This window comes from Nocardioides asiaticus, from assembly GCF_040049175.1.
In the GTDB taxonomy this organism is placed as follows: Bacteria; Actinomycetota; Actinomycetes; order Propionibacteriales; family Nocardioidaceae; genus Nocardioides; species Nocardioides cheoyonin.
In genome coordinates, this window is the sequence record NZ_JBDZDM010000005.1 from 337,708 (window position 1) to 392,468 (window position 54,761).

Here is a 54,761-nt window from a genome sequence, read left to right on the forward strand (position 1 = left end):
GAGGTCGACGGGCTCGAGGTGAGGGTGGTCGGTACGCCGGGCCACACCGCCGACTCGCTGTCCTTCTGGCTCCCAGCGGAGTCGGTGGCCCTCACCGGCGACACGGTGCTCGGCCGCGGCACGACGGTCGTCGCCCACCCCGACGGACAGCTCGGCGCGTACCTCGACTCCCTCGACCGCCTCCACGCCCTCGCCGAGGCGCGCGACGTCGCCGCCGTCTGGCCCGGACACGGACCGGTCATCGGCGACGCGCTCGCCGCCCTGGACTACTACATCGCCCACCGGCGCGAGCGGCTCGCGCAGGTCGAGGAGGCTCTCGGCTCCGTCGACCCGGAGGCAGAGGACCTGCCGCGCAAGGTCGTCGAGATCGTGTACGCCGACGTCGACCCGGTCCTGTGGGGCGCCGCCGAGCTCAGCGTCCGCGCTCAGCTGGCCTATCTGGCGGAGCGGCGGTGACTGTTCGGCAAGGTATGCAGCCGAACGCGCACATCCCTAGCGGAACTCCACCTGGGAAGTGCGCACTTCCCTGCATACCTTGATGAGCATCCGGGGGCGTCAGCGCGCCCGGCGGGCCATCCGCTCGATGTCCATGATGACGACGGAGCGCGGCTCGAGGCGCAGCCAGCCGCGCGAGGCGAAGTCGGCGAGCGCCTTGTTGACCGTCTCTCGGGAGGCGCCGACCAGCTGGGCGAGCTCCTCCTGGGTGAGGTCGTGGTGGACGTGGATGCCGTCGTCCGCCGTACGCCCGAACCGGTCGGCGAGGTCGAGCAGCGCCTTGGCCACGCGGCCGGGCACGTCGGAGAAGACCAGGTCGGCGACCACGTCGTTGGCCTTGCGCAGCCGGCCGGCGAGCTGGGCGAGGAGGCCGCGGGCCACCGCTGGCCGCCCCTCGAGCCACTTGAGCAGGTCCTCGTGCGACAGCGAGGCGAAGCTGGCGTCGGTGACGGCGGTGATGGTGCCCGAGCGCGGCCCGGGGTCGAAGAGCGAGAGCTCGCCGAACATCTGACCGGGTCCCAGGATCGCCAGCAGGTTCTCGCGCCCGTCGGACGAGGTCCGGCCGAGCTTCACCTTGCCCTCGAGGACGACGTAGAGCTTGTCGCCCGCGTCCCCCTCGTGGAACAGGACCTCGCCGCGGCGCAGCTTGGTCTCCGACATCGAGGCGTGCAGGGCCGTCATCGACTCGTCGTCGAGGGCGCTGAAGAGTGGCGCCTGACGAAGTACGTCGTTGTCCATGCCGTTCATTTCCTCCTGGGTCCCCCCGCCCCCGGCGGGATTCGTTGAGGTGAATCCTATCCGTGGAATTTCTCACAGCGAGCACCGGACCCCCCTCGCCGCGTCTGAGATGGCCGAAAGGCGCACGCGTACGACGGGCCCGGCGGCACCCTCGGGACCCCGTTCGCAACCGCCCCGAAACCGGCGATGAGGGGTTGTCCGCGTACGCCAGTAGCCTTGGCGCGTGCCTGAAGCCGAGACTCACCTGGGCCTGGTCCGCCGTGCCCGCAAGATCGACCGGATCCTCGGTGAGACCTACCCGGATGCGAAGGCGGAGCTCGACTTCACCAACCCGTTCGAGTGCCTGGTCGTCACGGTGCTCTCCGCCCAGACCACCGACAAGCGGGTCAACGCCGCCAGCCCGGCGCTCTTCGCCGCCTACCCCGACGCCAAGGCGATGGCCGCCGCCGACCGCGACCACCTCGAGCAGCTCGTCGGACCGCTGGGGTTCTTCCGCGCCAAGACCGACGCGCTGCTCAAGCTGAGTGCCGCGCTCGTCGAGGAGTACGACGGGGAGGTGCCGGCCAAGCTGGAGAAGCTGGTCAAGCTCCCTGGCGTCGGCCGCAAGACCGCCAACGTCGTCCTCGGCAACGCTTTCGGGCTGCCGGGGATCACCGTCGACACCCACTTCGGCCGGCTGGCCCGCCGCTTCGGCTGGACCCAGCAGACCGACCCCGTGAAGGTGGAGCACGAGGTCGGCGCGCTCTTCCCCAAGCGCGACTGGACGATGCTCAGCCACCACCTGATCTGGCACGGGCGGCGGCGCTGCCACGCCCAGAAGCCCGCCTGCGGGGCCTGCCCCGTGGCGCGGCTGTGCCCGTCGTACGGCACCGGACCGACCGACCCGGAGGTGGCGGCGAAGCTGGTGCGGACGGAGGGCCGCAATTGATCCGACATGCCCTCGCGCTCGTCGCGATCCTCCTGGTCGTGACGGGGTGCAGCGCGAAGGACGTCGTGAAGCCGTCCGCGCCCGACATCGACGTCGCGACGTCGGACATGGTGGCGATGAAGGCGAAGTCCGACATCGCGCCGTGCCCGGCCGCGCAGACCAAGGACGGCGGGCTGCCCGGCCAGACCCTGCGCTGCCTCGGCGGCGGCCGCGCGGTCGACCTGTCGACGCTCAAGGGCCCTCTCGTCCTCAACTTCTTCTTCGCCAACTGCGCGCCGTGCCGCAAGGAGATGCCGGCCCTGGAGGCGTTCTACCGCGACTACGGCGACAAGGTCCCGGTGCTGGGCGTCGACAGCGTCGACGCCTACCCCGGGATCGCGCTCAGGCTGGCGATCCAGCGCGGCGTCACCTACCCGCTAGTCGCCGACCCGGCGGGCGACCTGCAGGGCAGCGACCTGACCGTCCACGGGATGCCGACCTTCTTCTTCCTCCGCGCCGACGGCACCATCGCGAAGGCGCAGGGCGGGAAGACCTCCGAGCAGCAGATCGTCACGATGGTCGAGCAGAACCTCGGGGTCGACCTGTGACCGCCCAGCCCGACGACCTGCCCGACTGGCTGCGGCCGGTCGTGGACGCCGCGGCGACCATCCGCGGCGAGGACCTGACGGCCTACCTCCCGCCCGACGACGGCAGCGCCCGCGAGTCGGCGGTCCTGATGCTCTTCGGCGAGGGCGCCGCCGGTCCCGACCTGCTGCTGACCGAGCGGTCCCACACGATGCGCTCCCATCCGGGCCAGGTCTCCTTCCCGGGGGGCTCGCTCGACCCGGGCGAGGAGCCGGTGGAGGCGGCGCTGCGCGAGGCCCAGGAGGAGACCGGCCTCGATCCCGCCGGCGTGGAGGTGATCGGGCTGCTGCCCCAGCTCCACCTGCCGGTCAGCAACTTCGCTGTCACGCCGGTGCTCGGCTGGTGGCGCGACACCAGCCCGGTGTCGGTGGCCTCGCTCGAGGAGGTCCACGCGATCTACCGCACCCCGATCGCCGAGCTCGTCGACCCGGCCCATCGGATCCGGGTGCGCTCGCCGCGGACCGACTGGCTCCTGCCCGGCTTCCTCGTCGGACCCGACAAGGACGTCATCCTGTGGGGTTTCACCGCCGGGATCGTGGCCCGCTTCTTCGCCTACCTCGGCTGGTTGCAGGACGTCCCCGACGCCCCGATCACCGAGCTGCCGGCCTACATGCTGCAGGGCCGCGAGAGGAGACCCCCCGCGACGTGAGTCTCAACCTCCTGGACTGGATCCTCATCGTGCTGGTCCTGGCCTACGCCCTCTCGGGCTACTGGCAGGGCTTCGTCACCGGGGCCTTCGCCACCGCCGGGCTGCTGCTCGGCGGTCTCTTCGGCGTCTGGATCGCGCCGAAGGCGCTCGGCAACGCCGACCCGTCGGTGTGGGTGTCGCTCGGGGCGCTCTTCATCGTGATCCTGTCGGCGTCGCTAGGCCAGGCGCTGATGCAGTACGTCGGCGCGCGGGTGCGCGACAAGATCACCTGGCAGCCCGCGCGGCTGCTCGACGCCTGCGGCGGTGCGGTGCTCAGCGCGGCGGCGGTGCTCGTCGTCGCCTGGGCGCTGGGGGTCGCGGTCTCGGGCTCCAACCTGCGCGGACTGAGCGACCTGGTCCGCAGCTCCAGCGTGCTGGCGAAGGTCAACCAGGTGCTGCCGGCCGAGGCGAGCAGCGCGCTCGGCGCGTTCAACAACGTGGTCGGCACCAGCTTCTTCCCGCGCTACCTCGAGCCGTTCGCCCCCGAGCGGATCGTCGAGGTCGCGCCGGGCCCGGCCGGGATCCGGACCGACGCCGACGTGAAGCGGGCGGGCGCGAGCGTCGTCAAGGTCCGCGGCGCCAACTCCTGCGGCCGTGGCGTCGAGGGCAGCGGCTTCGTCATCGCCGACCACTACCTGATGACCAACGCCCACGTCGTCGCCGGCGTACGCCACCCGACCGTGGTGGTCGGCGACGACGAGCGCCCCGCGACGGTCGTGTCCTACGACCCCGACACCGACGTCGCCGTGCTCTCCTTCGACAGCCAGGGGCTCTCGCCGCTCCGGTTCGACCTCGGCGCCAAGGCGCGGCAGCCGGTGGCGATCCTCGGCTACCCCGAGGACGGCCCGTACGACGTCGAGGCCGGCCGGATCAGGTCGTCGCAGCGGCTTCGCTCGCCCGACATCTACGGCGACGGCACGGTCATCCGCGACGTCTACTCACTGCGGGGCCTCATCCGGCCCGGCAACTCGGGCGGGCCGATCGTCGACCGCGACGGCGACGTCGTCGGCGTCGTCTTCGCCGCCTCGGTCACCGACGCCGACACCGGCTACGCCCTGACCGCCGACCAGGTCGACGACATCGCCAACTCGGCCGTCGGTCGGACGGCCGCCGTCTCCACCGAGGGCTGCGCAGGCTGAGAGGTGCCCACCGCCGGCGGTGACTGAGCAACCGCTCGCCCGGCTGGAACGGTTGCTGAGAGACCGCTGGCGGGACGGGCGCCGGCGTACGGGTCAGGCCTTGCCCTTGAGCGCCCGGGGGATCTCCTTGCCCTGGGCGATGGCCTTCTCCGGGGGCCTGACCTTCTTGACCTTGCGGATCCCGACGAAGGCGAGGAGCGCGGCGAGGAGGACGTAGGCGCCGAAGACGATCAGGAAGCACCACCACAGCTCGAGGCCGGCCCAGTGGATGAAGTAGGCGATGGCGACCGAGAACATGATGATCGCCAGCACGAGCAGGAAGCCGGCGGCGGCGAAGAGCGCCGCGCCGATGCCGCCGTTGGTGACGCTGACCTTGAGCTCGCGCTTCGCGAGCTGGATCTCCCTGTTGACCAGGGTCGAGATGTCCCGGCTCGCGTCGGCGACGAGCCGCCCGATCGTCGGATCGCCGTCTTGTGGTGCCTTCACGTAATCGGATGACATGAGGGTCCTTCGCAGGTCGGGTCAGTCGTTACCGGTCGGTCCGGTGCTGACCTTACCGACCCGGGACGCGCCGCCGGCCGCAGATCGCCGGTCACAGGTAGCGAAGCCAGAGGTACGGCGCACAGAGGACGACCGTGACACCGGTAACCACCAGGCCGTACCTGGTGAACTCCCAGAACGAGATCGGCTGCCCCTGCCGCGCGGCGATGCCGAGCGCGACGACGTTCGCGGACGCACCGATGGCGGTGGCGTTGCCGCCGAGGTCGGCGCCCAGGGCGAGCGCCCACCACAGGACCTGGCCGCCGGAGCCATGGCTGTGGGCGAGGTCGGCGACGATCGGGCTCATCGTGGTGACGTACGGGATGTTGTCGACGACCGCAGAGAGGACGGCCGAGCCGAAGAGCAGCACGTTGGCCGCCAGCCCGAGCCTTCCCTGGGTGGCGTCGGCGACGAACTCGGAGACGTCGGAGATGACGCCGGTCTCGACCAGCCCGCCGACCATCACGAAGAGCCCGGCGAAGAAGAGCAGGGTCGGCCACTCGACCTCCTGCAGCGCCTGTTCGGTCGTGACGTCGGTGATCAGGATGAGCAGGCCCGCACCGAGCAGGGCGACCACCGCCGGGTCGTAGTGCAGCCAGGGGTGGAGCACGAAGGCCGCGACCACCAGGGCCAGCACGGCGAGCGCCTTGGTCAGCAGTACGCCGTCGGTGATCGCCTCGCGCTCGTTGAGCGCCATCACGGCCCGTGCCCGGGCAGGGTCGTAGGTGAACTCCTTCCGGAACATCACCCGGCAGAGCACGCAGAAGACGACGAGCAGCAGCAGCACGATCGGCGTGAGGTGAACCAGGAAGTCGTTGAAGGAGAAGTCGCCGGCCGCCGGCGAGGAGATGATGATGTTGGGCGGGTCGCCGACGAGCGTCGCGGTGCCGCCGATGTTGGAGGCGAACACCTCGGCGATGAGGTACGGCGCGGTCCGCAGCCCGAGCCGCTGGCAGACCAGGAACGTCACCGGCGCGACGAGCAGGACGGTCGTGACGTTGTCGAGCAGCGCCGAGGCCAGCGCGGTCAGCACGACGAGCAGCACCATCATCGGGTAGGGGCGGCCGCGGGCGACCTTCGCGGCCTTGATGGCGACGTACTCGAAGATCCCCGTCTGCCGGAGCACCGAGACGATCACCATCATCCCGAAGAGCAGGAAGACGACGTTCCACTCGATGCCCGTGTGGGTGCTGAAGAAGGCCTTGTCGGCGTCGGTGACGTGCAGGAGCAGCATGAGCGCGGCTCCGCCGAGGGCCACCTTCGTCCGGTGGATCTTCTCGGTGACGAGAAGGACGTACGCGGCGACGAAGATGACGACGGCGGCGACGGTCATGTGCTCTCCCGGGGTCGGCTGGACTCTCCGCCGACCAGCCTTCCCGGCACACCGGTAGCGACCCTATCGGATCGGCTCCGGTGGCCCGGACGGGCTCAGCGGACCGGCGCGGGCTCGCCCTCCTCCACGCACAGGTGCCGGTAGACAGTGTTGCGCCGGCGGAGCACGGCGGCTGCGAGCCCGGCGGCAAGGATCGAGCCGACGAGCACGCCGACGGTGACGTGCTCGGCCGACGCCGAGCCGGCGTACGCGAGCTCGCCGATCAGCAACGCGACGGTGAAGCCGATCCCGCCCAGCATCGCCATCCCCACCACGTCGATCCAGGCCAGCTCGTCGTCCAGTGCCGCGTGCGTGTAGCGGGCGAGCACCCAGGTGGCGGCGCTGATGCCGACCGGCTTGCCGAGCACCAGCCCGGCGACCACACCGAGGGCGACCGGGTCGGTGAGCGCGTCGCCGAGGCCGTTCCAGCCGCCGAGGTGCACGCCGGCCGCGAAGAACGCGAACACCGGCACGGCGACGCCGGCGGAGATCGGGCGTACGAGGTGCTCGAGGTGCTCCGCCAGCCCCCGGCCGTCGGCGCCGTCGCGGCGCAGGACGGGGACCGTGAAGCCGAGGAGCACCCCGGCGACCGTCGCGTGCACGCCCGAGGCGTGGACGAGCGCCCACGCGACGACGGCGAGCGGGACCAGCAGCCAGGGCGAGGTGATCCGCCGCTGCACGAGTACGCCGAATGCCGCGATCGGGACGAGCGCCAGCAGCAGCCACCCGACGTGCAGCTCCTCGGTGTAGAAGACGGCGATGACGGTGATCGCCAGCAGGTCGTCGACGACCGCGAGCGCGAGCAGGAAGGTCCGCAGGCCGCTCGGCAGGTGGGTGCCGATGACGGCGAGCACGGCGACCGCGAACGCGATGTCGGTCGCGGTCGGGATCGCCCAGCCGGAGAGGTCGCCGTCGGCGGCCAGGTTGACCAGGGTGTAGACGCCGGCGGGCACGATCATCCCGCCCACGGCGGCCGCGACCGGCAGCGCCGCCTGGCGTCGGTCGCGCAGGTCGCCGGCGACGAACTCGCGCTTGAGCTCGAGGCCGGCCACGAAGAAGAAGATCGCGAGCAGGCCGTCGGAGGCCCAGCCGGACAGGCTCAGCCGCAGGTGGAGCGAGTCGGGTCCGAGCGTCCAGGCCCGCAGGTCGGCGTACGCGTCGGACCAGGGGGTGTTGGTCCAGACGATGGCGATCAGTGCGGCGCCGATGACGAGGAGGCCGCCGACGGTCTCGGCGCGCAGGATGTCGGCGATCCTCGAGCTCTCGAGGAACGAGGCGCGCTGGAACATGCGCGGTGTGCTCACGGGATCTCCTCCACCGTCGGGACCAGGACCGCCGACCAGGCTTCCCGGCACACCGAGGTCAAGGGTATCGGTCGCCGCCGGGCCCGGGCCACCCGCCGGGGCCTCCACTAGTGTCGGCGGTGTGAAGGCAGGAGACCTCGCGGCGCCGTACCCCACCGTACGGGCCGACGCCGACGCCGCCGAGGCGGCGCGGCTGCTCACCGAGCACGGCCGGCCCGGTCTGATCGTGGTGGACGAGCACGACCATCCGGTCGCGATCCTGCCGGGGTCGCAGGTGCTGCGGTTCCTGATCCCGGACTACATCCAGGACGACCCCGCGCTGGCGCGGGTCGTCGACGAGGCGTTCATCGACGAGGTCTGCAGCGCGCTCGAGCAGAAGACGGTCAAGGAGCTGCTGCCCAAGGAGAAGGTGCCGCTGCCGATCGTCGACCCCGGCGACAACCTGTTCGAGGTCGCGGGCGTGATGGCGGCCGCGCACTCTCCGCTCGTCGCGGTCGTCGAGGGCAAGGACAAGACAGGTCCGATGATCGGCGCGATCAGCCTCGCCCGGCTCCTCGGCGACCTGCTTCCGGGTCGGATCACGGACCCGTCCTGACGCACGCCGAGCCCGCACAGGCGGGCACGTACAGGGAGCGGGCCCAGATGCTCAGTCGGGAAGGAGCATCTGGGCCCGCTCGGCTTCGTGGGTCTCAGCGCACCGGAGGTGGCGACTCGACCCGGCAGAGGTGGCGACTCGGCCTCAGTCGTCGGTGGACCTGGCCTGGCCCGCCGAGATGAGGTCCATGATCGTCGAGTCGGCGAGGGTGGTGACGTCCCCGACCTCGCGGTGCTCGGCGACGTCGCGGAGGAGACGCCGCATGATCTTGCCGGAGCGGGTCTTCGGGAGCTCCGGGACGATCATGATCTGACGCGGCTTGGCGATCGGGCCGATCTCCTTGCGGACGTGGTCGGAGAGGACCTTGGCGATGCCCTCGCCGCCGTCCTCGCCGAGGGTCTTGGTCGCCTCCTCGCGGAGGATGACGTAGGCGACGACGGCCTGACCGGTGTCCGGGTCGGTCGCCCCGACGACGGCCGACTCCGCGACGTACGGGTGTGAGACGAGGGCCGACTCGATCTCGGTGGTGGACAGCCGGTGGCCGGACACGTTCATGACGTCGTCGACGCGGCCGAGCAGCCACAGGTCGCCGTCCTCGTCCTTCTTGGCGCCGTCGCCGGCGAAGTAGTAGCCCTGGTCCTTGAATCGCGCCCAGTATGTGTCGACGTAACGCTGGTCGTCGCCCCAGATCGTGCGCAGCATCGCGGGCCACGGCTGGGTCAGGACTAGGTAGCCGCCGTGGCCGTTCGGCACCGGCACGCCCTCGTCGTTGACCACCTCGGCGCCGACGCCGGGGAGCGGCTTCATCGCCGAGCCGGGCTTCCCGGCCGTGACGCCCGGCAGCGGGCTGATCAGGATCATCCCGGTCTCGGTCTGCCACCAAGTGTCGACGACGGGGGTGCGTCCGCCGCCGATGACCTCGCGGTACCAGATGTAGGCCTCCGGGTTGATCGGCTCGCCGACCGACCCGAGCAGGCGCAGCGAGGAGAGGTCCTTGCTGTCCGGGATCTCCCGGCCCTGCTTCATGAACGACCTGATCGCGGTGGGCGCGGTGTAGAAGATCGTGACCTTGTGCTGCTCGATGATGTCCCACCAGCGGCCGCGCTCCGGGAAGTCCGGGGTGCCCTCGTAGAGCACCTCGGTGGCGCCGTTGGCCAGCGGGCCGTAGACGATGTAGCTGTGGCCGGTGATCCAGCCGATGTCCGCCGAGCACCAGTAGACGTCGGTCTCAGGCTTGAGGTCGAAGACCTCGTAGTGGGTCCAGCTCGTGCCGACGAGGTAGCCGCCGGTGGTGTGCAGGATGCCCTTGGGCTTCCCGGTGGTGCCGGAGGTGTACATGACGAAGAGCGGGTGCTCGGCGTCGAACGCCTCCGGGGTGTGCTCGGCCGAGGCGGTGTCGACGGTGTCGTGCCACCACACGTCGACCGCGTCGTCCCAGTCGACGTCCTGCCCGGTCCGGCGTACGACGAGGACCTTCTCGACCGCGTGGCCGCTCTTCGCCGAGATCGCTCGGGCCTCGTCGACGGCCGGCTTGAGCGGCGAGGGGGCGCCGCGGCGGTAGCCGCCGTCGGAGGTCACGACGACCTTCGCCTCGCAGTCCTCGATGCGCGAGGCGAGCGCCTCGGCGGAGAAGCCGCCGAAGACGACGGTGTGGGGCGCGCCGATGCGCGCGCAGGCGAGCATGGCGATGACCGCCTCCGGGATCATCGGCATGTAGATCGCGACCCGGTCGCCGGTGCGTACGCCGAGCTCGGTGAGCGCGTTGGCGGCCTTGCAGACCTCGTCCTTCAGCTCGGCGTAGGTCAGGTCGCGGGCGTCCTCCAGGGGCTCGCCGACCCAATGGATGGCGACCCGGTCGCCGCGGCCGGCCTCGACGTGCCGGTCGACGCAGTTGTAGGCGGCGTTGATCCGTCCGCCGACGAACCACTTGGCGAACGGCGGGTTGTCCCAGTCCAGGACGCGGTCCCACTTCTGGTCCCAGGTCAGCCGCTCGGCGGCCTGCGCCCAGAACCCCTCCGGATCGGCTTCGGCCGCGGCGTACGCGTCGGCCTTCACGTTGGCGGCGGCGGCCAGGTCGGCCGGCGGCTCGAACCTGCGGTTCTCGTGGAGCAGGTTCGAGAGGGTCTCTTCACTCACGTGCGATCACTTCCCGGTGCAGTCGGATACGTGGCCTAGGCCACACTAAGCCCGAGAGGGTCAGCGTGGCCTAGGCGGGGTTGACGGGTGGTTGGTGGTCGTTCGACCGGTCGCGGGCGCCGGTCAGGCGCGCGGGCCCACGGGGAGCACGTCGCGCTTGAAGGTGAACTTCGTGACGCCCGCGAACGAGGCGTACCACGCGGCGAGGGCGGTGAGGATCCCGAGGTAGCCGCCGACCTTGATCCAGCCCGACGACTCCTTGTCGAACCAGCCGATCGCCAGGATCGCGAAGGTGATCGTCAGCAGGACGAACACCGCGAGCACCGCGCCGGAGACCCGCGTGGCGGCGACCGTCATGTAGGCGGTGAAGATGGCCCAGCCCAGGAGGAAGACGCCGACGACCTTGTAGCCCTCGGGCCCGAGGTTGGCCAGGTCCTTCTCGGCCAGCCACCAGAAGGCCACCCAGAAGCCGCCGTACGAGCAGAACGCGGTCGCGCCGAAGGTGTTGCCCTTGGCGAACTCCCAGACGCCGGCCGTGAACTGGCCGATGCCTCCGTAGGCGAGGGCCAGGCCGAGCGCACCGCCGACGAGCTCCTGGGGCACGATGTCGGCGTTGACGACGCTCAGGACGAAGGTCGTGAGGGCGAACGCGGCCAGTCCGAGTGGGGCGGGATCGGCGATGTGTGATCCGGGTGCGGGCGCGGCGTGAGCGGGAGTGGAAACGGTTTCGGCTGTCATGTCTGCTTCTCCTTCGAAGGCAGGACTGCGCTGCACCGGGGAGTCCGGAGCACTCTGATGTTACGTCCGTCACATCAGCACCACCAGCCCCGCGCGGCCCGTCGCCCGGCTCCATCGGTTGGCTATCGACGAGTCGGGTGGCATTCATCGGTAGTCCACCGATCCGACCGTCAGGAGGCGACGCGCGGTTCAGCGCGGCGCCGCGACCCTGTGATGTGCCCATCCACCCCCGAGACCCTGGAGCGCACCACATGCCCATCGCACGTCGCAACCTGCTCGCCGGCTCCGCCGCCGGCGTCGGCCTCTCCGTCGCCGGAGCCGTCCCCGCCCTCGCCAACTCCACCCCGCCGAAGGCGACGGGCAAGGGCCGCGGCCCCGGCACGTACGCCCCCTCCCCGCACACGCCGTTCCCGCCGCTCGTCGACGACCCCGACGGCATCCTCGCCCTGCCCGAGGGCTTCTCGTACGCCATCGTCACCAGCGCCGGCGAGACGACGCTGGACACGGGCGAGCCGACGCCCTCGAACCACGACGGCACCGCGGTCGTCGCCGCGAAGCGCGGTCGCTACACCCTGATCCAGAACCACGAGCTCGGCGCTGGCTCGGCCCTCGGCGTTCCGCACCGCGACGGCACGGTGTACGACCCGGGCGCGGTCGACGCCGGCGGCTGCACGGTCATCACGACCGACGCGAGCGGCCGCAACCTGGGCGAGTTCGTCGGCATCTCCGGCACCTCCACCAACTGCGCAGGCGGCCCGACCCCGTGGGGCACGTGGCTGACCTGCGAGGAGACGGAGACCAAGGCGGGCGAGTCCTGGAGCGGCAACGGGAAGAGCGGGACTTACGCGTTGGACCACGGCTACGTCTTCGAGGTCTTCGCCGACGGCCGCAAGCTCCCCAAGCCGATCAAGGCGTTCGGCCGCTACGCCCACGAGGCACTGGCCATCGACCCCGACCTCAGGCACGTCTACCTCTCCGAGGACGCCTCCGGCCCGAACGGCCTGTTCTACCGCTGGGAGGCACCGCGCGGGGTCAGGCTCGGCGCCGGGATCGCCGACCGGCTCGCGCCCGACGCCGGCACCCTCGCGGCGATGGCGATCGTCATGCCCGACGGCTCGATCCTGCCCGACGTGGCCTACCTGACCTCGACGCAGATGGGCCGGCCGTTCCCGGTGACGTGGGTCCCCGTCCCCGACCGTGACGCGCAGACCACGTCGGTCCGCAAGCAGTTCACCGACGGCCAGGTCACCCGCGGCAAGAAGTTCGAGGGCGTCTACGGCACCGACAAGGGCGTGTACGTCGTCAACTCCTACGCCTACAGCAAGGGCTCGGACTACCCCGACGACGCGGTGCCGCACGACGGGATGGTGTGGTTCTACAACTACGAGGAGCAGACCATCCAGATGGTCACCTACTTCCCCCACAACGACACGGTGTGGGAGGACGTCCCCGAGCCGGTGAAGTACGACGACCTCGTCTTCGACGGCCCCGACAACGTCACCGTCACCCCGTGGGGCTCGCTCGTCCTCGCCGAGGACGGCGAGGGCGCCTCGCACGTGCTCTCGTCGTTCCCGAACGGCCCGACGTACGCCATCGCGCGGAACATGTACAACAACTCCGAGTTCACCGGCCCGACCTTCTCCGAGGACGGCAAGGTGCTCTTCGTCAACATCCAGACGCCCGGCTTCACCCTCGCCATCACCGGCCCGTGGGAGAAGTACCTCGGCTGACCCGCCGTACGCTCGACCACGTCTGCGGCGGCGTGTGAGGGCGTGAGTCCCGTGAGGCCGTGAGCGGAAGTTGACCCAAACCGAACGCCGACGCTGCGAGGGTGTGACAGCCGCTGCCGAGCATCGGTGTCATGAGCACTCCGTCCACGACACGGCCCGCAGCGGCCGCGAGCCGCAGGACCGGCCGCTGGATCGACGACTGGCGACCCGAGGACCCGGTGTTCTGGGAGAGCACCGGGTCCCGGGTCGCCCGGCGCAACCTGGTCTGGTCGATCTTCGCCGAGCACCTCGGGTTCTCGGTCTGGATGATCTGGAGCGTCAGCTCGGCGCTGCTGACGTCGGTCGGGTTCGACTTCACGCCCCAGCAGCTCTTCTTCCTGGTCGCGATACCGAGCCTGGTGGGCGCGCTGCTGCGACTGCCGTACACGTTCGCGGTGCCGCGGTTCGGCGGCCGCAACTGGACGATGCTCTCGGCCGGTGCGCTGCTGGTGCCGACCGCCGGCTACGCGATCGCCGTCACCCACAGCGGGACGCCGTACTGGGTCTTCTGCGTCATCGCCGCGTTCGCCGGGCTCGGTGGCGGCAACTTCGCCTCGTCGATGACCAACATCAACTTCTTCTACCCCGCGGCCCGGAAGGGCACGGCGCTCGGCCTCAACGCGGCGGGCGGCAACCTGGGCGTCTCGCTGATCCAGTTCCTGCTGCCGGTGATCGTCGGCGGGGCAGGCGTCTTCGGGCTGGTGAAGGCGTCGTCGTCGGGGATCCACCTGGAGCGGGCGGCGTACGTGTACGGCGCGCTGTGCGTCGTGGCGACCGTGGCGGCGTACCGCTGGATGGACAACCTGGGAACCGCCCGCTCCTCCGCGCGCGAGCAGCTCGCCGTCGTCCGCAACAAGCACACCTGGGTCATGTCGGTGATCTACATCGGCACGTTCGGGTCGTTCATGGGCTACAGCTCGGCGATGCCGCTGCTCATCAAGCTCAACTTCTGGGTGCCGGAGCCGGCTCCGCTCGGGACCGGGATCTACTTCGCGTACTTCGCCTTCCTCGGTGCGGGCATCGGGTCGCTGACCCGGCCGCTCGGCGGCTGGCTGGCGGACAGGTACGGCGGCGCGCGGGTCACGCTCGGCTCGATCCTCGGGATCATCGTGTTCACGCTCGCCGTGGTGTGGACGCTCGCGCAGCTGACCCCGAACCCGACCTCCGACCCCGGGATCGCCAGCGACAACCAGGCGTGGTTCCCGGCGTTCCTCGCCTTCTTCCTGCTGATCTTCGCGGCGACCGGGGTGGGCAACGGGTCGGCGTACAAGATGATCCCGGCGATCTTCAAGCGCGACGCCGAGCTGGCCACCACACCGGGCACGCCTGAGCGGGACGCCGCGCTCGCGACCGCGACCACGCAGTCCTCCGCGGCGCTCGGCATCGTCGGCGCGATGGGCGCCCTCGGCGGGTTCCTGATCCCGATCGCCTTCAGCTCGCCGTGGGTCGACGACCCGCTGTCGGCCACCAAGGGAGCTCTGGTCGCGTTCGTCGCCTACTACGCGCTGTGCGCGGTCGTGTGCTGGGCGTTCTACCTGCGCCGGCGGCAGGCGCGGGCGACGGAGCTGGCGGATGTCCGGATCTGAGACCCACTGTCCGTACTGCAGCCTCCAGTGCGGGATGACCCTCCAGCGGGTGGGTCGCCGGCTGGAGGTCGCGGCACGGCCCTTCCCGGTCAACGAGGGCGCGCTGTGCCGGAAGGGCTGGACGGCGGCCGGGCTGCGCGGGTCCCGGGAGCGGCTGACGACGCCGCTCGTACGCGACCGCAGGACCGGCGAGCTGACGGCAGTGGGCTGGGACGAGGCGCTCGACCTGGTGGCCGGCCGGCTGGCCGCGCTGCGGGAGGAGCACGGCGCCGACGCCAACGCGGTGTTCGGGGGTGGGGGGCTCACCAACGAGAAGGCCTACCAGCTCGGCAAGCTCGCCCGGGTCGCGCTCGGCACGAGCCAGATCGACTACAACGGCCGCTGGTGCATGTCGTCGGCGGCGAGCGCCGGCAACCAGGCGTTCGGGATCGACCGGGGGCTGCCGTTCCCGCTCGCCGACATCGAGCGGACCGACGTCCTCGTCCTGGTCGGCTCCAACCTCGCCGAGACGATGCCGCCTGCGGCCCGGCACCTCGACCGGCTCCGCGAACGCGGCGGGACGGTGGTCGTCGTCGACCCACGGCTGACCGCGACGGCGGAGCGCGCCGACCTGTTCGTGCAGCCCGTCCCGGGCGGCGACCTCGCGCTCGCCCTCGGGGTGCTCCACCTGCTGGACGCCGCCGGTGCCGTCGACGAGGAGTACGTCGCGACCCGCACCACCGGCTTCGACGACGTACGCCGCCGGGTGGCGTCGTGGTGGCCCGAGCGGGTCGAGCGGGTCACCGGGGTGGAGGCCCCGGTCCTCCGCGAGGTCGCCGCGCTGCTCGCCGGGGCGGAGCGGGTGACGGTCCTGACCGCCCGCGGTGCCGAGCAGCACGCGACCGGGACGGCGACCGTGCTGGCGTGGATCAACGTGGCGCTGGCGCTGGGCATGCCGGGCCGGGAGTACGCCGGCTACGGCTGCCTCACCGGCCAGGGCAACGGCCAGGGCGGCCGCGAGCACGGCCAGAAGGCCGACCAGCTGCCCGGCTACCGGATGATCGACGACCCCGAGGCCCGCGCGCACGTCGCGCAGGTGTGGGACGTCGAGCCGGGCAGCCTGCCCGGGAAGGGCCGGTCGGCGTACGAGCTGCTCTCCGCGCTCGGCACCGACGACGGGCCGCGGAGCCTGCTCGTCTTCGGCTCCAACATCGTCGTCTCCGCGCCCAACGCGCTCCACGTCGCCGAGCGGCTCGCCGCGCTCGACCTGCTGGTCGTCGCCGACCTCGTCATGAGCGAGACCGCGGCGCTCGCCGACGTCGTGCTCCCCGTCACGCAGTGGGCCGAGGAGTCGGGCACCATGACCAACCTCGAGGGCCGGGTGATCCTGCGGCAGCAGGCCGTCGCGCCGCCCGACGGCGTACGCAGCGACCTCGAGGTGATCGCGGGCCTCGCCGAGCGGCTCGGCGCCGCCTCGACGTGGCCGACCGACCCGGAGGAGGTCTTCGAGGAGCTGCGCGCGGCCTCGCGCGGCGGCCGGGCCGACTACAGCGGCATCACCTACGACCGGATCCGGGCCGAGGACGGCGTGTTCTGGCCCTGCCCGGAGGGCTCGCCGGGCACGCCGCGGCTGTTCGCCGACCGCTTCCCGACGCCCGACGGCCGCGCCCGCTTCGTCGACGTCGAGCACACGGGTCCGGCGGAGGAGCCGACGGCGGCGTACCCCCTCCACCTGACGACGGGACGCGTCCTCGCGCAGTACCAGTCCGGCGCGCAGACCCGGCGGATCGGCGAGCTCCCCGACGGGGGTCCGTACGTCGAGCTGCACCCGATGCTCGCCGACCGCATCGGCGCCGCCGACGGCGAGCCGGTCGTCGTCACCACCCGCCGCGGTGAGATGAAGGCGCCGGCACGCGTGGTGACCACGATCCGCCCGGACACGGTCTTCGTGCCGTTCCACTGGGTCGGCGCCAACCGGCTCACCAACGACGCCCTCGACCCCTGGTCGCGGATGCCGGAGTTCAAGGTCTGCGCGGCACAGGTGACCGCATGACCGGGCGGATCGTGGTCGTCGGCGGCGGGATGGCCGCGAACCGGCTGGTCGAGGGGCTGGTGGCCGCCGGGCTCGGCGGGAGCGTAACGGTCCTCGGCGAGGAACGGCACGCGCCGTACAACCGGATCCTGCTCTCCGCCGTCCTCGAGGGCACCCACCGCCCCGGCGCGCTGACGCTGCGCACGCGGGAGTGGTACGCCGAGCACGGCGTCGACCTCCGGCTCGGCACCCGCGTCGTCGACGTCCACCGCGACCGGCGGACCGTCGAGCTGGCCGACCGCAGCGAGGTGGCGTACGACGACCTCGTCCTCGCCACCGGCTCGATCCCGACCCTCCCGCCCGTCCGCGGGCTGGTCCGCGTCGACGGCACCCTCGACCCACGCGTCCACGCCTTCCGCAGCCTCGACGACTGCGCCCGGCTCCTCGATGCCGTCTCGGCCGGCTCGACCGACGCCACGGGCTCGACCACCGAGCGGCGCGCAGTCGTCGTCGGCGGCGGGCTGCTCGGTCTGCAGGTCGCCCGGGCGCTGGCGATCCGCGGCCTCGCCACCGAGATCGTCGAGGGGGCGGAGCACGTGATGCCCGCCCAGCTGGCCGCCGGTGCCGGCCAGGTGCTCGCCCGCTCGCTCCGAAAGCTCGGGACGCAGGTCTACACCGGAGCCCGGGCGGTCCGGCTGACCGGCGACGGACTCCGGCTCGACAACGGCTACACCCTCGACACCGACCTCGTCGTCCTCGCCGCCGGCGGCCGGCCGAGCGCCAACCTCGCCCGGCGCGCCGGGCTCACGGTGCGCCGCGGACTCGTCGTCGACGACCGGCTGGCGAGCGTCGACGACCCGCACGTGTACGCCGTCGGCGACTGCGCCCAGCATGATGACCGCGTCACGGGCTTCGTGGCGCCGGCCTGGGAGCAGGCCGAGGTCCTGGCCGCCCGGCTGGCCGGCGAGGACGCGACCTACCGCGGCACCCGGCTGGTCGCCCGGCTGCGCGCGACCGACCTCGACGTCGCCGTCCTCGGCGACCCGCACCGCGCCGAGGGCGAGAGCGTCGAGGTGACCAACCCGGTGCGCGGCAGCCACCGCCGGCTCGTCGTACGCGACGGCGTCATCGTCGCCGGCTCCCTGGTCGGCGACCTGTCCCGGATCGGCGTCATCACCCAGGCCTTCGACCGCGGCACCGTCCTCGGCCCGCGCGAGCCCGGCCAGCTGCTGATGCCGCCCGCCGGCGCACCCACACCGGTCGTCGGCGACGACACCGAGGTGTGCCACTGCGCCGGCGTCACCGCCGGCCGGGTCCGCGCCTGCACCTCGCTCGCCGACGCCGTCGAGAGCACCCGTGCCACCACCGGCTGCGGCGGCTGCGCAGCGACCGTCCGCCAGCTGCTCACCACCCGTAGCACCCCCTTGGAAGGAACCCGACAGTGATGGCACCCCATCTGCGCAGACAGATCGTGGTCGTCGGCCACGGCATGGTCGGCCACCGCTTCGTGACCGCTGCGATCGAGCGCGGCCTCACCGAGACCCACGACATCGTCGTCGTGGGCGAGGAGCCACGGCCGGCGTACGACCGGGTCGCGCTGACGTCGTTCTTCGAGGTCGGCGCCGACGAGCTGTCCTTCCTCCCCGAGGGCGAGTACGACGACCCCCGCGTGCGGCTCGTCCTCGGGACGAGCGTCGACGGCCTCGACCCGGAGACCCGCGCGGTCCTCCTGTCCGACGGCGAGGCCGTGCACTACGACGAGCTCGTGCTCGCCACGGGCGCGGCGCCGTTCGTGCCGCCGGTGCCGGGCCACGACCTGCCCGGCTGCTTCGTCTACCGGACGATCGAGGACCTCGAGGCGATCCGCGAGGCCGCCGCCACCGCCCGCGTCGGCGCCGTCATCGGCGGCGGGCTGCTCGGCCTCGAGGCGGCCAACGCGCTCCACCAGCTCGGCCTCGAGACCCACGTCGTCGAGCTCGCTCCGCGGCTCATGGCCGTCCAGGTCGACGAGGCCGGCGGCCGCACCCTCGGACGGCACATCGAGGGCCTCGGGCTCACCGTCCACACCGGCGCCATGACCGAGCGGATCCTCGGCACCACCCGGGTCGAGGGCCTCGCCCTGAAGGACGAGGACGAGATCCCGGCCGAGGTCGTCGTCTTCTCCGCAGGCATCCGGCCGCGCGACGCGCTCGCCCGCGGCGCGGGCCTCGAGCTCGCCGAGCGTGGCGGGGTGCTCGTCGACGAGCGGTGCCGCAGCTCCGACCCGCACGTGTGGGCGATCGGGGAGTGCGCGGCCCCGGCCGGGAGGATGTACGGCCTGGTGGCGCCGGGCTACGCGATGGCCGAGGTCGTCGTCGACGCGCTCCTGGGCGGTGCCGGGGCGTTCACCGGCGCCGACATGTCCACCAAGCTCAAGCTGCTGGGCGTCGACGTCGCCTCGTTCGGCGACGCCCACGCCACCACGCCCGACTGCCTCGAGCTGGTCTACTCCGACGCGGTCGCCGGCATCTACAAGAAGCTGGTGATCAGCGAGGACGGCACCAGGCTGCTCGGCGGCGTCCTGGTCGGCGACGCGTCGGCGTACGGCGTCCTGCGCCCCATGGCCACCTCGGGCCTGCCGCTCCCCGACAACCCCGAGGAGCTCATCCTGCCGGTCTCGAGCGGGGCCGGGATGAGCCTGCCGGCCGAGGCGCAGGTCTGCTCGTGCAACGACGTCGCCAAGGGCGAGATCGAGGCGGCCGCCGAGGGTGGCTGCGAGGACGTCGCCGCTGTCTCGAAGGAGACGAGGGCCGGCACGACCTGCGGCTCGTGCAAGCCCCAGGTGAAGAAGATCGTCGAGGACTGGTTCGCCGCCCAGGGGAAGAGCGTCGACAAGAGCCTGTGCGAGCACTTCGCGATGACGCGGGCCGAGCTCTTCGACGTCGTGCTCATCCACGGCTATCGCTCCTTCGACGAGATCGTCGAGGCGCACGGCACCGGCCGGGGCTGCGACGTCTGCAAGCCCGCGGTCGCGAGCATCCTGGCGAGCCAGGTCAACCACCACGTCCTCGAGCGCGGCAACCGGGCGCTCCAGGACACCAACGACGCCTACCTCGCCAACATCCAGCGCAACGGCACCTACTCGGTGGTGCCGCGGATCCCCGGTGGGGAGATCACCCCCGAGAAGCTGATCGTGATCGGCGAGGTGGCCCGCGACTTCGGGCTCTACACCAAGATCACCGGCGGCCAGCGGATCGACCTGTTCGGTGCCCGGATGGAGCAGCTGCCGGCCATCTGGAGGCGGCTGGTCGACGCCGGCTTCGAGTCCGGGCACGCCTACGGCAAGGCGCTGCGCACGGTGAAGTCGTGCGTGGGGTCGACCTGGTGCCGGTACGGCGTGCAGGACTCCGTGGGACTCGCGATCCTGCTCGAGCTGCGCTACCGCGGCCTGCGCAGCCCGCACAAGCTGAAGGGCGGCGTCTCCGGGTGCGCGCGCGAGTGCGCGGAGGCGCGGGCCAAGGACTTCGGGATCATCGCGACCGAGAAGGGCTGGAACCTGTACGTCGGCGGCAACGGCGGTGCCGTGCCGGCCCACGCCCGGCTGCTGGCCGGCGACCTCACCACCGAGGAGGTCGTGCGCTACCTCGACCGCTACCTCATGTACTACATCCGCACCGCCGACCGGCTGCAGCGCACCGCCGCCTGGATCGACTCGCTCGAGGGCGGGCTCGACCGGGTCCGCGAGGTCGTCGTCGACGACGTCCTCGGCCTCGGCAGCGAGCTGGAGGCGGCGATGGCGAAGCACGTCGCGGGCTACTTCGACGAGTGGCGGGCCACCCTGGAGGACCCGGACAAGCTGGCCCGGTTCGTCTCCTTCGTCAACGCCCCCGAGACCCCCGACCCCAACATCGACTTCGGCGTCACCCGGGGCCAGATCGTGCCCGAGGTGCACGACGGCCCGGTCTCGCTGGGACCGGTCGAGCTGGGCGCCACCATCCCGGTGGGAGAGCCCCGATGAGCGGGAGCCGCACCTCGACGTACGTCGCGGTGTGCCGCGTCGACGACATCGAGCCCGAGACCGGCGTCGCCGCCCTGGTCGGCGGCGAGGCGGTCGCCGTCTTCAGGACGTACGACGGTGAGGTGTTCGCGCTGTCCAACTACGATCCCTTCTCACACGCATCGGTGCTCGCCCGCGGGATCGTCGGCACCCGTGCCGGGGAGCCGTTCGTGGCGAGCCCGATCCACAAGCAGGCGTTCGGCCTGCGGACCGGACAGTGCCTCGACGATGCGGCGGTCCGGGTGCCGACGTACGACGTCCGGGTCGTCGACGGCACCGTGCAGGTGGGAGGAGCGAGGCAGTGACCGACCGGCCGCTCGAGGGGTTCCGCATCGGGGTCACCGCGACCCGGCGGGCCGAGGAGCAGATCGCGCTGCTCCAGCGGCGCGGCGCCGAGGTCGAGTGGGCGCCGGCCCTCTCGGTCGACCCCAACCGGGTCGACGCGGCGGAGCTGCGGGCGGCCACGGAGTCGGTGCTGGCGCAGAAGGTCGACATGTTCCTCGCCACCACCGGCATCGGGACCCGGGCGTGGTTCGACGCCGCCGAGGCGTGGGGCCTGCTCGACCGGCTGCTCGAGACGCTCGGCCGGGCGGAGATCCTGGCGCGCGGTCCCAAGTCCGTCGGCGCGCTGCGCGGGCGCGGGCTGCGGGAGCTGTGGGCGCCGGCCTCGGAGGAGTTCGACGACGTCCTCGAGCACCTGCGCGGCCGGGACCTGACCGGGAAGCGGATCGTCGTCCAGGAGCACGGGCAGTCGCTCTCGATGGTCGCCCACGCGCTGCGGCGGCAGGGAGCGGAGGTCACCACGGTGACCGTCTACCGGGTCGAGGCGGCCGACGACCCGGAGCCGATGTTCCGCCTCGTCGACCAGGTCGCCGACCGCCGCCTCGACGCGGTCACCTTCACCTCCGCGCCCGCCGTCGCCGCGCTGATGGAGGTCGCCGGCTCGGTCGGGCGGCGCGAGGACGTCATCACCGCCTTCCAGGCCGAGGTGGTCGCGTCGTGCGTCGGGCCTGTGACCGCGGCCGCGTTCGAGATGTGGGGCGTGCCGACCCTGTTCCCGGAGAGGTCGCGGCTGGTCGCGATGGTCAAGCAGCTCGAGACCGAGCTGCCCTCGCGCCGGGCCGGGCTGACCATCGAGCTCGCCGGCGGTCACCAGCTGCTCCTGCACGGCGAGGACGTCCTCCTCGACGGGCTGGAGGTGAGGCTGTCGCCGGCGCCCGCCGCGGTGCTCGCGGCCCTCGTCGCCAACCCCGGCAACGTCGTCTCCCGCCGCGCCCTGCTGGCGCAGCTGCCGTCCGGCACCGCCGGCTCCGAGCACGCGGTCGAGATGGCCGTGGCCAGGCTCCGCTCGGCGCTCGGCACCAAGGCCGTGCAGACGGTCGTCAAGCGCGGCTACCGGCTGGCGGTGGCCCAGTGACCCGTCTCGTCACCGTCGCCCACGGGACCCGCACGGCCGAGGGCAACGTCATCGCCGCGGCGCTCACCCGCGCCGCCGGCGTACGCCTCGGGCTGCCCGCCGTGGCGTCGTACGTCGAGCTGTGCGAGCCGCTCCTCGCCGACGTGCTGCGCGGCGGCGCGGAGGAGGAGACCGCCGTCGTACCCCTGCTGCTGTCCACCGGCTACCACGTCCGCGTCGACCTGCCGGCCGCCGTCGAGCAGGCGGCCGGCCCGGTCACCCTCGCCGGCCCGCTGGGGCCGGACACGCTGCTCGCTGCCGCCCAGGCCGACCGGCTGCGACGGGCGGGCGCGGAGCCCGGCCGACCGGTCGTCATGGTCGCCGCCGGCTCCCGCGACCCCGCCGCCACCGACGACCTGTGGGCCGCCGCCGACCTGCTCACCGGCCTGTGGGGTGCGCCGGTGCGGGTCGCCACGCTCGCCGGGCTCGGCCCGGACGTGCTCGACGTCGTACGCCCCGGCGACGCGGTCGCGCCCTACCTGCTGGCGCCCGGCTTCTTCGCCACCCGGGCGCGGCGGCTCGCGCTCTCCGCCGGGGCGGAGGTCGTCGCCGAGGTCCTCGGCCCGCATCCGAGCGTCGTGGAGCTGGTCGCCGAGCGGGCGCGGCAGCTGCTGCCGGTGGACGCCGTGAGGACGTGAGGACAAGTTCACGGCACCTGGGGCCGCCGACGGCGGCGGGTGAAACACCGGCGCGGTTGCGTGGATCCATGGACAAGGACATCCTCACCGAGAGCCTCCTCCTGGTGGACGGCCAGGAGCACGCGCTGACTCCGCGCTTCTACGAGATCCTCTTCACCCGGTATCCCGAGGTCAGGCCGATGTTCTCCACCGACATCCGGCCACAGACGGCGATGCTGCGCGAGGCGATCGTCGCCGTGCTCGACCACCTCGACGACGCCGTCTGGCTCGGCGACACCCTCGGTGCGCTCGGCCGCAGGCACGCCGGCTGGGGCGTGACGGCGCCGATGTACGACGCCGTCGCCCAGTGCATGATCGCCGCCATGGAGGAGCTCGGCGGCGACGCATGGACCCCCGAGATGACCGCGCAGTGGACCGAGGCGCTCGGTGCGGTCGCCGGGCTGATGCAGGCCGGCGCCGCCGAGGCCGAGGGCGTCGCCTGAGCCGGTCGGACCGGCCCGACTAGTGGCCGGCGGCCCGACGGGTACCGGGTCGCCATGCCCGACAGCCCGCACGAGCACTACCGGATCGCCGGCTACCTCAGCGCGATGTCCGTCTTCGGCACCGCCGTCGCGGGCGCCGCCGCGCTGGGCCGCGTCACGGGGCGCGACCTGCCGGCGGCGTACGCCCTCCCGGATCTCGCCCTCGGCGCCATCGCGACGCACAAGTTCGCCCGGCTGATGTCGAAGGACGGGGTGACGACGCCGCTGCGCGCGCCGTTCACCGAGTTCGAGGAGAACACCGGCTCGGCGGAGGTGGCCGAGTCGCCACGGCCGGAGCCCGCCCGGCACGTCGTCGGCGAGCTCATCACCTGCCCGTTCTGCCTGGCGCCGTGGATCGCGACGGCGTACGTCGCCGGGCTGGCCCTCGCTCCCAGGGTGACCCGCGCCTGGGCGGCGGTCTTCTCCGTCGTCGGCGGCTCGGACTTTCTGCAGCACGCCTACGCGCACGTGCGGACCGACTGACGGGTACCGCGACGCGAGAGCGACGAAGGAGGAGCGATGACCTACCCACGCCTCGCGATCGTCACCGGCAGCGACTCCGGCATCGGGGCGGCGACGGCCGAGCTGCTCGCCTCCGAGGGGTACGACGTCGGCCTGACCTGCCACCACGACGTCGACGCCCTCGAGGGGACGGTGAAGGCGGTCCAGGACCGCGGGCAGAGCGCGTTCGTGGAGGCGTTCGACGCCGCGTCGGAGAACGCCGGCGACGTCGTCGACCGTCTCGTGGAGCGGCTCGGGGGGCTCGGCGTGCTCGTGAACGTCGCCGGCACCGGCCACACCGACCTGGCGCTCGACCTCTCCTACGACCGATGGCGGCAGGTGCTGGCGACCGACCTCGACGGGCCGTTCCTCTGTGCGCAGCGCGCGGCGCAGCGGATGGTCGACGCCGGGCGCGGCGGCCGGATCGTCAACGTCACGAGCGTCCACGAGCACGTCCCGCGGATGGGCTCCTCGGCGTACTGCTCGGCGAAGGCCGGCCTCGGCATGCTCACCAAGGTGATGGCGCTCGAGCTGGGTGAGCACGGCATCACCGTCAACAGCGTCGCCCCGGGCGAGATCGCCACCGAGATGACCGGGATGGACGAGGCGGAGGCCTACCACCAGGAGCGGCCGGGCAACCCGGTCGGCCGGCCCGGCCACGTCACCGAGGTGGCGCAGGTGATCGGCTTCCTCGCCTCGCCGCGGGCGGCGTACGTCACCGGGTCGTCGTACGCCGTCGACGGCGGTCTGATGCTGATGGCCGCGCACGGCCACGACCAGCGCACCAACCGGTGGCGCGAGGTCGGCTAGCGGAAGTCGATGAGGATCATCTCCGAGCCGGGGTCGTCCTCGGAGGTCATCACCCGCGGCAGCCGGTCGGCCGTGTCGGTCGGGCGGTAGAGCGGGGCGAGCGGGTCCGCGCCGGGCTCGGCGATCTCGACGGTGCGCTTGGTCTGGGCGTGCGGCAGGACGGCGGCGCGGAAGCACCGGCAGGTGTAGGGCAGCTGCATGCCGTCCATGCCGCGGCCGTAGTCGTCGTAGAACGCCAGGACCTCCCGGCGCTTCGCCTCGCGCCGCTCCTCCGGGAGGGCCGCGATGGTGGAGCGGGAGAGGACCAGATCCTGGACGGAGTCGCGGTCGATGGTCTGCCAGTGCCGGTACTCCGCGGTGTCGACCGCGCTGAAGAGCGCTGAGTCGTCGATCGCGCGGGTCGGGTCCTCGCCGTGCGACTGGTTGCCGATCAGGGCGGTGAGCTTGCGGACCCACGGGATCCGCTCGTCGCGCTCGTTCCAGAGCAGGGCGAGCCGGCCTCCGGGGCGCAGGACCCGGACGATCTCGGGCAGCGCCTTCTCGGCGTCGAACCAGTGGAACGCCTGGGCGGCGACCACGACGTCGTACAGCCCGTCGCCGGCGGGGATCTGCTCGGCGGTGCCGACGGTGGCGCGGACGTCGGGGAGCTTGGCCGAGAGGACGTCGAGCATCGCGTCGTCGGGGTCGGTCGCGAAGACGTCGTGGCCCAGCGAGACCAGGAGCTCGGTCAGCTTGCCGGTGCCTGCGCCGAGCTCGAGGACGGAGACCGGCTCGGTCCCGACGAGCCACTCGACCGCATCCCGCGGATAGCTCGGCCGGCCGCGGTCATAGGCGTCCGCGACGCGGCCGAAGGAGCGCGCCGGATCCGGGGTGGCCCCGCGGTCGGGATCGGGCTGGGCGGTCATTAGTTGGCAGGGTACCCGTTACATAGGGTTCTTCCCGTGACCGACGATCCACTGGCCTGGTTGGTGTCGCTCGAGGGGGTCGTGTCGGCGTTCGCGGCGGCCCGGGACGGCATCGACGTGATGCTGCGCGACCGCGGCCTGCGGCGAACGTCGCCGGAGTCGACGGCCGAGTCGCTGCTCCGCGGCGCGCACGCGTCGGCGGTGCTGGAGGGGTCGGCCTCGACGCTCGAGGAGGTACGCGAGTCGGGCGGGGACGCGGTCGCGCGGGACGCCGTACGCCTCTCGACGGAGCTGCTCTCGCTGGTGCCGACGCTGCGGCAGGCGCCGCTGCAGGCGTTCGCGCGGCTCCACGCGCTGGCGGCGGCGGGCTCGGTGGGCGGGGAGGAGCTCGGCCGGCCGCGGGGGGAGGAGGCCGCGGGCCGGCTGAAGGGGCTCTCGGACCTCCTGCTCGCGCCGACGCGGGTGCCGGCGCTGGTGGTCGCCGCGCTCGTCCACGCCGACCTGGCGACCGTCGCGCCGTTCGCGTCGCACAACGGCATCGTGGCCCGTGCCGCCGAGCGGCTCGTGATCGTCGCGCGCGGCGTGGACGAGAAGTCGCTCGTCGTACCCGAGGCCGGGCACCTCGCGCTGCGGCCGGCGTACGAGTCGAACCTGCGCGGCTACGCGTCCGGCGGCAGGGCCGGCCTGCAGTCCTGGCTGCTCTATGCCGCCGAGGCGTACGCCGCCGGAGCGGAGGCGTCGCCCCTGCGCTCCTCGTGAGCCGGGCCGTCCGGGGCCCGACATGCTGGTGGCACCCGGTCCTCGATCGGATCCGGATGCCACCGCGGAACACGTGAAGCCGGGGTTACCAGGCGTGCAATGTCGAATTGCTGCCGCGGGATGTCTCCCCGCTGGTCAGCACCCCATCGGATGGGTGGATCACCGCGTGGGTGCCCCGCTCACGTGCACGTTTGAACTTGTCTGAGTCCGTTTGTACGCCGGTTTGCGCGACCCTTCAAGGGTCCTCGGCGTGTCGTCTGCGACGCGCCGCGACGGGCGTCGGTGGGCCGGGTCACGCCCCGATCTTGCGGCGGCGCGCACCCGCCCAGAGCACTCCGCCGAGGACCGCCGCGCTGCCGACGGCGAGCGCCGCGAGGGTGGGCCCGGCCGGTGGAAGCGGCACCCGGCTGCGCAGCGCGACCGGCTTGGTGAAGACGAGCACCGGCCAGCCGCGCTCCTTCGCCACCCGGCGCAGCTCCTTGTCGGGGTTGACCGCGAAGGGGTGGCCGACCTCCTCCAGCATGTGCAGGTCGGTCATCGAGTCGGAGTAGGCGTAGCACTCGTCCAGCTCGTACCCGTTGCGCTCGGCCAGCTCGCGCACCGCGTTGGCCTTCTCCTCGGCGTACGCGTAGAGGGCGATGCGGCCGGTGTACTTCCCGTCCTCGACGTCCATCCTCGTCGCGACCACGTGGTCGGCGCCGAGCATCTCGCCGATCGGCTCGACCACCTCCGTGCCCGACGCGGAGACGATCACGATGTCGTGGCCCTCGGCCCGGTGCTCCTCGATGAGCTGCACCGCCTCGTCGTACACCAGCGGGTCGACGACGTTGTGCAGCGTGTCGGCCACGATCTCGCGCACCGTCGCGACGTCCCAGCCGGTGACGAGCTCGGACATGAACTTCCGCATCTTCTCCATCTGGTCGTGGTCGGCGCCGCCGACGACGTAGACGAACTGCGTGTAGACCGACCGGAGCAGCGCCTTGCGCGAGATCAGGCCGCCCGCCTGGAACGGCTTGGAGAAGGCCAGGGTGCTGGACTTGGCGATGATCGTCTTGTCCAGATCGAAGAACGCCGCGGTCCTGGCCATGGCTCCATCGTAAGAGGACCGTCCACCGGGTCGGGCCGGTTTCCGTCCACAGCCGGCATGAGTTCACTCGCTGTCCACAGCGGGTTCGACGGCCGGGTAGGACCGTCCGGGCCGGCGGGAAGGCTCGCCGCATGACCCAGTCCATGGCCCAGACCCGCGCCCTTCTCGTCACCTCCGACCCACTGCTCCTCGAGGAGCTCGCCCGGCTCGCGGCCGCCGCGGGCGCCTCGGCGGTGCCCACCCCCGACGTCGCCACCGCGCTGCCCGGCTGGGCGCGGGCGCCGCTGGTGCTCGTCGGTCCCGACCTGCTGCCGCAGGTGGCGCTCCTCGGCCCGCCACGCCGGCACGGCGTCTACGTCGTCTCCTGGGGGTCGCCGGGCGAAGAGGTCTACCGGCCGGCCCTCCACGTCGGCGCCGAGGGGGTGCTGGAGCTGCCCGGTGCGGCCGGCCTGGTCGGGGACCTGCTCACCGACCTCGACGGCGGCAGGTCGGAGGGGGTCGTCGTCGGCGTGGTCGGCGGGTCCGGCGGCGCCGGGGCGACGACGTTCGCCGCCGCGCTCGCGCGGCTCGGTGCGGCGACCGGGCCGACCGTCCTCGTCGACGCGGACCCGCTCGGGCCGGGCGTCGACCGCGTGCTCGGGCTCGAGGACGTGCCGGGCGTGCGCTGGCCCGAGCTCGCCCGGACGACGGGCCGGCTCGGCGCTCGCTCGCTGCGCGAGGCGCTGCCGCGCTCGGGCGACCTCGGGCTGCTCGGCTGGGACCGCGGCGACGTCCGCGCGCTCGACCCCCAGGTCGCGCGCGAGGTGCTGTCCGCCGCCCGCCGGGGTCACGAGCTGGTGGTGCTCGACCTGCCGCGCTCGCTCGACGCCGTCGCCGAGGACCTGCTGGCCCGCTGCGACCTGGTCCTGCTGGTCGTGAGCGCCTCCGTGACCGGCATCGCGGCCGCCGGGCGGCTGGTCTCGCGGCTGCCCGACCGCGAGCGGGCCAGGCTCGTCGTGCGTGGCCGGTCGGCCGATCCGGAGGTCGTCGGCCGGGCCCTCGGCGTGCCCGTCCTGACGGCGATGCCGGACCAGCGCGGCCTCTCGGAGGCGATCGACCTCGGCCTCGGGCCGGTCCGCTCGCGGCGCGGGCCGCTCGGCCGGGCCGCGCTCGAGGTGCTGGCCCGCTGCCGGATGCAGGCGGCGGCCGCATGAGTGCCGCCACCGGCGCCGGTGGGACGGTCGAGATCGCACCCGAGGTCGTCGACGAGGTCCGTGAGCGGCTCGCCCGCGAGCCCGGCGGGCTGACGCCCCACCGGGTCTCGGAGGCCCTGCGCGTCGCCGGCCGGCCGGTCGGCGACGCGACGGTGCTCGCGGTCTACGAGGCGCTGCGTCGCGACGTCGTGGGTGCCGGCCCTCTCGAGCCGCTCCTGCGGCTGCCCGGGGTGACCGACGTGCTCGTCAACGGGCCCGACCAGGTCTTCGTCGACCGCGGCGAGGGGCTGGAGGTGACCGGGGTGCGGTTCCCCGACGACGACGGCGTACGCCGGCTCGCGCAGCGCCTCGCCGCGGCCGGCGGCCGCAGGCTCGACGACGCGTCGCCGTACGCCGACCTGCGGCTCGCGGACGGCACCCGCTTCCACGCGGTGCTGGCCCCGCTGGCACGGCCCGGCACGGCCATCTCGCTGCGGGTGCCGTCGGCGCGCGTCTTCACCCTCGCCGAGCTCGTCGAGTCGGGCATGGTCGCGCCCGCCCTCGGCGAGCTGCTCCGCGGCATCGTGGACGCCCGCCTCGCCTTCCTGGTGAGCGGCGGGACGGGCAGCGGCAAGACGACACATTGGTTGAGACACGTCTACGTGCGACACTGGACCCCGACGGGTCTGAGAGGAGCACGGCATGAGCACCAGAACACCCAGGAGGCCGCGGTGCGCGATCCTGCTCGCCCGGATCTCGGACGCCCGCGGCGACGGCCGGAGCGTCGCCGATCAGGTCTCTGACGGGCTCGCGTACGCAGACCGGATCGGCTGGCGCATCGGCCCGGCCGAGACGCACATCCTGCGCGAGCCCGACACGTCGGCGTGGAAGCGCCGGCGGATCACCGTCCCCGGCAAGAGCACGCCGGAGTGGCGGGTCGTCCGTCCACGGTTCCGGCGGGCCCTCGACATGCTCGCGACGGGCCAGGCCGACGGGCTGATCGCCTACGACCTCGACCGGGCGATGCGCGACCCGCGAGACCTCGAGGACCTGATCGACCTCGTGGAGAAGATCCTGCCGGGCCTGCCCGTCGAGTCCGTGACCGGCTCCCTGCGGCTCTCCAACGACGCCGAGGTCACGATGGCCCGCGTCATGGTGGCGGTCGCGAACAAGGCCAGCCGGGACACGTCCCGGCGGGTCGCGCGCGCGGCGCGCTCCCGTGCCGAGAGCGGGGGCTACCACGGTGGCCGCCGACCCTACGGCTGGGCGAAGGACGGCATGACGCCGTGCCCGGACGAGGCGCGCGTGATCCGCGACGCCGCTGAGGCGATCCTCGCGGGCCGGTCTCTGCGGTCGCTGACCCTCGACCTGAACGCGCGAGGGGTGCCGACAGCGACGGGGCGCACCAGCTGGACGACGCAGACGGTGAGGGACATGCTCGTGCGCCCCCGTGTCGCCGGGCTGTCCACCCACAACGGGAACGTCGTCGGCCGCGGTCGCTGGCAGGCCGTGCTCGACGAGGACACCTGGCGGCAAGTGACCGCGCTGCTCTCCGACCCGGCGCGGCGTACGACGCCGGGCAACCAGCCCCGCTGGCTCGGATCGGGGCTCTACCTGTGCGGCATCTGCGGGGCGCCGATGCGCTGCACCAAGGCCGGCGGCACCGGACGGCCCCACTACCGCTGCACCGTGCCCAGCAGTGGACACAGTGTCTCCGCGGACGCCGTCGCCCTGGATCGGCACGTCATCGGGGAGCTGCTGGTGCGCCTCGACGACCCGGCGGCGCTCGCGGCGATCCGGGCCCGGCAGAGCAACGGCAGCGGCGACGGCGAGGACACCGGCGCGCTCGCGCGGGCGATCGCGAAGGACGAGACGCGGCTGCGGGAGTTGCGCCGATCCCTGACCGACCCCGACGCCGACGACGTCGACGACATTCGCGACGCCATGACACGGCTCCGCGAGCGCATCGCGGAACGACAGGCGCGACTCGGGGCCGCCAGCGCACAGCCCGACCCGGTGCGCGAGTTCGACCCAGAGAGCGACCCCGACTTCGACTCCGCGACGGTGTGGGCCGGGCTCGACCTCGAACGGCAGCGGGAACTCCTCGCGCTCCTGGCCGTGGTCACGGTCCAGCCCGCCAGACGGGGGAGGCTGCCGAAGACGCTGCGCCTGCCGGACGGCACCTACCGCTGCGACCCCGACCGCGTCGACGTCACGTGGCGGTGAGCGACGATGGAACTGTCTGAGCAGTCGCTCTCGGAGTTGCGCGCGCTGGGCGAGGTCGGGAGCCACCGCGCCGCGGTGAGGACCGTCGAGCGGATCGTCGAGCGGGAGACCCTGCACCACCTGCGGAGCATCCGCGACCGGCTCGCCGCCAGCCCCGAGGTCGACCCCGTATCGCTGGAGTGGGCCGAGCGGATCGTCGACCGCTACCTCCGCGAGCAGGGGTGAGCGACGCCGCCGGGCTGAACGGGGAGAGCGCCGTCGTGGCGTCGACGGGGGAGGGCTCCGGGGAGGGCGAAGGCGAAGGGACCCGCCCCGAATACCCGTCTCGGCCGCACTCTCCCAGCGAGGGGTCATGGCCCCGCTGAGCCAAACGTCCAGCCCGGCCGGCGTCGCACCGTCACCCCGTTCCACTCGGGGGACGACTGAGGGGACGGCGCACCGCCTCTGACCGGGACGGTGCGCCGCCTGTGTCTCCGCCCGTCCGATGGCCGGGGGAAGGCCGACGGGGACGACCGGGGGGTCAGAGCAGCAGCGCGGAGAACGCCTTGGGGCGGATCACGTCGCCCCCGACGCGCATCGTCACCAGCAGGCCGATCTTGCCCTCGGCGGCGAAGAGCTCCACGAGCCGCTGCACGCGGAGCCGCTGACGGTCCGCGATCATGTAGCCCGACTTGAGGTCGCCGAACACCATCGACGGGTTCGTGCCCGCACCGCTGCCACTGCCGCTCTCGACGCTCATGGCGGGAAGGGACTCGAGCGTCTCCACCGGGTAGCCGCCGATCGTCGGGGGCTCACCCGCGGCAGGGTTGGGCTGCAGCAGGTAGTGGCCGTCCGCGTCGGTGAGGAGCGCGACCGCCTCGGCCGCGTCCGGGGAGACGAGGTACATGCCGTTGCGGCGCATCCTCGCCGACACCCGGTAGGGGAGCCGCTTCACGTCGTCCGCGAACAGGCTGCCTGCCGCGGTCGAGGCGATGGTCTGCGTGATCGTCGCCGTGGGGCCATCGGTGACGCCCGTGATGCGGCTGGCGATCCCCACCGGCTGCTCGTCGCCGTCGCCGGTGCCCGCACCGAAGGCGTCGTCCTCCACGGCGGCGAACTCGGCGGCGAGGCCCTCACGGACGATGCCCTCAAGGCTGTCGTCGGAGTCCTCGAGTTCGTCCAGGCCGATCTTCACCAGCGCGGTCAGGTCGTGGACCGTGATCGTCTGCTTGGGGTCCGCCGGCGGGTCGCCGAGCCCAGCACCGGGCGTGGCCGGGTCCTGGATCTCCAACTTGCCCCACGCCGGGGTGCCGATGTTGACGGCCCCGACGTCGACCTTCGGCTTCGTGGTCGGCTTGACGAAGGCGCGGCCGCGTACGACGCCCTCGTGGGCCAACTCCTTGAGGATCGTCCCGGCGTAGTCCTGCGGGATCAGGACCTCGCCGGTGTCGTCCTCGACGAGGTCGGCCTTGCGCTCGGGGGCGATGCGGTCGCCCTTGCGGACGTACTCGAGGAACGCGGCGGTCTTCCGCGAGACGCCGCCACCGCCAAAGGAGAGGCCGCCGTCGAGGTCCGTCTCGGCGCTGCGGCCCATCGCGGCGGCAAGGTGCTGCTGCATCTGGTGTGCCGCCTCGGCGGGCATCGCCTTGCCCTCGAACTCTTCCTTGATCGCCCTGGCGAGGTCGAGATGGCGGCCGACCGGATCGTTCGTCCTGATGGTCATCGTGACTCCTGACTCGCCGCACCGAGTTCGGTGGGCGTCGTGAACATGGGCCGCCGGTGCACGGGCTGCAACTCGTGGTGCAGCTGCGCCAGTTCGTACGCGGCGTGCCGAGACTTGGTGAGTGCGTCGGCCTCCGACCGGAGAGCCGTCTTGCCTTGCCGTTCCCGCTTGTCGACCTGCTTCACCAGCCGGTCGGTGTTGTCCTGCCAACCGCGGAGCGCCTCAGCGATGTCGTCCACAGAGACGGTCTGTCCGGCGGCGAGGCGTGCGCGGAGGTCGTCGGCGGTCGCCGGCCGCGCCTCGGCCTGCTGGCGGCGCGCTCGCGCCTCGCGGTCGCTGCGCCGCTGGTACTCGACGCCCAGGGTCAGGTGCGTGTCGATCAGGAGCGCGTCACCGGCGGGCATCGACTTGCCCTCGAAGGAGTCGTGGATCGCACGCGCCTTCGCGATGTGGTCGCGGGCCTGCTGCTTGAGACTGGTCATGGGAGCGTCCTCGTGGCACACGGGAAGGTGGCCGTGCGCTGTGGCGCTACGGCTGCTGCTGCTCGTCTCGGACGCTCCGGCGTACGGGCGGGGCCTCGTCGCACAATGCCGAGTGGCGAGAACAGCATATCCCAGCCCGCCGACAGTCGCGGAGTCATGCGCCGCAGTCCGGGCCGTCGCCGTCAGGGAGCGTCGAGCCCGACCACCAGCCCTCGACACGGCCCACGAGCATCTCCCGCTGCCGCTCCCGCCACATCGCCCGGCGGGCCACCAACTCGGCACCCGCCAGCCGGCCGAGCCGCTCGTGGTAGATCCTCAGGCGCGGCGACGTCTCCGCGATCGCCTGCACCCAGCCGTCCGCAACGTCGCCGGGGCCCAGGGTGTGCTGGGTGTGCCCGCAGGCGTCGCACGCCCACATGGACACCGGCCGGTCGTCGTGCTCTCCCGACTCGTCGTGCCAGGCGTGCCACGAGTCCGGCGCGCCGCAGGCCGGGCACACGTCCTTCGGCTGTTCCACGACGCAGCGATGCAGGTAGGCGAGCCCGGCGACCTCCAGGTCGCTCAGGTCGCGGAGCGCCGCCAGCAGGTCGGCGACGTAGTCCTCAGGCTTCATTCGGTGCTCCCCTCAGGGTCGGGCTCGGGGTCGGGCTTGCGGCGGTCGAGCCGCCGGTGACAAGGCACGCAGCGAGGCACGTACCGGCTCAGGTCCAGCGAGTAGCGGCGCCCCTTCGCGTCGACCCGCTCGTCGGGGTCCCCGCCGTCGTACGACCACTCCTCGGCATGCTCGCCGCAGTCGACGCACGCCCAGCCCCAGGCCGAGCCCCGGCGGCGCTGCAGGCGGCTGTGGACCGCGGCGTACGACTCCGGATCACCCACGCCCGGAGCCAGCGAGGGCCGCAGAGCGATCACCCGCCGCTTGAGACGCCGGGCGCGCTCCAGCAGCTCCGCGGTGTCCGGGTCGGGGCGGCCGGTCACGACTCCGCCTCGCGGGAGAGGTCTTCGTTGCTGATCCAGACACGCTCGCCGGGCAGTGCGCCGTCCACGACCATCGCGCGGCGCAGCAGGCGGGCGATGCCCAGCACGATGCGCCTCTGGTCCTCGCTGATCCCGGCCTCGGCACGGATGCCGGCCTCCCAGTTCGTCAGGTCGTCCGGGTTGGGAACCTCGTAGAACTCGCCGCCGCGGCGCAGGCGCTCCGCGCGGTCTGCACGACAGCGCAGGAGGCGACGCGAGGGGGCGGTCATCCAGTCGGCTTGATTCTGTGGTGGTCCAGCAGCAGCAGGTAGACGCGACGGCCCTTCTCCCACTCGTGGAGCGGCTTCACGAGCCCGGCCTCGACGAGTTCGCGTAGCGCGCGCTTCACCGCCCTCTTCGCGGTGTCTCGCTCCTTCGCGGAGCCGAGCGGGTAGCCCAGGAAGAGCGCCAGAGGGATCCAGCCTGCGTGGTAGCGCGGCTCCTCGTCCCCGTCGTGCGCTGTTACGGCCATGCGCAGCAGCACGAGGCGCGTCGTGGCCGACAGCGCGGCTTGGTCGCTTCTCACCAGCATCCACACCAGGTCCTTGCCCACTCGGCGGTCACCCCGCCTCGTGGTCGACGATGACCACGAGGCGGGCGACCTGCGAGTCGCTCAGCGGCGGAGGCGGCGTCCGGTGACGGGCCTTGGCCTCGTCTCGCAGGAGCCGCAACTCGGCAACGTCGGCGGCGGTAGGGCGGCGCACGGGGGGCTGAGCCGGGCAGGCTTGTGACTGGCGAGGCCGGGCGGCCACACCGTGCGCCAGATCGAGGAGTTCACCAGTCACGCAGGCAAGTCAACGCGCTCCGAGAGCCGCGAGAAGGTAGCCGAAATCGACCTCCAGCGCGGTCGTCGTCTCATAGCGGCGCATGGTGTGTCATGCCGTCGCATTCGCCCCGTGAAAGTCGATTTTCGTCCGGGCGTGTCGCGTTGGACGGCTGGCGGCTCGCCCGCGCGTCACCTAACAGCCAGCCAGCCACGCAGGTCCGCACGCGCACGCCCGCACGAGACCTACTTCAAGCCAAGAGACGAGGGTGAGCACGGGGAGTTAGTTGGGGGTTAGTTGGTAGTTAGTTGGGGGGACATGTGTGTCCCCTGACAGGGGACATGTGTGTCCCCTGAGGGGGGACATCGGTGTCCCCTGACGATCCTCGATCTGAGGGGACGTACGTGTCCCCTGACGATCCCGACCTGAGGGGACGTACGTGTCCCCTCAGGCTCCCGGAGTCCGAACGTCTGACCGCTGCTGTGGGCCACGGATGGACGACACGACCGCACCGACAACCAGCACCAGGCCCCCGAGCACGAGCAGCAGGATCGCCACCATATTCCAGTTCGAGCGCGCCGAGTCGCAGGCGTCGGTGACGTCTGTGCTGACCCCCATCCCGGCCATCGCGTGGGTGAGGTCGCGGACGTACGCCGCGTCGTCGGACGGATTGAACGCCGACCCGCACGAGACGCCGGACACGTGCACCGGCACGTAGCCGAGCACCAAGCCGGCGACCACGAACACGAGCCCGAACAAGGCGATGACGCCACCAACGGCTGCGCGGCTCAACTCGGGTCCCTCAGGGTTCCGATCATCCAGCCGTCGATCTCTGAGAGGCGGATACGGATCGGAAGCCGAGTATCCGAGGGCAGGCGCTGGTGGCCGCTGAACACAGCCGCGTCTACCAGATGCAGGAAAGGGTCGTACGGAGGCTCGACGTCGTCGTTCTCGGGGTCGTGTGCCGCGAGGTCAGCGTCCACCATTCCCCAGCGCTCGCGGAAGGCTCCATTGACGACCTCGGACACCTTCCCCTCAGTGTCGATGCGCTCGAACGCGTCGAGCCACGGACCACGACGCGCGATGGTGCCGCTGACGACGAGGCCCTTCACCAGCACGCTGATCCCGAGCGGCTCGCCGATGTCCGACAGCGCACCGAGCGCGTCGTCCGGCTGCAGCCTGTTCAGCTCGTGGGCGTACGCAGCGCTGATCGTCTGTTCGGTCTCCCGAGGAGTCTTGCTCATGACGCCGCACTTTGCCTTGAAGGCCGCCACGCCGCAGTGGAATGGCAAAAATCCCCGTGGAGTCTCGAAACTCCTAAACCTGTCAACGACAATCGCCCGCTGCTGTGGTCCGCCCGAGCCTGCGTGGCGGAGGTCCTCGATCCACTCCCCCCTCGCGTTCCACGGGCCCCGATTCGGCGAATCGTTCGCCTCGCGATCCACATGCGGCGCGGCTTCCACGGCGGTGCTCGCGGCTCTCGGCGGCCGCGTGTGCCTCTTTGTGTCGCGGTCCACGCGTGCCTCGCGGCCCGCTGCCGGCGCTGCGTCCACACCGTCCTCGTTCGGCTCGAGCTCCTCGTCGGCCGCGTCGTCCAGCAGCGTCTCAGACGCCTCGCGAAAGTAAAATTTGAAGTCCTGTCCACACGCGTCAGCAGCACCCTCGCGACCCACACGCCATCCCGCGTCCTACGCGAGACTTGAGTCATGCAGTTGATCGAAGCCCGGCGGCACGCGCGCGACACGCGCGCGGCTCGGCCGAGCCTCGCGGCTGCCCTGCACGACGCGCGCGCGTCGCTCCCCGCAGCGCCCGGCCACGGCCCTCGCGACCTGGCCCGAGCCCTGCCGAGCAGCGGGCCGACTCTCCCGGCCTGACGCGCGCGCCAACTCCATAGCGACCCCGCACGAGGATCTGCCAGAGAGGGCAGCGGGACACACACAACGGCCGAGAGTCTGCCTCGAGAGGGCTCGGCCAGCCGACCGCGCGCGTTGCGCGCGAGCGTGCCTCGTCTGTCACGACGCGCGAGCGTCTGGCGTCACCCCGCGGCCCGGCCGCGGGGTAGACGCAGGACAACGCACGCCACAGGGGCGTGCGCCAGATCCGCTAGGAGACAGCCATGACCGAGCAGCAGACCACCACCACGACCGAGGCCACCGAGCCGACCGCGCCCAACGGGACGACGGCCCGCGGCCGCGCGGGCAAGCCGACTGGGACGAAGAAGGCGGCGGCCCGGAAGTCGACCGCGACGAAGAAGGGCGCGGCCAAGGGCAAGGGCAAGGCCGAGACGAAGGCCGAGCCCAAGTCCCAGCGCACCCGGACGGACTACGTGACCACCACGAGCGACGTCCCGAAGCGTGCCCCGAAGGGCGCGGCGGTGAAGTCGTCCAAGTCGCGCAAGCCTCACGCGATCGTCCAGCACACGTCCTGGGTGACCAAGAACGGTGCCGGGCAGGAGCGGCACGCGATCAAGTGCGCGTGCGGCTGGGAGTACGCCGGGTACGGCGAGCGGTACGTGAAGGCCCACGCCAAGCACGAGGCGGCGGCCACGGCCCTCGCCAAGACGGCGTGACCGCGTAGCACCCGAGGGCTCACCCCTCTCACCCTCCGGGTTGCCCGGAGGGTGAGGGTAGGAGATCAGTGCGAGGGTTGAGGGGCTGCCTGTTGCGGGCGTACGAAGAACGTCCCAAGCCAACTATCGAAGTGCTCGTCGTCGATGGTGAGGCGAAACTCGTAGTTCTGGCCGGGCGTGAGTGGCATCCCCGGTGCGATGTTGATGACCAGCTGCTGGCGGAGAGATGACCCATGGGGCAGGCCCGGCGGCCGCCCGACCTCGAATTCGCCCTCGATATGGACAGCCGGCAAGGGCTGGCCTAGAGGACCCTGCTGGAACGAGACGGGACTTCCATCCGAATCCAGCAGGTCGATGGTGAACTTGTGCGACGTGTTCGTCTGATCCCACGGGCAGTCGATCAGCACCGTGAGCGCCATTGCTGGGCTGGGTGATCCGGTCACGTTCCAGCCCAGACCGAGAGTGTGTACCTTGCCGGCCTGGTCCCACTGTGCTGCGTCTGCCATGAGCAGAGTTGCCTTCATGCGCTGGGACTGCTCAGGAGTGCGTCAGCCGGACGTTCTCCCCTGAGACGCTGATCCGCGGATTCGGGTCGACGTAGAAGTCCTGCCCCTGGGCCTCGGCCTCAGTGGTCGGCTGTTGCGCAGACACCAGGTATTCGCTCTCCGAGCGGATGGTGACGGTCATAACTGGAAGCTCCTTTGCCGAGGGGAATCGGAGAGTCGTGGACTCTTCCGCTTGTTCAGTCTGCACCAGACGTCAACCCCCTGTACGGCGCATCCGAAATCGACTCAGCCGGTCTGAACCAGTCGCGGAGGCGGCTAAGAAGGCTGGCGGTGGTCGGGCTCGAGCCGTCAGGAGAACGGCGCGGAACGGCCATGATCTCTTCCTTGGTAGGGAAGAGGTCAGCCCGCGTGGATTCTGCGTCATCCTGCATCATCGCCCGCTCAGAGTTGCCTCTCTGAGCGTGGCTGGAACGGTCGTTCCGTTCCGCAGATTTTCCGCATCACCCATCCAACGTAGACGTGTCTCAACCTAGAGATCGTCAAGACGACGCTGCTGGCCTCGATGCTCTCGCTCGTCCCGGCCGCGGAGCGGCTCGTCCTGGTCGAGGACGCCTCGGAGCTGCGGCCGTCCCATCCCCACGTCGTCGGTCTCGAGGGTCGCCCTCCCAACATCGAGGGCGCCGGCGCGGTCGAGGTCCGCACCCTGGTCCGCCAGGCGCTCCGGATGCGGCCCGACCGGCTGGTCGTGGGCGAGGTCCGCGGAGCCGAGGTGGTCGACCTGCTGGCGGCGCTCAACACCGGCCACGAGGGCGGGTGCGGCACGCTCCACGCCAACTCCGCGGCCGACGTGCCCGCGCGGGTGGAGGCGCTCGCGCTCGCGGCCGGGCTCAACCGCGACGCCGCCCACAGCCAGCTCGCGTCCGGTGTCGACCTGGTGCTCCACCTGGCGCGACGCGACGGCCGGCGCCGGCTGGTCGAGCTGGCCGTGCCGGAGCGCGATCCCGCGGGCCTCGTCCGGATGGCCACCGCGGTGCGGGCCACCCCTGACGGCCGGGTCGTGGCCGGTCCGGCGGTCGACGCCCTCGAGGCCAGGCTGGGGGCATCGTGACAGCCCTCGCCGCGGTCCTCGCGGGACTCGCGCTGTGCCTCCTCCTCCCACCGGTCCGGAGCCTGGCCGGACCCGCGGGTGGACGGCTGCGCGTGCCGCGGTTCGTCGCGGTTCTCCCGGTCGGGCTGCTGCCGGTGGTGCTCTCCGGACGCGCTCTCGTGGTCGCCGCCATCGCCGTGCTCACCGTCGCCGGGGGCATCGCGCTGTGGAGGCGTCGACGGGAGCGGCTGGCCGCGATCGGGGTCGCCGGACGGGTGGTCGAGGCCTGCGAGCAGCTCGCCGCCGAACTGGCCGCCGGCCGGCCACCGGGCCCGGCACTCACCCGCCTCGCCGAGGAGTGGTCGCTGCTCGGGCCGGTGGCGGAGGCGTTCCGGATGGGAGCCGACGTGCCGGCCGCCTGGCGCCGGGTCGCCGACTCGCCCGGCGCGTCCTCGCTCCGGCTCGTGGCGGCCGCGTGGGAGGTGGCCCACCGCACGGGGCAGGGGCTCGCGGACGCGGTCGACCGGGTCGCGCTCGACCTGCGCGCCGCCGCTGCCGCCAGGCGGGTGGTCGACGGCGAGCTGGCCTCGGCCCGCTCGACGGCCCGGCTCGTGGCCGCCCTCCCGGTCGCCGCCCTGGCGATGGGGTCGGGCGTCGGCGGCAACCCTTGGGCCTTCCTGGTCGGGACCCCGATCGGCGTCGGCTGCCTCGCCGTCGGACTGCTGCTCGGCTGGGCAGGGCTGTGGTGGATCGAGGCCATCGCCCGCGGGGTGGAGGCGGCATGACCGGGTGGTGGGCGGCCGCCGCCGCTGCGGGTCTCGCCGCAGCGCTGCTGGTGCCGGTCCGACCGCGTCTCGCGGCGGTGTCGCCGGGTGACGCCGGTGACGGCCCCGGCAGATCCGCCGACGGCCGCGGCTGGATGCTGCGCTGGCGCGGGCTGTGGTGCCTGCTCGCGGCGGCCGGAGCGCTGGCCTTCATCGGAGGCCCGGTGGGCCTCCTCGCCGCCCCGGCGGCCGCGGCGGCGTGCTGGGTGGCGATCGGCCGCGCGGAGCCGCCCGCTGTCCGTGCGGCCCGCGAGGAGGCACGCCGCGACCTTCCCCACCTCGTCCGTCTGCTCGGCGCGGCGCTCGCCGCCGGGAGCTCGCCCGGCGAGGCGCTCGCGCTGGTCGCCGCCGCGCTGCCCGGTGCCGCGGCCGACCGGCTGGCGCCCGTCGCAGCCCGGCTGCGGCTCGGGGCCGACCCGGTCGCGACCTGGCAGGTGCTGGCCGACGACCCGGCGCTGGCCCCGCTCGGCCGCACCCTTGCCCGCGCGCACGCCACCGGCACCCCGGTCGCCGCCTCCGTCGCGCGCCTGGCCGACGACCTCGCCCGCACCGCCCGCGGCGAGGTGGAGGACCGCGCCCGCGCCGTGGGGGTCAAGGCCGCGGTGCCGCTCGGGCTCTGCCTGCTGCCGGCGTTCCTCCTCGTCGGGGTCGTGCCGCTGGTGGGCGGACTGCTCTCGCAGCTGCGGCTCTAGGGCCACCTTCGATCCACAGGACGGCCCCGCGTCCCGGTTCTCCCCAGGTCGCCCCGGACGGGTCGCCGGCCGGCTGTCAGCACCAGCCGCGATCGTCGTACGCGACCGGCCGCAGTCGCGGCCCCAGCGAAGGAGATCCCATGTCTCTCACCTCTTTGAAGCAGTCCCGACCCCGTTCCGAGCGGGGGATCACCACGGCTGAGTACGCCGTGGGCACCGCCGCGGGCGCCGGCCTCGCCGGCCTGCTCTACAAGCTGCTGACCGGTGGCTTCGGCAACGAGCTGCTCCACAAGCTGTTCGCGCACGTCCTCGGGCTGCTGGGCATCTGATGGAGGCGCCCCGGGGGCCGCGGCCGGCCGGCTGGTGGCGCCGTGGCCGCGGCGGTCGTGGAGGTGACCGTGGCGCCGCGACGGCCGAGCTCGCGATGGTCCTGCCGCTGCTGGTCGCGGTGACGATGGGCCTGGTGTGGCTGCTCTCGGTCGGCGCCGCGCAGGTCCGGGTCGTGGACGCCGCGCGCGAGACGGCGCGCGCGGTCGCCCGCGGCGACGACGCGGGCGCCGCGACGAGTCGCGGCGAGCGGGTGGGTCCGGACGGCACCCGGGTCAGCGTGGAGCGTGCCGGGGAACAGATCGTCGCGACCGCGGTCGCCCACGTGGCCGGCCCCGGCGGACTCCTCGGCTGGCTGCCCGGCGTCACCGTCGACGCCCGGGCGGTCGCCCTCGCCGAGGAGGAGTCGTGAGCCGGATCGCCCTCGTCACCCCGGCCCGTGGGAGGGCCCGCGTCCGAGTGGACGAGCGTGGGTCGGCCACACTGTTCGCGACGGCCACGATCGGCGTGCTGCTCCTCCTCGGTGCAGCGCTCGGAGTCGTGGCGGCGCTGGTCGCTGCTCACCGGACCGCCCAGTCCGCCGCCGACCTCGCGGCCCTCGGAGGCGCGTCCTCACTCCAGCAGCGCGCCGACCCGTGCTCTGCCGCGGCGCGGGTGGCCGAGGCGAACGGCGCGGCGCTCGACGACTGCAGTGTTGCGGGGGAGGAGGTGACGGTGACGGTGCGCGTCGCAGGGCCGCGCTGGCTCGGCCAGTCGGCCGACCTGACGGCGCAGGGCCGGGCAGGTCCGGTGCGCTGAGCACGACGGTGTCAGCGCACCAGCGTCGTCACTCGCGCTCCTGGTCGTGGGCGTGCTCGGTCTGCTCCACCTTCTGGGCGATGCCCTCGAGGCGGCGGCGCTCCCGAGCCTGGCGGAACTGCCGCTTCCCGCCCCACTTGGTGAGCGAGAAGCCGAAGAGCAGGGCCACCCCCGCCACGAAGCCGACCAGGAACACGGCGGTGGCGCCGAGGTGGATGCCGATCAGACTCGCGTCGCCGACATCCCCCGCGCCGAAGAGGCCCGCGCAGACGGCGAGCACTGCGAACGCGATGAGCACGAGCCCGAGGACCAACATGCTGAAACCCTAGGCCGTCCCGAGCAGGATGCCGAGCAGCACCGCGGCGCCGTGCTTGTCGAGCGGGTTGTTCTGGTTGCCGCACTTGGGCGACTGGATGCACGACGGGCATCCGCTCTCGCACTCGCAGGAGAGGATCGTGTCGCGGGTGGCGGTGAGCCACTCGCGGGCGGCGCGGTAGCCGCGCTCGGCGAAGCCGGCGCCGCCGGGGTGCCCGTCGTACACGAAGACAGTGAGCACCCCGGTGTCGGGGTGGACCGCCGTGCTCACGCCGCCGATGTCCCAGCGGTCGCAGGTCGCCACGAGCGGCAGGAGACCGATCGAGCAGTGCTCTGCGGCGTGCGCCGCGCCGGGCAGGTCGAGCGGGGTCAGGCCGGCGTCCTCGAGGGCGTGCGGCGGCACCGTCCACCACACCGCGGCGGTCCGGAGGGTCCGCTCCGGCAGGTCGAGCGGCTCCTCGCCGAGCACCTCGCCGCCGGGCTGGCGCCGCCGCAGGAACGAGACGACCTGGTGCGTCACGTCGACCTCGCCGTACGACAGCCGGCAGTCGCCCCAAGCCTGGTGCTCGCGCTCGTCGACGATGGAGATGTCGGTGATCTCGCGGGCGGTGGTGGTGTAGCCCGGGTCGCTGCGGTCGATGACGGCGACGTGCTCGTCGAGGTCGAGCTCGTGGACGACGTACGTCTCGCCGCGGTGGACGTAGACCGCGCCGGCGTGCGCGGCGCTGTGGGCGCTGGACGCGTCGACGGTCCCGACGACCCGGCCGGTCCCGGCCTCGACGAGCTGGACCGGTGACCCGCCGGCCGAGCGGATGTCGGTGAGGTCGGCCGCGCGGTGACGGTCGGTCCAGTACCACCCGCGCGGCCGTTTCCTGAGCAGCCCCGACTCCGTCAGCGACGCCAGTACCGACGGGGTGGTCGGGCCGAAGAGCTCGACATCCTCCTCGGTGACGGGCAGCTCCTGCGCGGCTGCGCACAGGTGCGGGCCGAGGACGTACGGGTTGGCCGGGTCGAACACGGTCGCCTCCACCGGCTGACCGAGCAGCGCGTCGGGATGGGTGACGAGGTAGGTGTCGAGCGGGTCGTCGCGCGCGACGAGCACGCCGAGGGCGTCCCCGGCCCCGCGGCCGGCCCTGCCGACCTGCTGCCAGAACGCCGCCCGGCGGCCGGGATAGCCGGCCAGCAGGACCGCGTCGAGACCGCTGACGTCGATCCCGAGCTCGAGCGCGTTGGTGGCTGCCAGCCCGAGCAGCTCGCCGCTGCGGAGGGACTGCTCGATGGCGCGGCGCTCCTCGGGGAGGTAGCCGCCGCGGTAGGACGCCACCCGCCCGGGCAGCGACGGGTCCACCTCGGCGAGCAGTCCGGCGGCGGTCATCGCCACCTGCTCGGCGCCGTTGCGTGACCTCACGAAGGCCAGCGTGCGTACGTCGGAGGCGACCAGGTCGGCCAGCAGGTCGGCGGTCTCGGAGGAGGCTGCCCGGCGTACGGGGGCCCCGTGCTCGCCGGCGAAGCTGGTCAGCGGCGGCTGCCACAGCGCGATCGAGACCTGGCCACGGGGCGAGGCGTCCGCGGTGACGGGGAGGACCGGCAGGCCGGTGAGCCGCCCGCCGGCGACCTCGGGGTCGGCGACCGTGGCGGAGGCCAGCACGAACGTCGGGTGGGCGCCGTAGGCGGCGCAGATCCTCCGCAGCCGGCGCAGCACGTGGGAGACGTGAGCCCCGAAGACGCCGCGGTAGTGGTGGCACTCGTCGACGACGACGTACTGCAACGCGCCGAGGAAGCGCGACCACCGGCCGTGGGCGGGCAGCAGCGAGCGGTGCAGCATGTCGGGGTTGCTGAGGAGATACTCGCCGTGATCGCGCGCCCACTCGCGCTGCTCCCGGGTGCTGTCACCGTCGTGGGTGGTCACGCGTACGTCGACGCCGAGCTCGCGCAGCCGGGACAGCTGGTCCTGGGCGAGCGCCTTGGTGGGGGCGAGGTAGAGCGCCGTCGCCCCCCGCTCCCCGCGCGGCCCGCGCGAGCGACGGATCGTGCTCAGCGCCGGGAGCTGGTAGGCGAGCGACTTGCCGGAGGCGGTCCCGGTCGCGAGCACGACATGAGTGCCGGCGTACGCCGCCTCGGCCGCGACGGCCTGGTGCCGCCACGGCCGCTGGATGCCCTGTGCACGGAAGGCGTCGACCACCTCGGCAGGCGCCCAGTCCGGCCAGTCGACGGCGTCGGCCGACCGCGGCGGGAGCTCCTCGAGATGGGCCAGCCGACCCTCGCGGCCGGGGAAGCCGGCGAGCTGGTGGACGAGGTCGGCCACCGGGCGCCGCCCGGTGCGCGCTGGGGTCGAAGCCGCCGTCGTCACCATGCGATTGTCTCAAACGGGGTGCAGCCGACTCCTTCTATGTGGAGAGTTTCTTGCACGGACCTCCGAGATGCGTGGTTTCATTACCTCGTCGTCGAGTATCCGGGCATGGGGGTCACAGATACTCGGGGTCGGGATTCATCCTGCTAGGAGTGCTCACGTGGATCTGACGCTTGCGACGCGCGAAGTCGACGGCGCCACGGTCGTCGCTGTCGGCGGCGAGATCGACGTGTATACCGCGCCCAAGCTCCGCGACAAGATCACCGAGCTCGTCGGCGCGGGGTGCTACGACCTCGTCGTCGACCTCGAAGGCGTCGAGTTCCTCGACTCCACCGGGCTGGGCGTGCTCGTCGGCGGACTCAAGAAGGTGCGCGCCCACGACGGCTCGCTCAGCCTCGTCTGCACCCAGGACCGGCTCCTGAAGATCTTCCGCATCACCGGCCTCGCCAAGGTCTTCGACATCCACGACTCCGCCGAGGCAGCCGCCACGCCGTAGCCGGCCGCGTCCGGGCCCGGCCCGCACCACGGGACCTGCGCGACCGCTCACTAGGCTCGGCGCGTGACCGACCTGCCGCACCGACTCCGCGAGGCGCTGCAGCGCGCCGACTTCACCTACGACGCGGTCGCCGAGCTGCTCGGGCCGCTCGCCCACAGCGCGCTCGCGCGCAACGAGACGCTGCCCGGGCGACGGCGGACCCACGGCGGCACGCCGCTCGAGACGCTCGTCAGGCTCTTCCTCCTCCAGACGACGGTCCCGCTGGGCCAGGCCGAGGCCGCCCTCCCCGGTCTCGTGGAGCGGCTCGCCGTCGAGGGCATCCTGGAGCAGTCCGTCGGCGAGGTGGCAGCCCGCCTCGACGTACGGCCGTACGCCGCGGACGACACCCGCCTCTGGGTCGTCTCCGACCTCACCCCCGGCCTCGACGGCGCACCCCAGCGGGTCGGTCCCGACCACGTCCTCGGCATCAGCCCGGCCTCGACCTCGCTCGCGCAGCTGACCATCCGGGAGCCCGTCGGCGCGGCCCTCGACCTCGGGACCGGCTGCGGCGTCCAGGCGCTCCACCTCGCCGGCCACGCCGGCCGGGTCGTCGCCACTGACGTCAACGGCCGCGCCCTGTGGATCACCCGCTTCAACGCCGCGCTCAACGACGTCGAGGAGCGGATCGAGGTCCGCGACGGGTCGTTCTTCGAGCCGGTCGCCGACGAGCGGTTCGACCTGATCGCGACGAACCCGCCGTTCGTCATCTCCCCGGCGACCGGGGAGCGGCTCGTCTACCGCGACTCCGGGCTCCCCGGCGACCGGGTCGTCGAGGACATCGTGCGCGCCGCACCCGACCGGCTCACCGACGGCGGCTGGTGCCAGATCCTCGGCAACTGGATCATCAGCGCCGACCAGCCGTGGGACGAGCGGTTGGCCGGCTGGCTGTCCGACGACGTCGACGCGCTCGTCGTCCAGCGCGAGGTCCTCGACCCCGCGGCGTACGTCGAGCTGTGGCTCAAGGACTCCGGACACCACGGCGCGCCGGACTACCTCGCCCGCTACGACACCTGGCTGTCGTGGTTCGAGCAGCAGCGCATCGAGGCGGTCGGCTTCGGCTGGATCAACCTGCACAAGGTCGCGGCCGGCCCGACCGGGGGCGACCCGCGTCGCGAGCTCCTCGAGTGGCCGTACGACGTCGAGCAGCCCGTCGCCCCGGCCCTGCGGGCCTGGGGCGACGCGGTGCGTGCCGAGGTAGGGTCCGACAGCACTCTCGTGCTCGCGCCGGACGTGCAGCAGGAGACGCTCGGCGTCCCCGGCGCGGAGGACCCCGAGACCGTGCTGCTGCGTCAGCAGCGCGGCCTGCGCCGCGCCAGGAGGGTCGACGCCGTCGGCGCCGCGATGGCCGGAGCCTGCGACGGCGACCTGACCATCGGCCAGATCCTCGACGCCGTGGCCAGCCTGCTCGGAGCCGATCCGGCCCGGACGCGCGCGGAGTACGTCCCCGTGGCCGCCGAGCTCGTCCGCGAGGGCTTCCTCCTCCCGTCCTGACCACAGCCGTCACGCGGAGCAGTCACGCGGAGCCGTCACGCGGAGCCCTCCTGCGGGACGTCCGCGGCCCGGGCGGCCTCGGCGCGGTCGCGCAGCCTGACCAGCTGCGCCCGGGTGCTGGACAGCAGCAGGTCGGCGTAGCCCAGCGGCGTGATCTCCGGGACGCCGTGGACACCCCACAGCGGCGCGGCGTGCCACGGCCAGAAGCCCCGCAGCGCCTGCACGACCGGCCCGGCGTACGCCGACGGCGGCCGGGTCACCCCGAAGTGCTGCTTCAGCCGGGTGGCCGTGACCAGTCCCTTCGGCCCGACGAGGCCGTTGGCCTCCCCGACCGCCCAGGCGATGCCGGCCGCGACCTGCGCGGCCGGCCGGGGCCCGTCGACGGCCAGCGGCTCGAGGCCCCACACCCGAAGCAGCGCCCGGCGGAACGCCAGGGCGGCCTCGCGGTCGAAGAACCGCTCGGCGGTGCCGTCGAGCAGGTCGGCCACCGCCTCCAACCGCTGCCGCGGCGCGGCCTCCTCGACCACCGGCAGGTCGAGGCCCTCCTCGGTCAGCGGGGTGGCGTCGAGCCGCGCGAGGGCGGCGGGCCCGCCGCAGACCGAGGCGAGCCACTCGAGCACGCGCTCGTGGTCCTTCTTCTCGGGCACCCGCGGGCGTCGCAGCTCGCGCTCGAGCCGCTCGATGACCGAGACGGCGCGGGACAGCAGCCGCTCGCAGTCGGGGCACAGCGGATGTTCGGGGCTCTCCTCGAAGGGGTCGAAGGGGTAGTAGGGCAGATCGTCGTAGGTGCTCATCGAGACCTCTCTCGTCGTGGCGGATGAAGGTCTCGTCGTCCGCGGCAGACGATGCCACCGGCCACCGACAACGCCGCCGCGACCCGACGGCGACCCTGTGCGAAGCGGCGGCGAAGCGCGGGATTGAGCCGCCCGGGGCTGGGTAGCCTGCGGGGCATGTCGAGCCCCGGGTGGTACCCCGACCCCGCCGGAGACCCGAACCTGCTGCGCTACTGGGACGGCTCCGGCTGGAGCAGCCAGACCCGCCCGATGGAGCAGCCCCAGCAGACGGGTCCGTCGGCGTGGCCCGAGCTGGAGCAGCAGCAGCCCGAGGCCTGGTCGAGCGCCCCGGCCCGGCCCGCCCGGCGGCGTACGCGTCTCCTCCTCGCCCTCGGCGTCGCTGCGGTCGTCGTGGTCGGTGGCGGTGCCGCGGCGGCGCTCACGCTGGCCGGCGACGACGAACCGGCCCCCGACGGCCCGACGGCCGCGCCGGCGCCCAGCACCACGACCACCGGCCCGACCTCGACCGCTGCTCCGCTCGTCAACGACTGCCCGCAGGCCGACGTGAAGCAACCGGTGAAGGACCCCCACGACGGGCGCGCCCACGGCGGCGGCCTGTCGTTCGAGCGTCAGCCGGGCTACAAGGACTTCCGCAGCCAGTACTCCTTCGAGTTCGCCTCCGAGGTCAGGGGCGAGTCCCACAAGCTCAAGGGCAGCTGGATCAGGCTCTACCTGGTCGGCCGGCTGCCCGCCTGGAGCGGCTACGGCAGCGTCCGGTCGGCCGCCGAGAGCCTGGTCTCCTGCGTCGCCAACGACAGCGACATGTATCCCGACCTGGTCAAGGTCCAGCCGGTCTTCTCCAAGAGGACGACGGTCGACGGCCACGACGGCTGGTCGGCGCGGGCGAAGGTCTTCGTAGACGGCGCGCCGTACCCCGGCGGCATCGTCTCGGTCGTGACCGTGGACACCGGGGCGCCGTCGTACTCGATGTTCCTCGGCGACTCCCCGATCGGCGTTGGCAAGGACCTCAGCATCCTCGACCGCGTGATCGCGACGCTTCGCGTCGACGACTGACGCGAGGACCGCCGCGAGGACCGACGTGGCCAGTGACGCGGCCCCTCACGATCGGGTACGCCATCCGGTACGACGTCCGGCAACTCGACAGCACGCGCTACCGTGTCTCGCCGGAGCCCGTCCACCGCGGGCTCCAACCTGCGAGACGAAGGACCTCAGTGGCACACAAGTTGGTGATCGTCGAGTCCCCGGCGAAGGCCCGCACCATCGGCGGGTACCTCGGCCGGGGCTATGTCGTCGAGTCGTCCATCGGCCACATCCGCGACCTGCCCCAGAGCGCCGCCGACACCCCGGCGAAGATCAAGGACAAGCCGTGGGGCCGACTCGGTGTCGACGTCGACAACGGCTTCGAGCCGTACTACGTCGTTCCCCGGGACAAGAAGAGCCATATCTCCAAGCTCAAGACGCTGCTCAAGGACGCCGACGAGCTCTACCTCGCCACCGACGAGGACCGCGAGGGTGAGGCGATCGCCTGGCACCTCCTCGACGAGCTGAAGCCCAAGAAGGACATCCCGGTCAAGAGGATGGTCTTCCACGAGATCACCCGCCAGGCCATCGAGCAGGCTGCCGCCAACCCGCGCGACCTCAACATGGAGCTCGTCGAGGCGCAGGAGGCCCGCCGCATCCTCGACCGGCTCTACGGCTACGAGGTCTCCCCGGTGCTGTGGAAGAAGGTCATGTCCGGTCTCTCCGCCGGCCGCGTCCAGTCCGTCGCCACCCGCCTCGTCGTCGACCGGGAGCGGGAGCGGATCGCCTTCCGCCAGGCCACCTACTGGGACCTCGAGGGCACCTTCGACGCCGGGCAGAGGAACGACCCCCGGATGTTCCCCGCGCGCCTCGCCACCGTCGACGGCGCCCGGGTCGCCCGCGGCTCCGACTTCGGTCCCGACGGGCAGCTGAAGAGCTCGACCAAGGGCGTCGTCCACCTCGACCGCACCCGGGCCGAGGCGCTCGTGGGCGCACTCGCGGACACGTCGTACGACGTCAGGTCGGTCGAGTCCAAGCCCTACCGCCGCGCGCCGTACGCGCCGTTCCGCACCACCACCCTCCAGCAGGAGGCCAGCCGCAAGCTCGGGATGAGCGCGTCGGTGACGATGTCGGTCGCCCAGCGGCTCTACGAGAACGGCTTCATCACCTACATGCGTACCGACTCGACCACGCTGTCGGACGCGGCGGTCAACGCCGCGCGCAGCCAGGTGGCCGAGCTCTACGGCAGCGAGTACCTCCCCGACGCGCCGCGCGTGTACGCCAGCAAGGTCAAGAACGCCCAGGAGGCCCACGAGGCGATCCGGCCCGCCGGCGACACCTTCCGTACGCCGGCGCAGACCGGCCTCACCGGCGACCAGTTCCGGCTCTACGAGCTGATCTGGATGCGCACCGTCGCCTCCCAGATGCGCGACGCGGTCGGCCGCTCGGTCTCGATCCGGCTCGGCGGCACCGCGGCGAGCGGCGAGGACGTCGTCTTCTCCGCGACCGGGCGGGTGATCACCTTCCACGGCTTCCTGAAGGCGTACGTCGAGGGCACCGACTCGGCCGAGCAGCGCAGTGACGACTCCGAGACCCGGCTGCCGGCGCTCTCCGAGGGCGACGTCGTCACGGCGGCGAGCCTGTCGGCCGACGGCCACGAGACCAAGCCGCCGGCCCGCTACACCGAGGCCACCCTGATCAAGGAGCTCGAGGACCGCGAGATCGGCCGCCCGTCGACGTACGCCTCGATCATCGGGACGATCCTCAACCGCGGCTACGTCTACAAGAAGGGCACCGCGCTGGTGCCGGCCTGGCTCGCGTTCAGCGTGGTGCGGCTCCTCGAGGAGCACTTCCCGCGGCAGATCTCCTACGAGTTCACCGCGACGATGGAGGACGTCCTCGACGAGATCGCCGCCGGGCGCGCCGACCTCCAGACCGAGCTGGCGGAGTTCTACTTCGGCTCCGACCGGGTCAAGGGGCTCAAGCCGCTCGTCGACGGGCTCGGCGAGATCGACGCCCGCGAGCTCGCGACCTTCCCGATCGGGGGCGAGGACTCCGGCGTACGCCTGCGGGTCGGCCGCTACGGCCCCTACATCGAGGGCCCGGGCGACGACGGCACGGCGTACGCCAAGCGGGCCAACGTCCCCGACGACCTGCCGCCCGACGAGCTCACCCTGGAGAAGGCGAAGGAGCTGTTCGCCAACCCGGCCGGTGAGGAGATCCACCTCGGCAAGCACCCCGAGACCGGGCTGGAGATCGTGGCGAAGAACGGACGCTTCGGGCCGTACGTCACCGAGCAGCTGCCGGACGACGCGAAGAAGGGACAGAAGGCGCGCACGGCGTCGCTGTTCAAGTCCATGTCGCTGGACACGGTGACCCTCGACGACGCGGTCAAGCTGCTCACCCTCCCGCGGGTGGTCGGCACGGCGGCGGACGGCGAGGAGATCACCGCCCAGAACGGCCGCTACGGGCCCTACCTCAAGAAGGGCAGCGACTCCCGCTCGCTCGCCTCCGAGGAGCAGCTCTTCACCGTCACCCTCGAGGAGGCGGAGAAGATCTACGCCCAGCCCAAGCAGCGCGGCCGCGCGGCTGCGGCGGCGCCGCTCAAGGAGCTCGGCGCCGACCCGGTCTCCGGCCAGCCGATCGTGGTGAAGTCGGGCCGCTTCGGGGACTACGTCACCGACGGGGAGTACAACGCGACCATCCCGAAGGACGAGTCGGTCGACGGCCTCACCCTCGAGAAGGCCGCCGCGCTCCTCGCCGCCCGGCGGGAGAAGGGGCCTGCCAAGAAGACGACCAAGCGGGGGGCCAAGAAGTCGACCGCGAAGAAGACCACGAAGAAGACGGCCAAGAAGTCGACCGCGAAGAAGCGCTCCTGAGAGACCGGCCGGGAAGGAGTCCCCGGTCCACCGGGGATTCCGGAACTTCCTTGGCGATATGGAGCCCCGGAAGTTCCGGAGTTGCCCGGGGAGTTGGCTCTCAGCCGAGCGCGGCGCGGAGCTCGCCAGCGAGCTGGTCGCGGTCGTCCTCCGTGACCGCCTCGCCGACCGGAGCGCCGAGGTAGCCGAAAACCCGCGGCCCCTTCAGCTCGTCGGGCTGATCGGGCATGCGCGGTACGACGTGGACGTGCAGGTGAGTGAACCCGTCCGCCTCGGAGAACTGCATGAAGTACGTCTTCGCGCAGCCCACCACCGTCCGCAGCGCCGCCGAGAGCCGGCCGAGCAGGTCGCCGAGCTCGGCGTACGCCTCCGTGGGCAGCTCGTCGAGGGCCGTCACGTGCTCGAGGGGGACGACGACCAGCCACCCCGGCAGCGCCGTGTCGAAGGCGTGGGCGACCCGCCAGTACGTCGTACGGAGGACGTGCTCGCGCAGAGGCAGCGCGTCGAGGTCGGCGTTCTGGCGGCAGTTGAGGCAGTCGGGGGCGGGGGCCATGCCGGGACCCTACGGATGCGGCGGAGCCCGCGCGGGGGCCGGGTGTCGGCGGGCCGTCGTACGGTGCGGTCATGACCTTCGCCAACGTGGGCACCCTGGGCGCCGTGCCCGGCAAGCGTGACGAGCTCGCCGCTCATCTGACCCGCCCGAGCGACGGGCTGGCCGCGGCCGGCTGCCTGCTCTACGAGGTGGGCGTCAGCGCCGACGACCCCGACACCGTCTACGTCGTGGAGCTGTGGACCTCCGCCGAGGCCCACCAGGCGTCGCTCCAGCTGCCCTCGGTCCAGGAGTCGATCGCCGCAGCGAGGCCGCTGCTGTCCGGCGTCTTCGGCGGCTACCGCTTCGACGTCGTCGGCTCACCGCTGCGGGCCACCACGTAGGTTTTCCCCGTGAGCCAAGAGATCGGGCGCGGGCCTGGCGCGTACGCCGAGCGCGGCGTGTTCGTGTGCTTCGAGGGCGGCGAGGGGTCCGGCAAGTCGACCCAGTCCCGCCTCCTGGCCGACGCGCTGACCGGCGAGGGCTACACCGTGCGGTTGACGTTCGAGCCCGGCGACACCGTGGTCGGCAAGGAGCTGCGCCGGATCGTGCTGAGCCCGGAGACCGGCGACCTGGACGACCGCTGCGAGGCGCTGCTGTACGCCGCCGACAAGGCCGAGCACGTCGCCACACTCGTCCTGCCCGCGCTCGAGCGGGGCGAGGTGGTCGTCACCGACCGGTATGTCGACTCCACGCTCGCCTACCAGGGAGCGGGCCGCGCGCTCGACGTCGCCGAGCTCGAGGAGGTCGCCCGCTGGGCGACGCGCGACCTCCGGCCGCACCTGACCGTCGTGCTCGACCTCGACCCCACCGCCGGGCTCAAGCGGTTCGAGGGCCGCGACCGGATCGAGGGGGAGTCGCTGGCGTTCCACGAGCGGGTGCGGGAGGCGTTCGTGGCGATGGCCAAGGCCGACCCCGACCACTACCTTGTCGTCGACGCCCGCTCACCGGCCGACGAGATCCACCGCGCCGTCCGCGACCGGCTCGCGCCCCTGCTGGCGAAGGCGGTGCAGTCATGACCGCCAGCGCGACCGAGGCGCCGGCCCCCGGCATCTGGGGCACCCTCGTCGGCCAGCGCCACCTGATCGACACCCTCCGGGCGGCCGCCGCCGGCCGCGGGATGACCCAGTCGTGGCTGTTCACCGGCCCGCCCGGGTCGGGGCGGTCCAACGCCGCGATCGCGTTCGCCGGCGCGCTGCAGTGCCCCGACGGCGGCTGCGGGGTGTGCCACGAGTGCCACACCGTCCTCGCCGGCAGCCACGCCGATGTCAAGGTCGTCCGCACCGACAAGCTCAGCCTCGGCGTCGACGACATCCGCGAGCTGGTCCGCGCCGCCGCCCTCTCCCCGGCCGGCAAGCGCTGGCAGGTCGTCATCGTCGAGGACGCCGACCGCCTCACCGACCAGGCCAACAACGCCCTTCTCAAGGCGGTCGAGGAGCCCGGCGCCCGCACCGTCTGGATGCTCTGCGCGCCGACCGTCGAGGACGTCCTGCCGACCATCCGCAGCCGCTGCCGCCTGGTCACCCTGTCGACGCCCACGGCCGAGGACGTCGCCGGCTTCCTCGAGCGGACCCTCGGCGTGGACCGGTCGCTGGCGTCGTACGCCGCGCGCGCCAGCCAGGGCCACATCGGGCGCGCCAAGGCGCTCGCGACCGACGAGGACACCCGCAACCGCCGGCGCGAGGTCGTCTCCTACGCCGGCCGGCTCACTAGCCTCGGGGCCTGTCTGCGCGCCGCGGAGGAGCTCACCAAGGTGACGAAGGACGAGGCCGACGCGATCACGGCCACGCTCGACGCCCGCGAGAAGACCGACCTCGACGCCTCCTACGGCGTCGTCGAGCGCGGCCGCCGCCCGCGGGAGTACGCCCCCGCCCTTCGCGAGCTCGAGCGGCAGCAGAAGGCCCGCGCCACCCGCCGCCACCGCGACGTGATCGACCGAGCCCTGACCGACCTGGTGTCGGTCTACCGCGACGCCATCGCGATCGCCTCCGGGGCGCCCGGCCGGCTGGTCAACGAGGAGATCCGCGCGGACGTCGAGCGGCTCGTCGCCGCATCGACCCCCGAGCTCAACCTGCGCCGGATCGGGTGGATCTTCCAGGCGCGCGAGCAGCTGATGGAGTTCAACGTGCCACCGCAGCTGGTCCTCGAGTCGATGATGGTCGCCCTCAAGGCCCCAGGGCGTGACGGATGAGGCCCGCCTCGAAGATCCTGCTCGTCGTCGGGGTCGTCCTGGTGCTCGTCGCCTCGGGTGTCGTCGGCGCCCTGCTCGGACTGCGCCGCGACGACTCCGGCGGGAGCTCGTCCAGCGGCCCCGCGCTGCCGACGCCGACGCAGTCGTCTCCGTCGCAGGAGCCGTCCGCCGGCGTACTCTCCACGCCGCCGGAGGCCGGCGCGACCACGCCACCCGATCCCGCGCTCGCGCGGTTCTACTCCCAGAAGCTGAGCTGGAGCGGCTGCCGCGGCTCGTTCCAGTGCGCGAAACTCGAGGTTCCCCTCGACTACGACCACCCCGAAGGGCGGACGATCGAGATCGCGCTGCTCCGCGACCCCGCCGACGACCCCGACCACCGGGTCGGCTCGCTCGTCGTCAACCCAGGCGGTCCGGGCGCCCCCGGCACCGACTATGCCGCGTCGGGCGGCTTCGCCTTCGGGCGGGCGCTGCGCGACGACTTCGACATCGTCGGCTTCGACCCGCGCGGCACCGGTGACAGCGCGCCGGTCGACTGCCTCACCGACGACCAGCTCGACCAGTACCTCGCCGCCGACCCCTCCCCGGACACGCCCGCCGAGGTGAAGGCCTACGAGGGGTGGGCGACCAGGTTCGGCGAGGGCTGCGCCAGCAGGTCGGGTGCGGTCGCCGGCCATGTCACGACCGTCGAGACCGCTCGCGACATGGACGTCCTGCGCGCCGCGCTCGGCGAGAAGCAGATGGACTACCTCGGCGCGTCCTACGGCACCAAGCTCGGCACGACGTACGCCGACCTGTTCCCGAGCCGGGTGGGGCGGTTCGTCCTCGACGGTGCGATGGACCCCGACGTCACCGCCCGCGAGCTCAACCTCCAGCAGGCGGCAGGCTTCGAGACCGCGCTGCGGTCCTACGTCAAGAACTGCGTCGACGGCGGCTCCTGCTTCCTCGGTGACACCGTCGACGCGGGCGTGCGCAAGGTCCAGCAGATCCTCGCCGGCTTCGACGCCCACCCGCTCACGGTCGGCGGTCGCACCCTCACCCAGGGCGGAGCGCTCTACGGC

The 54,761-nt window shown here is 72.6% G+C and carries 59 protein-coding genes and 1 pseudogene (2 of these 60 only partly in view); 38 read left to right on the plus strand and 22 right to left on the minus strand.

The window, feature by feature from the left end; translation table 11 throughout:
* A protein-coding gene (locus tag ABLE53_RS19170) for an MBL fold metallo-hydrolase (RefSeq protein ID WP_425474894.1) crosses the window boundary here: on the plus strand, window positions 1–456 show its 3' portion. It extends 390 nt beyond the left edge of the window; 456 of the gene's 846 nt are visible here — the last part of the coding sequence; its start codon lies beyond the left edge, outside the window; its stop codon occupies window positions 454–456.
* Window positions 457–555: 99 nt separating this feature from the next.
* Here the strand turns inward: ABLE53_RS19170 and ABLE53_RS19175 are convergent, their stop codons facing one another.
* Window positions 556–1,233 carry a Crp/Fnr family transcriptional regulator gene (locus ABLE53_RS19175; RefSeq protein WP_348860925.1) on the minus strand — a complete coding sequence of 226 codons (678 nt, stop codon included), beginning with the start codon at window positions 1,231–1,233 and terminating at the stop codon, window positions 556–558.
* A gap of 223 nt (window positions 1,234–1,456) precedes the next feature.
* Between ABLE53_RS19175 and nth the strand changes: the two genes are divergently transcribed.
* Genes nth through ABLE53_RS19195 form a run of 4 tightly spaced genes read left to right on the plus strand, consistent with a single transcriptional unit; the run spans window position 1,457 to window position 4,612 of the window.
* Entirely contained in the window at window positions 1,457–2,161 is a 705-nt protein-coding gene (gene nth / locus ABLE53_RS19180) for an endonuclease III (protein ID WP_348860743.1), read from the plus strand.
* The gene (locus ABLE53_RS19185) at window positions 2,158–2,748 is read left to right on the plus strand and encodes a TlpA family protein disulfide reductase (protein WP_348860744.1); all 591 of its coding nucleotides are present in this window, start codon (window positions 2,158–2,160) and stop codon (window positions 2,746–2,748) included. The genes nth and ABLE53_RS19185 overlap by 4 nt, the downstream gene beginning before the upstream one ends.
* Window positions 2,745–3,434: an NUDIX hydrolase gene (locus ABLE53_RS19190; protein ID WP_348860745.1), complete on the plus strand. Its 690-nt coding sequence runs from the start codon at window positions 2,745–2,747 to the stop codon at window positions 3,432–3,434. The genes ABLE53_RS19185 and ABLE53_RS19190 overlap by 4 nt, the downstream gene beginning before the upstream one ends.
* Window positions 3,431–4,612 carry a MarP family serine protease gene (locus ABLE53_RS19195; protein WP_348860746.1) on the plus strand — a complete coding sequence of 394 codons (1,182 nt, stop codon included), beginning with the start codon at window positions 3,431–3,433 and terminating at the stop codon, window positions 4,610–4,612. The genes ABLE53_RS19190 and ABLE53_RS19195 overlap by 4 nt, the downstream gene beginning before the upstream one ends.
* A 93-nt stretch (window positions 4,613–4,705) precedes the next feature.
* On the opposite strand, the gene ABLE53_RS19200 is transcribed toward ABLE53_RS19195, so the two are convergent.
* The 3 genes from ABLE53_RS19200 to nhaA form a co-directional block, all read right to left on the minus strand.
* The gene (locus ABLE53_RS19200; protein WP_348860747.1) at window positions 4,706–5,098 is read right to left on the minus strand and encodes a phage holin family protein; all 393 of its coding nucleotides are present in this window, start codon (window positions 5,096–5,098) and stop codon (window positions 4,706–4,708) included.
* A gap of 106 nt (window positions 5,099–5,204) precedes the next feature.
* Window positions 5,205–6,485 carry an ArsB/NhaD family transporter gene (locus tag ABLE53_RS19205; RefSeq protein ID WP_348860748.1) on the minus strand — a complete coding sequence of 427 codons (1,281 nt, stop codon included), beginning with the start codon at window positions 6,483–6,485 and terminating at the stop codon, window positions 5,205–5,207.
* A gap of 95 nt (window positions 6,486–6,580) precedes the next feature.
* Window positions 6,581–7,828, minus strand: coding sequence for a Na+/H+ antiporter NhaA (gene nhaA / locus ABLE53_RS19210; RefSeq protein WP_348860749.1), 1,248 nt, complete (start codon window positions 7,826–7,828; stop codon window positions 6,581–6,583).
* A 121-nt stretch (window positions 7,829–7,949) separates the two neighbouring features.
* Here nhaA and ABLE53_RS19215 point away from each other — a divergent pair, with 121 nt between their 5' ends.
* Window positions 7,950–8,423 (plus strand): CBS domain-containing protein, encoded by a 474-nt coding sequence (locus ABLE53_RS19215; protein WP_348860750.1) that lies wholly within the window; start codon window positions 7,950–7,952, stop codon window positions 8,421–8,423.
* Between the two features lie 144 nt (window positions 8,424–8,567).
* Here the strand turns inward: ABLE53_RS19215 and acs are convergent, their stop codons facing one another.
* Complete coding sequence (gene acs, locus ABLE53_RS19220; RefSeq protein WP_348860751.1) at window positions 8,568–10,559, minus strand: acetate--CoA ligase; 1,992 nt, start codon at window positions 10,557–10,559, stop codon at window positions 8,568–8,570.
* A 123-nt stretch (window positions 10,560–10,682) separates the two neighbouring features.
* A complete protein-coding gene (locus ABLE53_RS19225) occupies window positions 10,683–11,297 on the minus strand; it encodes an acetate uptake transporter (protein ID WP_348860752.1) in 615 nt (204 codons plus the stop codon).
* A gap of 251 nt (window positions 11,298–11,548) precedes the next feature.
* On the opposite strand from ABLE53_RS19225, the gene ABLE53_RS19230 reads away from it, so the two are divergent.
* The 11 genes from ABLE53_RS19230 (at window position 11,549) to ABLE53_RS19280 (ending at window position 24,625) form a co-directional block, all read left to right on the plus strand.
* Complete coding sequence (locus ABLE53_RS19230) at window positions 11,549–13,027, plus strand: alkaline phosphatase PhoX (RefSeq protein WP_348860753.1); 1,479 nt, start codon at window positions 11,549–11,551, stop codon at window positions 13,025–13,027.
* 131 nt (window positions 13,028–13,158) lie between these two features.
* Window positions 13,159–14,652 carry an MFS transporter gene (locus ABLE53_RS19235; RefSeq protein ID WP_348860754.1) on the plus strand — a complete coding sequence of 498 codons (1,494 nt, stop codon included), beginning with the start codon at window positions 13,159–13,161 and terminating at the stop codon, window positions 14,650–14,652.
* Window positions 14,639–16,684: a molybdopterin oxidoreductase family protein gene (locus ABLE53_RS19240; RefSeq protein ID WP_348860755.1), complete on the plus strand. Its 2,046-nt coding sequence runs from the start codon at window positions 14,639–14,641 to the stop codon at window positions 16,682–16,684. Before ABLE53_RS19235 ends, ABLE53_RS19240 begins: the two co-directional genes overlap by 14 nt.
* Window positions 16,681–18,108 carry an FAD-dependent oxidoreductase gene (locus ABLE53_RS19245; protein WP_348860756.1) on the plus strand — a complete coding sequence of 476 codons (1,428 nt, stop codon included), beginning with the start codon at window positions 16,681–16,683 and terminating at the stop codon, window positions 18,106–18,108. Before ABLE53_RS19240 ends, ABLE53_RS19245 begins: the two co-directional genes overlap by 4 nt.
* Window positions 18,108–20,660: a nitrite reductase large subunit NirB gene (nirB, locus tag ABLE53_RS19250; protein ID WP_348860926.1), complete on the plus strand. Its 2,553-nt coding sequence runs from the start codon at window positions 18,108–18,110 to the stop codon at window positions 20,658–20,660. The genes ABLE53_RS19245 and nirB overlap by 1 nt, the downstream gene beginning before the upstream one ends.
* On the plus strand, window positions 20,657–21,004 hold the full coding sequence (nirD, locus tag ABLE53_RS19255) for a nitrite reductase small subunit NirD (protein WP_348860757.1): 348 nt from the start codon (window positions 20,657–20,659) through the stop codon (window positions 21,002–21,004). Before nirB ends, nirD begins: the two co-directional genes overlap by 4 nt.
* A complete protein-coding gene (locus ABLE53_RS19260) occupies window positions 21,001–22,116 on the plus strand; it encodes a uroporphyrinogen-III synthase (RefSeq protein WP_348860758.1) in 1,116 nt (371 codons plus the stop codon). Before nirD ends, ABLE53_RS19260 begins: the two co-directional genes overlap by 4 nt.
* Window positions 22,113–22,793: a sirohydrochlorin chelatase gene (locus ABLE53_RS19265; RefSeq protein ID WP_348860759.1), complete on the plus strand. Its 681-nt coding sequence runs from the start codon at window positions 22,113–22,115 to the stop codon at window positions 22,791–22,793. Before ABLE53_RS19260 ends, ABLE53_RS19265 begins: the two co-directional genes overlap by 4 nt.
* A gap of 68 nt (window positions 22,794–22,861) precedes the next feature.
* The gene (locus tag ABLE53_RS19270; RefSeq protein ID WP_348860760.1) at window positions 22,862–23,275 is read left to right on the plus strand and encodes a globin domain-containing protein; all 414 of its coding nucleotides are present in this window, start codon (window positions 22,862–22,864) and stop codon (window positions 23,273–23,275) included.
* Between the two features lie 54 nt (window positions 23,276–23,329).
* Window positions 23,330–23,797: a DUF1360 domain-containing protein gene (locus ABLE53_RS19275; protein WP_348860761.1), complete on the plus strand. Its 468-nt coding sequence runs from the start codon at window positions 23,330–23,332 to the stop codon at window positions 23,795–23,797.
* Window positions 23,798–23,833: 36 nt separating this feature from the next.
* Complete coding sequence (locus ABLE53_RS19280) at window positions 23,834–24,625, plus strand: SDR family oxidoreductase (RefSeq protein ID WP_348860762.1); 792 nt, start codon at window positions 23,834–23,836, stop codon at window positions 24,623–24,625.
* Here the strand turns inward: ABLE53_RS19280 and ABLE53_RS19285 are convergent.
* Complete coding sequence (locus ABLE53_RS19285; RefSeq protein WP_348860763.1) at window positions 24,622–25,530, minus strand: class I SAM-dependent methyltransferase; 909 nt, start codon at window positions 25,528–25,530, stop codon at window positions 24,622–24,624. The two genes, ABLE53_RS19280 and ABLE53_RS19285, sit on opposite strands and share 4 nt — an antisense overlap.
* A 36-nt stretch (window positions 25,531–25,566) precedes the next feature.
* On the opposite strand from ABLE53_RS19285, the gene ABLE53_RS19290 reads away from it, so the two are divergent.
* Window positions 25,567–26,289, plus strand: a complete 723-nt coding sequence (locus tag ABLE53_RS19290) for a Fic family protein (protein ID WP_348860764.1) — start codon at window positions 25,567–25,569, stop codon at window positions 26,287–26,289.
* A 292-nt stretch (window positions 26,290–26,581) separates the two neighbouring features.
* On the opposite strand, the gene ABLE53_RS19295 is transcribed toward ABLE53_RS19290, so the two are convergent.
* Window positions 26,582–27,376, minus strand: coding sequence for an HAD family hydrolase (locus ABLE53_RS19295; RefSeq protein ID WP_348860765.1), 795 nt, complete (start codon window positions 27,374–27,376; stop codon window positions 26,582–26,584).
* Window positions 27,377–27,507: 131 nt separating this feature from the next.
* On the opposite strand from ABLE53_RS19295, the gene ssd reads away from it, so the two are divergent.
* Genes ssd through ABLE53_RS19315 form a run of 4 tightly spaced genes read left to right on the plus strand, consistent with a single transcriptional unit; the run spans window position 27,508 to window position 30,999 of the window.
* Window positions 27,508–28,569: a septum site-determining protein Ssd gene (gene ssd, locus ABLE53_RS19300; protein WP_348860766.1), complete on the plus strand. Its 1,062-nt coding sequence runs from the start codon at window positions 27,508–27,510 to the stop codon at window positions 28,567–28,569.
* Window positions 28,566–29,351 carry an ATPase, T2SS/T4P/T4SS family gene (locus ABLE53_RS19305; RefSeq protein WP_348860767.1) on the plus strand — a complete coding sequence of 262 codons (786 nt, stop codon included), beginning with the start codon at window positions 28,566–28,568 and terminating at the stop codon, window positions 29,349–29,351. Before ssd ends, ABLE53_RS19305 begins: the two co-directional genes overlap by 4 nt.
* A complete protein-coding gene (locus ABLE53_RS19310; protein WP_348860768.1) occupies window positions 29,251–30,774 on the plus strand; it encodes a recombinase family protein in 1,524 nt (507 codons plus the stop codon). The genes ABLE53_RS19305 and ABLE53_RS19310 overlap by 101 nt, the downstream gene beginning before the upstream one ends.
* A 6-nt stretch (window positions 30,775–30,780) precedes the next feature.
* On the plus strand, window positions 30,781–30,999 hold the full coding sequence (locus ABLE53_RS19315) for a hypothetical protein (RefSeq protein WP_348860769.1): 219 nt from the start codon (window positions 30,781–30,783) through the stop codon (window positions 30,997–30,999).
* A gap of 295 nt (window positions 31,000–31,294) precedes the next feature.
* On the opposite strand, the gene ABLE53_RS19320 is transcribed toward ABLE53_RS19315, so the two are convergent.
* The 8 genes from ABLE53_RS19320 to ABLE53_RS19355 form a co-directional block, all read right to left on the minus strand.
* Window positions 31,295–32,476 carry a phage major capsid protein gene (locus tag ABLE53_RS19320; protein WP_348860770.1) on the minus strand — a complete coding sequence of 394 codons (1,182 nt, stop codon included), beginning with the start codon at window positions 32,474–32,476 and terminating at the stop codon, window positions 31,295–31,297.
* Entirely contained in the window at window positions 32,473–32,958 is a 486-nt protein-coding gene (locus ABLE53_RS19325) for a hypothetical protein (protein WP_348860771.1), read from the minus strand. The genes ABLE53_RS19320 and ABLE53_RS19325 overlap by 4 nt, the downstream gene beginning before the upstream one ends.
* A gap of 154 nt (window positions 32,959–33,112) precedes the next feature.
* Window positions 33,113–33,571 (minus strand): hypothetical protein, encoded by a 459-nt coding sequence (locus ABLE53_RS19330; RefSeq protein ID WP_348860772.1) that lies wholly within the window; start codon window positions 33,569–33,571, stop codon window positions 33,113–33,115.
* Window positions 33,568–33,933: a hypothetical protein gene (locus ABLE53_RS19335; RefSeq protein ID WP_348860773.1), complete on the minus strand. Its 366-nt coding sequence runs from the start codon at window positions 33,931–33,933 to the stop codon at window positions 33,568–33,570. Before ABLE53_RS19335 ends, ABLE53_RS19330 begins: the two co-directional genes overlap by 4 nt.
* The gene (locus ABLE53_RS19340; RefSeq protein WP_348860774.1) at window positions 33,930–34,202 is read right to left on the minus strand and encodes a hypothetical protein; all 273 of its coding nucleotides are present in this window, start codon (window positions 34,200–34,202) and stop codon (window positions 33,930–33,932) included. Before ABLE53_RS19340 ends, ABLE53_RS19335 begins: the two co-directional genes overlap by 4 nt.
* A complete protein-coding gene (locus ABLE53_RS19345; RefSeq protein ID WP_348860775.1) occupies window positions 34,199–34,498 on the minus strand; it encodes a hypothetical protein in 300 nt (99 codons plus the stop codon). The genes ABLE53_RS19340 and ABLE53_RS19345 overlap by 4 nt, the downstream gene beginning before the upstream one ends.
* Before the next feature lie 685 nt (window positions 34,499–35,183).
* Window positions 35,184–35,528 (minus strand): hypothetical protein, encoded by a 345-nt coding sequence (locus tag ABLE53_RS19350; protein ID WP_348860776.1) that lies wholly within the window; start codon window positions 35,526–35,528, stop codon window positions 35,184–35,186.
* Window positions 35,525–36,409: a hypothetical protein gene (locus tag ABLE53_RS19355; RefSeq protein WP_348860777.1), complete on the minus strand. Its 885-nt coding sequence runs from the start codon at window positions 36,407–36,409 to the stop codon at window positions 35,525–35,527. Before ABLE53_RS19355 ends, ABLE53_RS19350 begins: the two co-directional genes overlap by 4 nt.
* A gap of 33 nt (window positions 36,410–36,442) precedes the next feature.
* Here ABLE53_RS19355 and ABLE53_RS19360 point away from each other — a divergent pair, with 33 nt between their 5' ends.
* Window positions 36,443–36,610, plus strand: coding sequence for a hypothetical protein (locus ABLE53_RS19360; RefSeq protein WP_348860778.1), 168 nt, complete (start codon window positions 36,443–36,445; stop codon window positions 36,608–36,610).
* A gap of 242 nt (window positions 36,611–36,852) precedes the next feature.
* Window positions 36,853–37,305: a hypothetical protein gene (locus ABLE53_RS19365; RefSeq protein ID WP_348860779.1), complete on the plus strand. Its 453-nt coding sequence runs from the start codon at window positions 36,853–36,855 to the stop codon at window positions 37,303–37,305.
* Window positions 37,306–37,370: 65 nt separating this feature from the next.
* Here the strand turns inward: ABLE53_RS19365 and ABLE53_RS19370 are convergent, their stop codons facing one another.
* Together ABLE53_RS19370 and ABLE53_RS19375 are read right to left on the minus strand one after the other, a co-directional pair.
* Window positions 37,371–37,829, minus strand: coding sequence for a DUF6941 family protein (locus ABLE53_RS19370; RefSeq protein ID WP_348860780.1), 459 nt, complete (start codon window positions 37,827–37,829; stop codon window positions 37,371–37,373).
* A 13-nt stretch (window positions 37,830–37,842) separates the two neighbouring features.
* Window positions 37,843–37,992, minus strand: a complete 150-nt coding sequence (locus ABLE53_RS19375; protein ID WP_348860781.1) for a hypothetical protein — start codon at window positions 37,990–37,992, stop codon at window positions 37,843–37,845.
* A gap of 360 nt (window positions 37,993–38,352) precedes the next feature.
* On the opposite strand from ABLE53_RS19375, the pseudogene ABLE53_RS19380 reads away from it, so the two are divergent.
* From ABLE53_RS19380 to ABLE53_RS19405, 6 genes and pseudogenes are all read left to right on the plus strand, one after another.
* Window positions 38,353–38,919, plus strand: a pseudogene (locus ABLE53_RS19380) (ATPase, T2SS/T4P/T4SS family); the annotation flags it as partial.
* On the plus strand, window positions 38,916–39,683 hold the full coding sequence (locus ABLE53_RS19385) for a type II secretion system F family protein (protein ID WP_348860782.1): 768 nt from the start codon (window positions 38,916–38,918) through the stop codon (window positions 39,681–39,683). The pseudogene ABLE53_RS19380 and the gene ABLE53_RS19385, both read left to right, overlap by 4 nt.
* The gene (locus ABLE53_RS19390) at window positions 39,680–40,414 is read left to right on the plus strand and encodes a type II secretion system F family protein (RefSeq protein ID WP_348860783.1); all 735 of its coding nucleotides are present in this window, start codon (window positions 39,680–39,682) and stop codon (window positions 40,412–40,414) included. Before ABLE53_RS19385 ends, ABLE53_RS19390 begins: the two co-directional genes overlap by 4 nt.
* Before the next feature lie 140 nt (window positions 40,415–40,554).
* The gene (locus ABLE53_RS19395; protein ID WP_348860784.1) at window positions 40,555–40,743 is read left to right on the plus strand and encodes a DUF4244 domain-containing protein; all 189 of its coding nucleotides are present in this window, start codon (window positions 40,555–40,557) and stop codon (window positions 40,741–40,743) included.
* Window positions 40,743–41,153 (plus strand): TadE family type IV pilus minor pilin, encoded by a 411-nt coding sequence (locus ABLE53_RS19400; protein WP_348860785.1) that lies wholly within the window; start codon window positions 40,743–40,745, stop codon window positions 41,151–41,153. The genes ABLE53_RS19395 and ABLE53_RS19400 overlap by 1 nt, the downstream gene beginning before the upstream one ends.
* On the plus strand, window positions 41,150–41,539 hold the full coding sequence (locus ABLE53_RS19405) for an Rv3654c family TadE-like protein (RefSeq protein ID WP_348860786.1): 390 nt from the start codon (window positions 41,150–41,152) through the stop codon (window positions 41,537–41,539). Before ABLE53_RS19400 ends, ABLE53_RS19405 begins: the two co-directional genes overlap by 4 nt.
* A 28-nt stretch (window positions 41,540–41,567) precedes the next feature.
* On the opposite strand, the gene ABLE53_RS19410 is transcribed toward ABLE53_RS19405, so the two are convergent.
* Both ABLE53_RS19410 and ABLE53_RS19415 read right to left on the minus strand, forming a co-directional pair.
* A complete protein-coding gene (locus ABLE53_RS19410; protein ID WP_348860787.1) occupies window positions 41,568–41,855 on the minus strand; it encodes a hypothetical protein in 288 nt (95 codons plus the stop codon).
* Between the two features lie 9 nt (window positions 41,856–41,864).
* Window positions 41,865–44,204: a DEAD/DEAH box helicase gene (locus ABLE53_RS19415; RefSeq protein WP_348860788.1), complete on the minus strand. Its 2,340-nt coding sequence runs from the start codon at window positions 44,202–44,204 to the stop codon at window positions 41,865–41,867.
* 160 nt (window positions 44,205–44,364) lie between these two features.
* Here ABLE53_RS19415 and ABLE53_RS19420 point away from each other — a divergent pair, with 160 nt between their 5' ends.
* Together ABLE53_RS19420 and ABLE53_RS19425 are read left to right on the plus strand one after the other, a co-directional pair.
* Window positions 44,365–44,700, plus strand: coding sequence for an anti-sigma factor antagonist (locus ABLE53_RS19420; RefSeq protein WP_348860789.1), 336 nt, complete (start codon window positions 44,365–44,367; stop codon window positions 44,698–44,700).
* Window positions 44,701–44,763: 63 nt separating this feature from the next.
* Window positions 44,764–46,230, plus strand: coding sequence for a DUF7059 domain-containing protein (locus tag ABLE53_RS19425; RefSeq protein WP_348860790.1), 1,467 nt, complete (start codon window positions 44,764–44,766; stop codon window positions 46,228–46,230).
* Window positions 46,231–46,265: 35 nt separating this feature from the next.
* Here the strand turns inward: ABLE53_RS19425 and ABLE53_RS19430 are convergent, their stop codons facing one another.
* On the minus strand, window positions 46,266–47,024 hold the full coding sequence (locus ABLE53_RS19430) for a hypothetical protein (RefSeq protein WP_348860791.1): 759 nt from the start codon (window positions 47,022–47,024) through the stop codon (window positions 46,266–46,268).
* A 156-nt stretch (window positions 47,025–47,180) separates the two neighbouring features.
* Here ABLE53_RS19430 and ABLE53_RS19435 point away from each other — a divergent pair, with 156 nt between their 5' ends.
* Together ABLE53_RS19435 and topA are read left to right on the plus strand one after the other, a co-directional pair.
* A complete protein-coding gene (locus ABLE53_RS19435) occupies window positions 47,181–48,077 on the plus strand; it encodes a DUF2510 domain-containing protein (protein WP_348860792.1) in 897 nt (298 codons plus the stop codon).
* Between the two features lie 158 nt (window positions 48,078–48,235).
* Entirely contained in the window at window positions 48,236–50,923 is a 2,688-nt protein-coding gene (gene topA, locus ABLE53_RS19440; protein ID WP_348860793.1) for a type I DNA topoisomerase, read from the plus strand.
* Between the two features lie 100 nt (window positions 50,924–51,023).
* On the opposite strand, the gene ABLE53_RS19445 is transcribed toward topA, so the two are convergent.
* Window positions 51,024–51,476: an HIT family protein gene (locus ABLE53_RS19445; protein WP_348860794.1), complete on the minus strand. Its 453-nt coding sequence runs from the start codon at window positions 51,474–51,476 to the stop codon at window positions 51,024–51,026.
* A gap of 71 nt (window positions 51,477–51,547) precedes the next feature.
* Between ABLE53_RS19445 and ABLE53_RS19450 the strand changes: the two genes are divergently transcribed.
* The 4 genes in view from ABLE53_RS19450 to ABLE53_RS19465 are tightly spaced (at most 9 nt apart) and all read left to right on the plus strand, a layout consistent with a single transcriptional unit that may run on beyond the window.
* Window positions 51,548–51,856: a putative quinol monooxygenase gene (locus tag ABLE53_RS19450; protein ID WP_348860795.1), complete on the plus strand. Its 309-nt coding sequence runs from the start codon at window positions 51,548–51,550 to the stop codon at window positions 51,854–51,856.
* 9 nt (window positions 51,857–51,865) lie between these two features.
* Window positions 51,866–52,531 carry a dTMP kinase gene (gene tmk, locus ABLE53_RS19455; protein ID WP_348860796.1) on the plus strand — a complete coding sequence of 222 codons (666 nt, stop codon included), beginning with the start codon at window positions 51,866–51,868 and terminating at the stop codon, window positions 52,529–52,531.
* Entirely contained in the window at window positions 52,528–53,703 is a 1,176-nt protein-coding gene (locus ABLE53_RS19460; protein ID WP_348860797.1) for a DNA polymerase III subunit delta', read from the plus strand. Before tmk ends, ABLE53_RS19460 begins: the two co-directional genes overlap by 4 nt.
* Window positions 53,700–54,761: the 5' portion of an alpha/beta hydrolase gene (locus ABLE53_RS19465; RefSeq protein ID WP_348860798.1), read on the plus strand. The gene runs 558 nt beyond the window's last position; the window shows 1,062 of its 1,620 coding nt (coding positions 1–1,062); its start codon is at window positions 53,700–53,702; its stop codon lies beyond the right edge, outside the window. The genes ABLE53_RS19460 and ABLE53_RS19465 overlap by 4 nt, the downstream gene beginning before the upstream one ends.

Bases quoted from the DNA above. Each gene is read 5' to 3' on its own strand.
- ABLE53_RS19460 (WP_348860797.1), top strand. From the start codon at position 52,528: ATGACCGCCAGCGCGACCGAGGCGCCGGCCCCCGGCATCTGGGGCACC.
- ssd (WP_348860766.1), top strand. From the start codon at position 27,508: ATGACCCAGTCCATGGCCCAGACCCGCGCCCTTCTCGTCACCTCCGAC.
- ABLE53_RS19305 (WP_348860767.1), top strand. From the start codon at position 28,566: ATGAGTGCCGCCACCGGCGCCGGTGGGACGGTCGAGATCGCACCCGAG.
- ABLE53_RS19270 (WP_348860760.1), top strand. From the start codon at position 22,862: ATGGACAAGGACATCCTCACCGAGAGCCTCCTCCTGGTGGACGGCCAG.
- ABLE53_RS19430 (WP_348860791.1), bottom strand. From the start codon at position 47,024: ATGAGCACCTACGACGATCTGCCCTACTACCCCTTCGACCCCTTCGAG.
- ABLE53_RS19280 (WP_348860762.1), top strand. From the start codon at position 23,834: ATGACCTACCCACGCCTCGCGATCGTCACCGGCAGCGACTCCGGCATC.
- ABLE53_RS19340 (WP_348860774.1), bottom strand. From the start codon at position 34,202: ATGACCGCCCCCTCGCGTCGCCTCCTGCGCTGTCGTGCAGACCGCGCG.
- ABLE53_RS19410 (WP_348860787.1), bottom strand. From the start codon at position 41,855: ATGTTGGTCCTCGGGCTCGTGCTCATCGCGTTCGCAGTGCTCGCCGTC.
- ABLE53_RS19240 (WP_348860755.1), top strand. From the start codon at position 14,639: ATGTCCGGATCTGAGACCCACTGTCCGTACTGCAGCCTCCAGTGCGGG.
- ABLE53_RS19390 (WP_348860783.1), top strand. From the start codon at position 39,680: ATGACCGGGTGGTGGGCGGCCGCCGCCGCTGCGGGTCTCGCCGCAGCG.
- nirB (WP_348860926.1), top strand. From the start codon at position 18,108: ATGGCACCCCATCTGCGCAGACAGATCGTGGTCGTCGGCCACGGCATG.
- ABLE53_RS19285 (WP_348860763.1), bottom strand. From the start codon at position 25,530: ATGACCGCCCAGCCCGATCCCGACCGCGGGGCCACCCCGGATCCGGCG.
- ABLE53_RS19370 (WP_348860780.1), bottom strand. From the start codon at position 37,829: ATGAAGGCAACTCTGCTCATGGCAGACGCAGCACAGTGGGACCAGGCC.
- nirD (WP_348860757.1), top strand. From the start codon at position 20,657: ATGAGCGGGAGCCGCACCTCGACGTACGTCGCGGTGTGCCGCGTCGAC.
- ABLE53_RS19330 (WP_348860772.1), bottom strand. From the start codon at position 33,571: ATGAAGCCTGAGGACTACGTCGCCGACCTGCTGGCGGCGCTCCGCGAC.
- ABLE53_RS19365 (WP_348860779.1), top strand. From the start codon at position 36,853: ATGACCGAGCAGCAGACCACCACCACGACCGAGGCCACCGAGCCGACC.
- ABLE53_RS19395 (WP_348860784.1), top strand. From the start codon at position 40,555: ATGTCTCTCACCTCTTTGAAGCAGTCCCGACCCCGTTCCGAGCGGGGG.
- ABLE53_RS19315 (WP_348860769.1), top strand. From the start codon at position 30,781: ATGGAACTGTCTGAGCAGTCGCTCTCGGAGTTGCGCGCGCTGGGCGAG.
- ABLE53_RS19225 (WP_348860752.1), bottom strand. From the start codon at position 11,297: ATGACAGCCGAAACCGTTTCCACTCCCGCTCACGCCGCGCCCGCACCC.
- ABLE53_RS19360 (WP_348860778.1), top strand. From the start codon at position 36,443: ATGCAGTTGATCGAAGCCCGGCGGCACGCGCGCGACACGCGCGCGGCT.
- ABLE53_RS19450 (WP_348860795.1), top strand. From the start codon at position 51,548: ATGACCTTCGCCAACGTGGGCACCCTGGGCGCCGTGCCCGGCAAGCGT.
- ABLE53_RS19275 (WP_348860761.1), top strand. From the start codon at position 23,330: ATGCCCGACAGCCCGCACGAGCACTACCGGATCGCCGGCTACCTCAGC.
- ABLE53_RS19400 (WP_348860785.1), top strand. From the start codon at position 40,743: ATGGAGGCGCCCCGGGGGCCGCGGCCGGCCGGCTGGTGGCGCCGTGGC.
- ABLE53_RS19295 (WP_348860765.1), bottom strand. From the start codon at position 27,376: ATGGCCAGGACCGCGGCGTTCTTCGATCTGGACAAGACGATCATCGCC.
- ABLE53_RS19175 (WP_348860925.1), bottom strand. From the start codon at position 1,233: ATGGACAACGACGTACTTCGTCAGGCGCCACTCTTCAGCGCCCTCGAC.
- ABLE53_RS19205 (WP_348860748.1), bottom strand. From the start codon at position 6,485: ATGACCGTCGCCGCCGTCGTCATCTTCGTCGCCGCGTACGTCCTTCTC.
- ABLE53_RS19435 (WP_348860792.1), top strand. From the start codon at position 47,181: ATGTCGAGCCCCGGGTGGTACCCCGACCCCGCCGGAGACCCGAACCTG.
- ABLE53_RS19445 (WP_348860794.1), bottom strand. From the start codon at position 51,476: ATGGCCCCCGCCCCCGACTGCCTCAACTGCCGCCAGAACGCCGACCTC.
- ABLE53_RS19320 (WP_348860770.1), bottom strand. From the start codon at position 32,476: ATGACCATCAGGACGAACGATCCGGTCGGCCGCCATCTCGACCTCGCC.
- ABLE53_RS19375 (WP_348860781.1), bottom strand. From the start codon at position 37,992: ATGACCGTCACCATCCGCTCGGAGAGCGAATACCTGGTGTCTGCGCAA.
- ABLE53_RS19230 (WP_348860753.1), top strand. From the start codon at position 11,549: ATGCCCATCGCACGTCGCAACCTGCTCGCCGGCTCCGCCGCCGGCGTC.
- ABLE53_RS19245 (WP_348860756.1), top strand. From the start codon at position 16,681: ATGACCGGGCGGATCGTGGTCGTCGGCGGCGGGATGGCCGCGAACCGG.
- ABLE53_RS19325 (WP_348860771.1), bottom strand. From the start codon at position 32,958: ATGACCAGTCTCAAGCAGCAGGCCCGCGACCACATCGCGAAGGCGCGT.
- ABLE53_RS19235 (WP_348860754.1), top strand. From the start codon at position 13,159: ATGAGCACTCCGTCCACGACACGGCCCGCAGCGGCCGCGAGCCGCAGG.
- ABLE53_RS19310 (WP_348860768.1), top strand. From the start codon at position 29,251: ATGAGCACCAGAACACCCAGGAGGCCGCGGTGCGCGATCCTGCTCGCC.